General features: G+C 30.8%; 63 protein-coding genes, 1 tRNA gene and 5 pseudogenes (1 of these 69 running past the window's edge). 37 read left to right on the top strand and 32 right to left on the bottom strand.

Annotated elements, in window-relative coordinates; genetic code table 11:
• Positions 1-350, top strand: partial view of a hypothetical protein gene (locus METFODRAFT_RS10835; RefSeq protein WP_007043610.1) — the 3' portion only. It extends 73 nt beyond the left edge of the window; the window shows 350 of its 423 coding nt (coding positions 74-423); the start codon falls outside the window, past its left edge; the stop codon is at positions 348-350.
• A gap of 111 nt (positions 351-461) precedes the next feature.
• Positions 462-683 (top strand): hypothetical protein, encoded by a 222-nt coding sequence (locus tag METFODRAFT_RS00800; RefSeq protein ID WP_245528856.1) that lies wholly within the window; start codon positions 462-464, stop codon positions 681-683.
• 340 nt (positions 684-1,023) lie between these two features.
• Here METFODRAFT_RS00800 and METFODRAFT_RS11245 read toward each other — a convergent pair.
• The 4 genes and pseudogenes from METFODRAFT_RS11245 to METFODRAFT_RS00780 all read right to left on the bottom strand — a co-directional run bounded on the left by METFODRAFT_RS11245 (position 1,024) and on the right by METFODRAFT_RS00780 (position 5,713).
• Positions 1,024-3,000: pseudogene (locus METFODRAFT_RS11245) on the bottom strand (cobaltochelatase subunit CobN).
• A gap of 509 nt (positions 3,001-3,509) precedes the next feature.
• A complete protein-coding gene (locus METFODRAFT_RS00790) occupies positions 3,510-4,271 on the bottom strand; it encodes an ABC transporter permease (RefSeq protein ID WP_007043606.1) in 762 nt (253 codons plus the stop codon).
• Entirely contained in the window at positions 4,268-5,257 is a 990-nt protein-coding gene (locus METFODRAFT_RS00785) for an ATP-binding cassette domain-containing protein (RefSeq protein WP_007043605.1), read from the bottom strand. The genes METFODRAFT_RS00790 and METFODRAFT_RS00785 overlap by 4 nt, the downstream gene beginning before the upstream one ends.
• Positions 5,258-5,713 (bottom strand): PadR family transcriptional regulator, encoded by a 456-nt coding sequence (locus METFODRAFT_RS00780; protein ID WP_007043604.1) that lies wholly within the window; start codon positions 5,711-5,713, stop codon positions 5,258-5,260.
• A 65-nt stretch (positions 5,714-5,778) separates the two neighbouring features.
• Here METFODRAFT_RS00780 and METFODRAFT_RS00775 point away from each other — a divergent pair, with 65 nt between their 5' ends.
• The 3 genes and pseudogenes from METFODRAFT_RS00775 to METFODRAFT_RS10510 all read left to right on the top strand — a co-directional run bounded on the left by METFODRAFT_RS00775 (position 5,779) and on the right by METFODRAFT_RS10510 (position 7,834).
• Positions 5,779-6,732 (top strand): nucleoside recognition domain-containing protein, encoded by a 954-nt coding sequence (locus METFODRAFT_RS00775; RefSeq protein WP_048115179.1) that lies wholly within the window; start codon positions 5,779-5,781, stop codon positions 6,730-6,732.
• A gap of 28 nt (positions 6,733-6,760) precedes the next feature.
• Positions 6,761-7,635, top strand: a pseudogene (nifH, locus tag METFODRAFT_RS00770) (nitrogenase iron protein).
• 64 nt (positions 7,636-7,699) lie between these two features.
• Complete coding sequence (locus METFODRAFT_RS10510; RefSeq protein ID WP_007043599.1) at positions 7,700-7,834, top strand: transposase; 135 nt, start codon at positions 7,700-7,702, stop codon at positions 7,832-7,834.
• A gap of 319 nt (positions 7,835-8,153) precedes the next feature.
• Here the strand turns inward: METFODRAFT_RS10510 and METFODRAFT_RS00765 are convergent, their stop codons facing one another.
• From METFODRAFT_RS00765 to METFODRAFT_RS00720, 10 genes are all read right to left on the bottom strand, one after another.
• Positions 8,154-9,170: a UDP-N-acetylglucosamine 4,6-dehydratase family protein gene (locus tag METFODRAFT_RS00765; protein WP_007043598.1), complete on the bottom strand. Its 1,017-nt coding sequence runs from the start codon at positions 9,168-9,170 to the stop codon at positions 8,154-8,156.
• Positions 9,163-10,296 (bottom strand): DegT/DnrJ/EryC1/StrS family aminotransferase, encoded by a 1,134-nt coding sequence (locus METFODRAFT_RS00760; protein WP_007043597.1) that lies wholly within the window; start codon positions 10,294-10,296, stop codon positions 9,163-9,165. Before METFODRAFT_RS00760 ends, METFODRAFT_RS00765 begins: the two co-directional genes overlap by 8 nt.
• Positions 10,297-10,310: 14 nt before the next feature.
• A complete protein-coding gene (locus tag METFODRAFT_RS00755; protein WP_007043596.1) occupies positions 10,311-11,369 on the bottom strand; it encodes a GNAT family N-acetyltransferase in 1,059 nt (352 codons plus the stop codon).
• On the bottom strand, positions 11,369-12,487 hold the full coding sequence (neuC, locus tag METFODRAFT_RS00750) for a UDP-N-acetylglucosamine 2-epimerase (protein WP_007043595.1): 1,119 nt from the start codon (positions 12,485-12,487) through the stop codon (positions 11,369-11,371). The genes METFODRAFT_RS00755 and neuC overlap by 1 nt, the downstream gene beginning before the upstream one ends.
• A gap of 5 nt (positions 12,488-12,492) precedes the next feature.
• Positions 12,493-13,560, bottom strand: coding sequence for a hypothetical protein (locus METFODRAFT_RS00745; RefSeq protein ID WP_007043594.1), 1,068 nt, complete (start codon positions 13,558-13,560; stop codon positions 12,493-12,495).
• Between the two features lie 432 nt (positions 13,561-13,992).
• The gene (neuB, locus tag METFODRAFT_RS00740) at positions 13,993-15,036 is read right to left on the bottom strand and encodes an N-acetylneuraminate synthase (RefSeq protein ID WP_007043592.1); all 1,044 of its coding nucleotides are present in this window, start codon (positions 15,034-15,036) and stop codon (positions 13,993-13,995) included.
• A 4-nt stretch (positions 15,037-15,040) separates the two neighbouring features.
• Positions 15,041-15,730, bottom strand: a complete 690-nt coding sequence (locus tag METFODRAFT_RS00735) for an acylneuraminate cytidylyltransferase family protein (RefSeq protein ID WP_007043591.1) — start codon at positions 15,728-15,730, stop codon at positions 15,041-15,043.
• 5 nt (positions 15,731-15,735) lie between these two features.
• Complete coding sequence (locus METFODRAFT_RS00730) at positions 15,736-16,632, bottom strand: hypothetical protein (protein ID WP_007043590.1); 897 nt, start codon at positions 16,630-16,632, stop codon at positions 15,736-15,738.
• A gap of 10 nt (positions 16,633-16,642) precedes the next feature.
• Entirely contained in the window at positions 16,643-17,755 is a 1,113-nt protein-coding gene (locus METFODRAFT_RS00725) for a glycosyltransferase family 4 protein (protein ID WP_007043589.1), read from the bottom strand.
• Positions 17,748-18,905: a glycosyltransferase family 4 protein gene (locus tag METFODRAFT_RS00720; RefSeq protein ID WP_007043588.1), complete on the bottom strand. Its 1,158-nt coding sequence runs from the start codon at positions 18,903-18,905 to the stop codon at positions 17,748-17,750. Before METFODRAFT_RS00720 ends, METFODRAFT_RS00725 begins: the two co-directional genes overlap by 8 nt.
• Positions 18,906-19,279: 374 nt before the next feature.
• Here METFODRAFT_RS00720 and METFODRAFT_RS11240 point away from each other — a divergent pair, with 374 nt between their 5' ends.
• The 4 genes from METFODRAFT_RS11240 (at position 19,280) to METFODRAFT_RS00705 (ending at position 20,903) form a co-directional block, all read left to right on the top strand.
• Positions 19,280-19,615, top strand: a complete 336-nt coding sequence (locus METFODRAFT_RS11240) for a hypothetical protein (protein ID WP_245528854.1) — start codon at positions 19,280-19,282, stop codon at positions 19,613-19,615.
• Positions 19,564-19,797 carry a transposase gene (locus METFODRAFT_RS00710; protein WP_083820820.1) on the top strand — a complete coding sequence of 78 codons (234 nt, stop codon included), beginning with the start codon at positions 19,564-19,566 and terminating at the stop codon, positions 19,795-19,797. The genes METFODRAFT_RS11240 and METFODRAFT_RS00710 overlap by 52 nt, the downstream gene beginning before the upstream one ends.
• A 46-nt stretch (positions 19,798-19,843) precedes the next feature.
• A complete protein-coding gene (locus METFODRAFT_RS09790; RefSeq protein ID WP_007043585.1) occupies positions 19,844-20,047 on the top strand; it encodes a hypothetical protein in 204 nt (67 codons plus the stop codon).
• A 64-nt stretch (positions 20,048-20,111) separates the two neighbouring features.
• The gene (locus tag METFODRAFT_RS00705; RefSeq protein WP_007043584.1) at positions 20,112-20,903 is read left to right on the top strand and encodes an RlmF-related methyltransferase; all 792 of its coding nucleotides are present in this window, start codon (positions 20,112-20,114) and stop codon (positions 20,901-20,903) included.
• Between the two features lies 1 nt (position 20,904).
• Here the strand turns inward: METFODRAFT_RS00705 and METFODRAFT_RS00700 are convergent.
• Positions 20,905-21,689, bottom strand: a pseudogene (locus METFODRAFT_RS00700) (BtpA/SgcQ family protein).
• Between the two features lie 120 nt (positions 21,690-21,809).
• On the opposite strand from METFODRAFT_RS00700, the gene METFODRAFT_RS11235 reads away from it, so the two are divergent.
• The 12 genes from METFODRAFT_RS11235 (at position 21,810) to METFODRAFT_RS00645 (ending at position 29,905) form a co-directional block, all read left to right on the top strand.
• Positions 21,810-21,965: a hypothetical protein gene (locus METFODRAFT_RS11235; protein WP_007043582.1), complete on the top strand. Its 156-nt coding sequence runs from the start codon at positions 21,810-21,812 to the stop codon at positions 21,963-21,965.
• Positions 21,966-21,988: 23 nt separating this feature from the next.
• The gene (locus METFODRAFT_RS00695) at positions 21,989-22,465 is read left to right on the top strand and encodes a hypothetical protein (RefSeq protein ID WP_245528853.1); all 477 of its coding nucleotides are present in this window, start codon (positions 21,989-21,991) and stop codon (positions 22,463-22,465) included.
• A gap of 121 nt (positions 22,466-22,586) precedes the next feature.
• Positions 22,587-24,419, top strand: a complete 1,833-nt coding sequence (locus METFODRAFT_RS00690) for a hypothetical protein (RefSeq protein WP_007043580.1) — start codon at positions 22,587-22,589, stop codon at positions 24,417-24,419.
• Positions 24,420-24,454: 35 nt separating this feature from the next.
• Positions 24,455-24,670, top strand: coding sequence for a hypothetical protein (locus METFODRAFT_RS00685; protein WP_007043579.1), 216 nt, complete (start codon positions 24,455-24,457; stop codon positions 24,668-24,670).
• Between the two features lie 77 nt (positions 24,671-24,747).
• Positions 24,748-24,987, top strand: a complete 240-nt coding sequence (locus METFODRAFT_RS00680) for a hypothetical protein (RefSeq protein WP_007043578.1) — start codon at positions 24,748-24,750, stop codon at positions 24,985-24,987.
• Between the two features lie 33 nt (positions 24,988-25,020).
• Positions 25,021-25,401 (top strand): hypothetical protein, encoded by a 381-nt coding sequence (locus METFODRAFT_RS00675; RefSeq protein WP_007043577.1) that lies wholly within the window; start codon positions 25,021-25,023, stop codon positions 25,399-25,401.
• Positions 25,398-26,807: a hypothetical protein gene (locus tag METFODRAFT_RS00670; RefSeq protein ID WP_007043576.1), complete on the top strand. Its 1,410-nt coding sequence runs from the start codon at positions 25,398-25,400 to the stop codon at positions 26,805-26,807. Before METFODRAFT_RS00675 ends, METFODRAFT_RS00670 begins: the two co-directional genes overlap by 4 nt.
• A complete protein-coding gene (locus METFODRAFT_RS00665) occupies positions 26,804-27,178 on the top strand; it encodes a hypothetical protein (RefSeq protein WP_007043575.1) in 375 nt (124 codons plus the stop codon). The genes METFODRAFT_RS00670 and METFODRAFT_RS00665 overlap by 4 nt, the downstream gene beginning before the upstream one ends.
• A 32-nt stretch (positions 27,179-27,210) precedes the next feature.
• Positions 27,211-27,984 carry an isopentenyl phosphate kinase gene (locus METFODRAFT_RS00660; RefSeq protein WP_007043574.1) on the top strand — a complete coding sequence of 258 codons (774 nt, stop codon included), beginning with the start codon at positions 27,211-27,213 and terminating at the stop codon, positions 27,982-27,984.
• 9 nt (positions 27,985-27,993) lie between these two features.
• Positions 27,994-28,947, top strand: a complete 954-nt coding sequence (gene mvk, locus METFODRAFT_RS00655) for a mevalonate kinase (RefSeq protein ID WP_007043573.1) — start codon at positions 27,994-27,996, stop codon at positions 28,945-28,947.
• Between the two features lie 171 nt (positions 28,948-29,118).
• Positions 29,119-29,448 (top strand): DUF1894 domain-containing protein, encoded by a 330-nt coding sequence (locus METFODRAFT_RS00650; protein WP_007043572.1) that lies wholly within the window; start codon positions 29,119-29,121, stop codon positions 29,446-29,448.
• 4 nt (positions 29,449-29,452) lie between these two features.
• Complete coding sequence (locus tag METFODRAFT_RS00645) at positions 29,453-29,905, top strand: DUF1890 domain-containing protein (RefSeq protein WP_007043571.1); 453 nt, start codon at positions 29,453-29,455, stop codon at positions 29,903-29,905.
• Between the two features lie 14 nt (positions 29,906-29,919).
• Here METFODRAFT_RS00645 and leuB read toward each other — a convergent pair whose 3' ends face one another.
• Positions 29,920-30,921, bottom strand: a complete 1,002-nt coding sequence (leuB, locus tag METFODRAFT_RS00640; protein ID WP_048115174.1) for a bifunctional 3-isopropylmalate/3-methylmalate dehydrogenase — start codon at positions 30,919-30,921, stop codon at positions 29,920-29,922.
• A gap of 154 nt (positions 30,922-31,075) precedes the next feature.
• Here leuB and cobT point away from each other — a divergent pair, with 154 nt between their 5' ends.
• Genes cobT through hjc form a run of 3 tightly spaced genes read left to right on the top strand, consistent with a single transcriptional unit; the run spans position 31,076 to position 33,010 of the window.
• Complete coding sequence (gene cobT / locus METFODRAFT_RS00635) at positions 31,076-32,140, top strand: nicotinate mononucleotide-dependent phosphoribosyltransferase CobT (protein WP_007043569.1); 1,065 nt, start codon at positions 31,076-31,078, stop codon at positions 32,138-32,140.
• 19 nt (positions 32,141-32,159) lie between these two features.
• Entirely contained in the window at positions 32,160-32,597 is a 438-nt protein-coding gene (locus METFODRAFT_RS00630; protein ID WP_007043568.1) for a methanogenesis marker 6 protein, read from the top strand.
• Between the two features lie 17 nt (positions 32,598-32,614).
• Entirely contained in the window at positions 32,615-33,010 is a 396-nt protein-coding gene (hjc, locus tag METFODRAFT_RS00625) for a Holliday junction resolvase Hjc (RefSeq protein ID WP_007043567.1), read from the top strand.
• Here the strand turns inward: hjc and METFODRAFT_RS00620 are convergent.
• Together METFODRAFT_RS00620 and tmk are read right to left on the bottom strand one after the other, a co-directional pair.
• Positions 33,007-33,426 (bottom strand): hypothetical protein, encoded by a 420-nt coding sequence (locus tag METFODRAFT_RS00620; protein ID WP_007043566.1) that lies wholly within the window; start codon positions 33,424-33,426, stop codon positions 33,007-33,009. The genes hjc and METFODRAFT_RS00620 overlap by 4 nt on opposite strands.
• A gap of 91 nt (positions 33,427-33,517) precedes the next feature.
• Positions 33,518-34,072, bottom strand: coding sequence for a dTMP kinase (tmk, locus tag METFODRAFT_RS00615; protein WP_048115171.1), 555 nt, complete (start codon positions 34,070-34,072; stop codon positions 33,518-33,520).
• A 71-nt stretch (positions 34,073-34,143) separates the two neighbouring features.
• Between tmk and METFODRAFT_RS00610 the strand changes: the two genes are divergently transcribed.
• On the top strand, positions 34,144-34,398 hold the full coding sequence (locus METFODRAFT_RS00610) for a cation:proton antiporter (RefSeq protein ID WP_007043564.1): 255 nt from the start codon (positions 34,144-34,146) through the stop codon (positions 34,396-34,398).
• A 105-nt stretch (positions 34,399-34,503) separates the two neighbouring features.
• Here the strand turns inward: METFODRAFT_RS00610 and pheT are convergent, their stop codons facing one another.
• Positions 34,504-36,150: a phenylalanine--tRNA ligase subunit beta gene (pheT, locus tag METFODRAFT_RS00605; protein WP_007043563.1), complete on the bottom strand. Its 1,647-nt coding sequence runs from the start codon at positions 36,148-36,150 to the stop codon at positions 34,504-34,506.
• Positions 36,151-36,611: 461 nt separating this feature from the next.
• Between pheT and cbiM the strand changes: the two genes are divergently transcribed.
• Genes cbiM through cbiQ form a run of 3 tightly spaced genes read left to right on the top strand, consistent with a single transcriptional unit; the run spans position 36,612 to position 38,416 of the window.
• A complete protein-coding gene (gene cbiM, locus METFODRAFT_RS00600) occupies positions 36,612-37,244 on the top strand; it encodes a cobalt transporter CbiM (RefSeq protein WP_007043562.1) in 633 nt (210 codons plus the stop codon).
• A gap of 28 nt (positions 37,245-37,272) precedes the next feature.
• A complete protein-coding gene (locus METFODRAFT_RS00595; protein WP_007043561.1) occupies positions 37,273-37,587 on the top strand; it encodes a PDGLE domain-containing protein in 315 nt (104 codons plus the stop codon).
• Positions 37,588-37,645: 58 nt separating this feature from the next.
• Positions 37,646-38,416, top strand: coding sequence for a cobalt ECF transporter T component CbiQ (gene cbiQ / locus METFODRAFT_RS00590; RefSeq protein ID WP_007043560.1), 771 nt, complete (start codon positions 37,646-37,648; stop codon positions 38,414-38,416).
• A 4-nt stretch (positions 38,417-38,420) separates the two neighbouring features.
• Here the strand turns inward: cbiQ and thiI are convergent, their stop codons facing one another.
• Together thiI and METFODRAFT_RS00580 are read right to left on the bottom strand one after the other, a co-directional pair.
• The gene (gene thiI, locus METFODRAFT_RS00585; RefSeq protein WP_007043559.1) at positions 38,421-39,545 is read right to left on the bottom strand and encodes a tRNA uracil 4-sulfurtransferase ThiI; all 1,125 of its coding nucleotides are present in this window, start codon (positions 39,543-39,545) and stop codon (positions 38,421-38,423) included.
• Between the two features lie 56 nt (positions 39,546-39,601).
• The gene (locus tag METFODRAFT_RS00580) at positions 39,602-40,630 is read right to left on the bottom strand and encodes a hypothetical protein (protein WP_007043558.1); all 1,029 of its coding nucleotides are present in this window, start codon (positions 40,628-40,630) and stop codon (positions 39,602-39,604) included.
• A gap of 180 nt (positions 40,631-40,810) precedes the next feature.
• Between METFODRAFT_RS00580 and cgi121 the strand changes: the two genes are divergently transcribed.
• Both cgi121 and hisD read left to right on the top strand, forming a co-directional pair.
• A complete protein-coding gene (cgi121, locus tag METFODRAFT_RS00575; RefSeq protein ID WP_007043557.1) occupies positions 40,811-41,248 on the top strand; it encodes a KEOPS complex subunit Cgi121 in 438 nt (145 codons plus the stop codon).
• A gap of 165 nt (positions 41,249-41,413) precedes the next feature.
• Positions 41,414-42,691 (top strand): histidinol dehydrogenase, encoded by a 1,278-nt coding sequence (gene hisD, locus METFODRAFT_RS00570; RefSeq protein WP_007043556.1) that lies wholly within the window; start codon positions 41,414-41,416, stop codon positions 42,689-42,691.
• A gap of 35 nt (positions 42,692-42,726) precedes the next feature.
• Here the strand turns inward: hisD and METFODRAFT_RS00565 are convergent, their stop codons facing one another.
• The 8 genes and pseudogenes from METFODRAFT_RS00565 to METFODRAFT_RS00535 form a co-directional block, all read right to left on the bottom strand.
• Positions 42,727-43,128: a pyridoxamine 5'-phosphate oxidase family protein gene (locus tag METFODRAFT_RS00565; protein ID WP_007043555.1), complete on the bottom strand. Its 402-nt coding sequence runs from the start codon at positions 43,126-43,128 to the stop codon at positions 42,727-42,729.
• A 58-nt stretch (positions 43,129-43,186) separates the two neighbouring features.
• Positions 43,187-44,215, bottom strand: a complete 1,029-nt coding sequence (locus tag METFODRAFT_RS00560) for a branched-chain amino acid ABC transporter permease (protein ID WP_007043554.1) — start codon at positions 44,213-44,215, stop codon at positions 43,187-43,189.
• Positions 44,216-44,235: 20 nt separating this feature from the next.
• Entirely contained in the window at positions 44,236-45,147 is a 912-nt protein-coding gene (locus tag METFODRAFT_RS00555; RefSeq protein ID WP_007043553.1) for a branched-chain amino acid ABC transporter permease, read from the bottom strand.
• Positions 45,148-45,201: 54 nt separating this feature from the next.
• Positions 45,202-45,915: an ATP-binding cassette domain-containing protein gene (locus METFODRAFT_RS00550; RefSeq protein WP_173361545.1), complete on the bottom strand. Its 714-nt coding sequence runs from the start codon at positions 45,913-45,915 to the stop codon at positions 45,202-45,204.
• Positions 45,916-45,940: 25 nt separating this feature from the next.
• A pseudogene (locus METFODRAFT_RS00545) lies at positions 45,941-46,701 on the bottom strand (ABC transporter ATP-binding protein).
• Positions 46,702-46,760: 59 nt separating this feature from the next.
• Positions 46,761-47,060 (bottom strand): hypothetical protein, encoded by a 300-nt coding sequence (locus tag METFODRAFT_RS11110; RefSeq protein WP_052322758.1) that lies wholly within the window; start codon positions 47,058-47,060, stop codon positions 46,761-46,763.
• A complete protein-coding gene (locus tag METFODRAFT_RS11105; protein WP_007043548.1) occupies positions 47,039-47,266 on the bottom strand; it encodes an ornithine cyclodeaminase/mu-crystallin in 228 nt (75 codons plus the stop codon). Before METFODRAFT_RS11105 ends, METFODRAFT_RS11110 begins: the two co-directional genes overlap by 22 nt.
• Before the next feature lie 95 nt (positions 47,267-47,361).
• Positions 47,362-48,639, bottom strand: coding sequence for an ABC transporter substrate-binding protein (locus METFODRAFT_RS00535; protein WP_007043547.1), 1,278 nt, complete (start codon positions 48,637-48,639; stop codon positions 47,362-47,364).
• A gap of 388 nt (positions 48,640-49,027) precedes the next feature.
• Between METFODRAFT_RS00535 and METFODRAFT_RS00530 the strand changes: the two genes are divergently transcribed.
• The 5 genes from METFODRAFT_RS00530 to METFODRAFT_RS00510 all read left to right on the top strand — a co-directional run bounded on the left by METFODRAFT_RS00530 (position 49,028) and on the right by METFODRAFT_RS00510 (position 55,318).
• Positions 49,028-52,102, top strand: coding sequence for a DEAD/DEAH box helicase (locus METFODRAFT_RS00530; protein ID WP_007043546.1), 3,075 nt, complete (start codon positions 49,028-49,030; stop codon positions 52,100-52,102).
• A gap of 27 nt (positions 52,103-52,129) precedes the next feature.
• Entirely contained in the window at positions 52,130-53,227 is a 1,098-nt protein-coding gene (locus tag METFODRAFT_RS00525; RefSeq protein WP_007043545.1) for a GTPase, read from the top strand.
• Positions 53,228-53,270: 43 nt separating this feature from the next.
• Positions 53,271-54,476 (top strand): flippase, encoded by a 1,206-nt coding sequence (locus METFODRAFT_RS00520; RefSeq protein WP_007043544.1) that lies wholly within the window; start codon positions 53,271-53,273, stop codon positions 54,474-54,476.
• A gap of 21 nt (positions 54,477-54,497) precedes the next feature.
• Positions 54,498-55,154, top strand: coding sequence for a type I 3-dehydroquinate dehydratase (aroD, locus tag METFODRAFT_RS00515; protein WP_048115167.1), 657 nt, complete (start codon positions 54,498-54,500; stop codon positions 55,152-55,154).
• A 90-nt stretch (positions 55,155-55,244) separates the two neighbouring features.
• A tRNA-Ala gene (locus METFODRAFT_RS00510) sits at positions 55,245-55,318 on the top strand.
• Positions 55,319-55,375: 57 nt separating this feature from the next.
• Here the strand turns inward: METFODRAFT_RS00510 and ecnA are convergent.
• From ecnA to METFODRAFT_RS10995, 3 genes are all read right to left on the bottom strand, one after another.
• Positions 55,376-55,951: a calcium-activated nuclease EcnA gene (gene ecnA / locus METFODRAFT_RS00505; protein WP_007043542.1), complete on the bottom strand. Its 576-nt coding sequence runs from the start codon at positions 55,949-55,951 to the stop codon at positions 55,376-55,378.
• A 75-nt stretch (positions 55,952-56,026) separates the two neighbouring features.
• Positions 56,027-56,218, bottom strand: coding sequence for a hypothetical protein (locus METFODRAFT_RS00500; RefSeq protein ID WP_007043541.1), 192 nt, complete (start codon positions 56,216-56,218; stop codon positions 56,027-56,029).
• Positions 56,219-56,292: 74 nt separating this feature from the next.
• A complete protein-coding gene (locus METFODRAFT_RS10995; protein ID WP_083820818.1) occupies positions 56,293-56,862 on the bottom strand; it encodes a hypothetical protein in 570 nt (189 codons plus the stop codon).
• On the opposite strand from METFODRAFT_RS10995, the gene METFODRAFT_RS11230 reads away from it, so the two are divergent.
• The gene (locus tag METFODRAFT_RS11230; protein WP_245528851.1) at positions 56,834-57,100 is read left to right on the top strand and encodes a hypothetical protein; all 267 of its coding nucleotides are present in this window, start codon (positions 56,834-56,836) and stop codon (positions 57,098-57,100) included. The two genes, METFODRAFT_RS10995 and METFODRAFT_RS11230, sit on opposite strands and share 29 nt — an antisense overlap.
• 261 nt (positions 57,101-57,361) lie before the next feature.
• Positions 57,362-57,671 (top strand): annotated as a pseudogene (locus tag METFODRAFT_RS00490) (hypothetical protein); the annotation flags it as partial.

Raw genomic sequence — 57,671 nt, 5'->3', positions numbered from 1 at the left:
CTAAGTTCGCACAGGTTAGAACACTAACGCCAATAAAAACTATCAAAGCATTTTCAGAGTATGTCTCGGGAATTCACAGAACGACTATCGTTAAAAACCTACAAAAACTATCAGAAAATGAGTTTTGTTTGTATACTCAACTATCCAACTTCCCGATATTTTTTGATGACAATAGATTTAAATACACTGCAATAATCGATTCAACGCTACTAAGGAGATGGAGTAAAAAGGTTTATGGTTGCAATATTCGATATAACTACATCGAAAGACATAGCAAACCATATCAAGAGCAGATAAACTGCTGTATTTATCACGAAAAAAAGGGATATATTCGATTTACACTACAATAAAACCACTTGGCAAAAAAATCCACAGACATATTCATCGAAATTATTAGATTCTTAACTCATATAGATATCGGGACGGTCGTAGGAGACACTTTTGTAACGACAAAGAAAATTATGAAGGAATCTAAAGAATTGGGAATGGAATATATTGGTAAACTTAGGAAAAACCTGATAGTTGAATATTTCGGTAAGAAGATTAAGGTAGAAGGACTATTTAAGAGGGATTTCGAGAAAGAAAAGCTTAAATTAAGGACTATTAATGGAATAAAGTTTAGATTATCCGAGAAAGTGTCAATATTCCCGATGTTGGTAGAGTTAAAATCGTTGCAGTGTTGATGGAAAATCAGAGATTAGACGAAATGCTTCGCATTTCGTTGCTCGCTTACTTCGTAAGCGAAAACCTAGTATCTGGTCTCTACAAACCATAAAAAGAAGGCAGAGAACATAATAAGCGAGTATATGAAGAGACCAAGATAGAAGAAAGCATAGAAGAGATAAATCGATTTTAGATGTTGAGGGAAATTACCTAACGTCTGAAAAGAGCAATATTGGGTTTGTTAGGTTTATAGCAATGGTATCAAACTGTATAGAATATTTAAGCCACAAATATGGATTATCATTCTATGAAGTGATTAAAGAGTGCAGTAAAGAACTAATAAAGAAAGGATTCTCGTAATCACACTGTCAGTAAACCTTCAATTAGGTTTTCAATTTCTAAAGTGTTATCTGCATATTTTTTAGCAACATCATAGGCATATTTTAATGTTTTTTCATACTCTGGGAATTTCTCTCCTTTTAAGAATCTTTTTACAATTTCTTTTGCCTCTTCATCAATTTCCTTAAGTTCTTTAGAGGTTAATTCCCCATATTTTAATCCCTTCTTTTCGGCAATTAATCTATTTAGGGACTTTATTTCCCCTCTATCGTATCTTGCAATAATGCCCATAAATTCCTCTAAATCCTCCAAACTGTATTTTTCCCCAACTATATGCAAACCTTTTGGGATTATTGCCCTTTTATACTCATAAAGTTTTGCCTCTATTTCATCCAAATCATTTCCAAGATTTAACTTCTCTGCAAGCTCTAACGCTTTTTTCTTAGCTATTTCAGCTCTTGGCTTATCTTTTATTAATGCCTCTCTATATTCATCTAAAAGCTCTTCAAGTTTTGCATATTCATCATAAAGTTCAGATGTGTATGGTGGGGAGTTATAGCTTATCAATGTCCCATACAACCTTCTTTTTGCTATTGTTGCCTCGGAAGTGTTGATGACGTGATAAACATATAGATGTGGTATTGTTCCAATTAAAATGTCTGGGAAGCATTTTGAGCTCAATCCAACTTCTTTCCCCTTCATAAACTCTGCCAATCCATGAGTTCCAAGGTGGATGATGCAATCTGCTTTAAAAACATGCTCAATCCACTTATAGAAGGCAATATATTGGTGATGAGGAGGCTTAGTTGGGTCGTGAATTGCTGAATTTATATCCTCATTGTTTAATGGAGGTCTTGAAGGTTGAACGCCAATGAAAACATTTCCTAAAATAACGCCTGGAATTAAAATGCCATTATCATCAACCATTATATTTCCTGGCGGTTCTCCCCAATACTTTATAACCTCTCTTTTGCATTCTTCTGGCAATGCGTTGAAATATCTTAGATATTCATCAACACTCATCCTTGGACATTCAATTTTCTCTGGTGGATAAAGTTTTGGATTAAAAAGTTTCCTCTCTACAAATAAATCCTTTATTTTTTTGGTTTTCTCAACTTTATAGCCCTCTTATTTTAGTCTTTCAAGGATTCTTTCAACACTTGCAAAGGTGTCTATATATGCAGCACTACCAAGATTCTCCTCCCCTGGAGGGTAGTTATAAATAATTATTGCTATTTTTTTGTCAGCATTCGCTTTTTTCCTCAAATTTATCCATCTATTTACTCTATCAACAAATTTATCAACCCTATCCATTATTGGAACTACATCACAACCTTCTACCCCACAAATAGGAATTGGTTCAACCCCACCATCCATTTCTGGCATCTCAACGGTGGTTATCGTTTGAAGGATATTTAGTCCTCTCTCACTCCTCTCCCAATCCTCTATCTCCTGCATTATCATCATTGCTGGACAGAATAGCTTTGCCTTAATCTCCTTTAAAAGTTCAATTGTTGGTTCTGGATTTCCACCTAATGGCCCTCCATTTAATCTAAACCACAATAAACTAATTATGGCATCTAAATCTTTACCTTTAAAGTATTTTCTCATCGCCTTTAAATTTACAATTCCATCAGAATAGACTGGAATGATATTTGCATCTAATTTATTCATGATTTCTTTTAATGTTGGCTCGCAAGACTCTAAATGCATTCCGCCGTAAAAGATTATCCCAACGGTTGGTTTATTTGGATCGATTTGGGGTTTATAATTATAGCCGTAATCTGGATGATATAAACCAATCTCTGGATATTCTATTGGGTCTTTAATCTTAACTTTAACATTAACTCCTTTTATTTTGCAAATAAATAGGAACATATTTTTGTAATTCTCATAGCCTCCATTTGCCCAATATCTTACAATCCTAATATAATTCCTCGCATCTTTAAAGACGCCAAAAGGCAAAATTTTCCCAGCAGTCTCTATAATCTTTTGCATTCTGTTTATCCATTTCTTCACACTTTCGGGATTTCCTCCATAGGACATATTAACTCCTTTCACCCTACTCATCTTAAAACTGCCAAGTTTTGCAATAGAAAATAGGGAAGAACCTCCAACCAATGCAATAACATCTTTATCCTTGTAATCAAGTTCAGTAATTGCTAATGCATCTCCCCTAACATCAATTAAAACAATATCTGCCCAATCAATAAGTTCTTGAAGGTTATATTTATTCATTTCATGGGCAAATATTAATTTAACATTTGCATATTCCTTAACATCTTCAATAGCCTTTGCAATACTCTTATTTACAACAGTTGAGATGAGAAGGATTTTTATTTTTTTATCTGCCATGTGTATCACTGCACTATTTTTTTAATTTTTTAATTGAGATTTAAAAATCGTAGTTCAAAATGTTTAGAATGTTTAAAATATTTTGAATTATTATTAAAAACTTAGATGAATGTAATAATATATAAAGTTTGTGGAAAAAATAATAAATTAAATCACTCAATAGTCGTTTTTTCAAAAGAATGCATTCCAATCCCCAAGCAGATAATACACAAAATCCCCAAAACAATAAAATCAAAGGTTATTGGGAATTTTGAAGTTCCAATTAAAAAGTATCTCATCCCATCAACTGCATAAGTTAGTGGATTTACATAGGAAAAGATTCTTATCCATGCAGGTAATGCATCAACTGGATAAAATGCCCCACTTAAAAACATTAGTGGGAGGGTGAGCATATTCATTACCAAACCAAATCCCTCTAAACTTGACATCCTCAATGCAAATGCTATGCCAATAGATGAGAATGTCCATGCTAATAAAATTCCAAGTATCAAAACTGGAATAACTGCAGAGACATTTATTGAGGTAATAAACATACAAATTGTTAAGATAATCATTCCCCTTAACAGGGAAGTTATTGAATCCCCCAAAATCCTTCCAAATATTGCCTTACTCCGTGAGACTGGAGCAACTAAAATCTCTTTTAAAAATCCATAATCTTTGTCAATAATAACAGACATCCCACTCATAAAACTTGTTGTAAAGATTGTTATTGCAACAACTCCAGGAACTAAGTAAGTGAGGTAATCAACTCCTCCAAATATCTCTCTTGCTTGAGGAAAATTTAATGCTCTACTCCAACCCAATCCAAAGAATGCAATCCAAACTATTGGGTGTAATAGAGTTCCAATAACTCTTGATTTTGCCCTTAAAAATCTCTTAATCTGCCTGTATGCCATTGTTACTATTACATTCATGCAAAACCCCTCTTTTTTGCAATAATCTTCTTAAAATCAAATTTTCCTCCTTCATCTTTAATGGACTTCCCAGTTAAATGGATAAATACGTCATTTAATGTTGGTTTTCTATAACTAACCTCTAAAATCTCTAAATTATTTTTTAGAGTGATTTCAAAGATTTTTGGGATTGTTTCAGTTGCATTTTTAACCTTTATTTCAAAAATTCCATTAATCATTTTGCAGTTACCAAAATGTTCAGTTAATATATCTTTTATTTTCTCATAGTTTCCATTATTAAACTTTAAATAAACTATATCATCTCCAACAATGGATTTTAGTTCATCAACAGTTCCTATGGCAATGATTCTCCCATTGTCTATAATGGCAATCCTATCAGCCAAGTTCTCTGCCTCTTCCATGTAGTGGGTTGTTAAGAAAATAGTCATATCATGCTCTTCCTTCATCTCTTTAATGTAATCCCAAATATGCATCCTTGTTTGAGGGTCTAAACCAACAGTTGGCTCATCCAAAAACAAAATCTCTGGTTTGTGAATTAAAGCTCTCGCAATTTCTAACCTCCTTACCATCCCCCCACTAAAATATTTAACTACTTTATTTGCATGCTCTTTTAATTCAACGAATTTTAGCATTTCATCTATTCTTTTTCTTAATTCCTCTCCCCTATAACCATAAATTCTTCCATGGATGTAGAGGTTTTCATAGGCAGTTAGTTCCCTATCCAATGTTGTATCTTGAAAAACAATGCCTATTTTTTTTCTAACCTCATTTGGGTTTTTGATAGCATCATAGCCAGCAACTCTTATAGTGCCAGATGTTGGCTTTAACAAGGTTGTAATCATGTTTATAGTAGTTGTTTTTCCTGCTCCATTAGGTCCCAGGAAGGCGAAAACTTCTCCTTTTTTAACCTTAAAACTAATGCCCTTCACTGCATAAAAGTTTCCAAATTTTTTTGTTAAATTTTCTACTTCTATCACATACTCCATTTAATCTCCTCCAAAAATTATTAAGTTGATTCTTTTTGCAGAATCTTTTAAAATTTTTTTAAGTTCTTCTTTTTGTTTATCGTTGAGATTGTGGAAATTTTTTATAGCCAATTTTATTGATTCTTTCAATTCCTTTCCTCCCAATTCATGAAAACCCCTAACTGCTTCAATATGAGAGAAAATTTTTTTCAATTTTTCTTCATTTTCTTTTAAATATTTCCTTCCTTTTTCAGTTATTCTATAAAGTTTTTTATCTCCCTCTTTTGTTTTTATCGCCTCTATATATCCATTCTTTCTCAAACTTTGCAATGTTGGATAAATAACTCCAGAACTTGGTTTATAATAAACAAATAGTTCCTCTAATTTCTGCATTAATGCGTAGCCATGCAGTTCCTCTTTATCCAAAAGATACAATATAAGAAGTTTTAAAGAACCCCTTATATGCTCATGTTTCACACTTTCACCAAAGTTTTTTATACTATATCTTTTGATATGTCTATATACATGGGGAATATAAAAAGGTGGTGGTTGTGGATTATCTAACACCATTAGTGGAGAGTATTAAAATCTCTGCCTACTACACAATAAAAATATCAACTATTGTTTTAATAACAGTGTTTGTTGTAAATTATATCATGAACACTGGAATTATGAAAAAATTTAGTGATTTATTATCCCCAATTTTAAAAAAATTAAAGATAAATCCTCTTTCAATATCATCAATTTTGGCATGCTTTTTCAGCCCAACTGTTGGATATTCAATTTTATCAGAAGGATTAAAAGAGAATAAAATAAATGAAAAAGAGATTATAGGCACTTCTTTAGCTAATTCATTTCCTTCAGTTTTGTCTCACACATTCACATTCTTTATTCCAGTTGTTGTGCCAATCTTAGGTTGGACAGGAATTTTGTTTGTTTTAATAAGATTAGGGGTTGCTTTAGCAAAGACAATAATTGGATTTGTCTATTTGTCAATTGTATCAAAAGATTATTCTTTTGAAATGCAAAATATAAATAAAATGGATAAAAAAGAAAATGCAAAGAAATCATTTAAAAGAACTATCAAATTTGCTAAAAGATTGATACCAATTTTGTTTTTTATGATGACTTTGGTTATCTATCTATCCAAAGTTGGATTTTTTGATTATGTTGAGAGATTTGTTCAACCAATAACAAACTTATTAAATCTAAATCCCAATGTTGGAATTTTGGCATTGACGGAGATTATGAATGTGCAAGCGGCAATAGTTATGGCTGGTGGATTTTTAAATGAAAATATCTTAACTCCAAAAGAGGTTTTAATTGGATTAATCATTGGAAATGTCTTAACTTTTTCTACAAGGTATGTTAAACATTCTCTACCTTTACATGTTTCTCTATTTGGAGCTAAGTTAGGGACTAAAATAGTTATGATTAATGCAATCATTACTCTAATATTAGATATTTTTATAATAGTTGGATTACTATTAATTTAACTTTGTTGTAATAAAGTTTTGTGAAATTATGAGGAAATTTTGTGTCTATGGAAAAGGAGGTATTGGAAAATCTACAACTGTCTCAAATATAGCAGCAGCTTTGGCAGAGAGCAAAAAGAGAGTTTTAGTTGTTGGCTGTGACCCAAAGGCAGATACTACAAGAAATTTAGTTGGAAGGAAGATCCCAACTGTTTTAGATGTTTTTAGAAAAAAAGGAGCAGAAAATATGGAATTGGAGGATATAGTTTTTGAAGGTTTTAGAGGGGTTTATTGTGTTGAATCTGGAAGGCCTGAGCCGGGAGTTAGTTGTGCTGAAGAGGAGTTATTACAGCAGTTGATATGCTAAATAGATTAGGAGCATTTGAAACATTAAAGCCGGATGTTGTTATTTATAATATTTTAGGGGATGTTGTTTGTGGAGGATTTGCAATGCCCTTACAAAAGCACTTGGCTGATGATGTTTATATTGTAACAACCTGTGACCCAATGGCAATCTATGCGGCAAATAACATAAGCAGAGGAATAAAGAGATATGCAAGTAGAGGAAAAATAGCATTGGGAGGAATTATTTACAATGGAAGGAGCGTTATAAATATTCCAGAGATTGTTGAGGACTTTGCTAAAAAAATTGGAACCCAAATTATTGGAAAAATCCCAATGAGTAATCTTATAATAAAATCAGAAATTCATAAAAAAACTGTTATTTAGATGTTTCCAGATAGCGAGATAGCAAATACATTTAGAGAGATTGCAAAGGCAATTTATGAAAATAAGAATAGGGTGATTCCAAATCCGTTATCAGAGGAGGAGTTGGATGAAATTACTGAAAAGATTGATGTTCTAAATATATATAGAACTTTCGCAATATATTATTTTTTTAAGAAAGCATCCCTTTCTTTATAAAATAAAAATCGCTCATCTTCACTTACAATTACATATATAAATAATAATCGCGATATATAATTTTATGAGCGTCGAAGTATATAAGTTATTCATACCAAAGGATGAGGAGTGTATTGCAATTATAAGGGAGATTAGATGGAGTGATAGATATACTTGCCCATATTGTGGTTCGAAAGATGTTGTAAAGATACAGATGTAATTCGTGTAAAAGACACTTTAACGACCTAACTGGAACTATATTCGCTAAAAGGCGAATACCTTTAGGAGAGATGTTTTACATAAAAAGATTTCTAATCATTTAACAGTTAATCACGCATCGAGGGAATACTCTACGGAATATAACTGCGAATGCTTCCATTCGATAATCAAACCTTATCTAAGAAAACATCGAGGCATTAGTCGAAAAAATCTCCACCTATATGTAAGCTTCTATACATTTATATGCAACTATAAATCGAATTGGTTCTCTGAATTACTTATAATCATGTTAGGTAATGATACTTGAAGATGGGCGACTATCATATATAATTGATTTCTACCAATATACTTTTAATCTTATCTTTATTTAAAAATTTAGCATCTTTTGAGTTGTAGGTTATTTTTTTATTTTTATTATTTGTATTTGCTTCATAAGGATGAACAACAAACATATCTTCTAACTCTTCTAACTTATAAATTTCCTCTTCAACAATTAGTTCTTCATACAACTTTTCACCAGGTCTTTTTCCAATGATTTCAATTTTAATGTCTTCTGGATTATAACCATATTTTGGGGCAAGTTCTTCAATAACAACTTCAATTAAATCCTTAATTTTCACAGAAGGCATTTTTAAAATAAATATTTCCCCACCTTTGGCTAAATAACATGCCTTTAAAACTAATTTAACTGCTTCGTTAATAGACATTATAAATCTTGTCATTTCTGGATGGGTTAAAGTTACAGGCCCCCCTTTCTTTATTTGTTCTTTTAGTAATGGTAGTATAGAACCTCTTGAATTTAAAACATTCCCAAATCTAACAACAGAAAAAGATGTTTTTCTTTTTCCTTTATATAAATTTGCTGAAATTGTTAATCTTTCAGATAATAATTTAGTTGCACCCATAACATTTACTGGATTTACTGCTTTATCAGTGCTTATTGTTATAAATTTTTCAACTTCTTCATCCAATGCCACTTCAATCAAATTTTGAGTCCCTATAACATTGGTTTTTACTGCTTCGAAGGGGTTGTATTCGCAGAGGGGAACGTGTTTTAACGCTGCTGCATGGAATACAATATCAACACCCTCAATTGCTCTTTTTAACCTATCTTTATCCCTAACATCCCCAATAAAACATCTAATTTTATCAGAGTTTAACTCGTTTTCTAATTCAAACAATGCAGTTTCGTTTATATCTAATACCCTAATTGCCTTTGGATTAAAATTCAATAATGTTTTTACGATTTCTTTTCCTATTGAACCAGTCCCCCCAGTAACTAAAATAACTTTACCTTCGTAGAATTTTTTTAACTCATTAAACTGAGATTCATCCATTTTTACCCCCTTCAAAAAATTCTTTTATTGTGTTGATGATATAATTTAATTCATCTTTGTTCATGTGAGGATACATTGGAAGTGTTAGAATTCTTGATGAAATATTTTCTGTCGTTGGCAATTTTATATTATAACCGAGTTTTTTAAAAACTGAATATTTATGGCATGGTTCAAAATAAATTTTTGTTGCAATTCCTTTTTCTTTTAAATAATTCATTAATTCATCCCTAATTTTGTTATTTTCTAAAATAATGCTATACAATTGATAAACAGCAAAATAATTCTTTGGTGGTTTTATAACATTTATTCCATCTATTTTATTCAACTCTTTATTTAAATATTCTGCGTTTTTTCTCCTCATTTCTATTAGTTTATCAACTTTATTTAGTTGGGAAATTCCTAAGGATGCTAAAATTGTTGATAAACGCCAGTTATGTCCAATATCAACATAGTCGGTTATTGACTGTCCTTCAAAATAATTTCTTTCAGAAATTCTCCCATAAGATACAATAAGTTTCAGTTTTTTATACAATTCTTCGTTATTAGTTACTACGCAACCTCCCTCACCCGTTGTAAATATCTTATTCTGACAAAAACTAGATATTGCAGAATCTCCAAAAGTTCCTACATTTTTATCATTAACCTTTGCTCCAAATGCCTCTGCTGCATCCTCTATTAGGATTAGATTATAGTCCTCAGCAATTTCTTTAAGTTCTTTTATTTTGCAAGGCATTCCTCCATAGTGGATTGGCATAATTGCCTTTGTTTTATTTGTCATTTTCTCTAAAACATCGTCAGGATTTAACCCTAATGTCTCTTCTTCAATATCTGCAAACACTGGCTTTGCATTTACATATAGTGGGGCAATAGCCGTCGCTATAAAAGTAAATGATGGAACAATTATTTCATCTCCTTCTTTAAAATCATAGACCTTCATTAAAGCATGCAAAGCAGAACTCCCAGAATTAAAAACAACACAATACTTTGAACCAATATATTGGGAGATTTTGTTTTCAAATTCCTCAATCTCTTTTCCTGAACTCCAAAACATTCCTGATTTTATTATTTTTTCAACTGCTTCTATATCTTCCTCATCCCAATAAATTTTAAATAAAGGGATTCTCATTCTATCACACAATATTAAATGATATTGATATCATTGATTTTTCTATATAATGGAAAAAATCTATCATCTTTATTTAATCCAGTAATATTTATAAGTTTGTTATATATTTCATTATTAAATATAATTTTTCCAATATAAAATTGTTTATAGTTGTTTGAAAATCCTGATTTGTATTTGAACAATGAATCATTGCTTCCTCTCCCCCCGCCTAAAAATAGATACTTAAAATTGTTTTTTTTTCCATATTTTATTGCTTCCCATATTATTAAGTCATTGGGATATACCCCTTTAATTTTAAAAGATCCTGATAAATAATAATGTAATATATTTTTTCCTTTAATGAAAATACTAGCGCCTATGCATCTGTTGTTATGTTCTATAGTTATTAATAGTGCCTCTAAGTAATTAAAGTGATCTTTTATAAAATCTTTAGTAAAATAATATTTCTTTGGAGATTCGTTTCTTCTTAACATTTCATTATAACACAACATAAAATTGTCAATGTCTTCAGGGCTTGGATCCAAAATTACATTTACAATACATCCTTCTTTTATAGTTTTTTTTATATTGTATTTATGTCCTTTCTTTAAAGATTTATATATAGTATCAATATCTTTCCTTAAATCTATTACCACAGTGTCGTTTATATATTCTATACTAAATACATTATTTAAATATTTATAATTTTCAAAAACAGGATGAAATCTTATGAACTCACATACATAATTTTTAGACTTACAATAATCATAATAATCTTTTTTAAATTTAATTAAGGATCTTTTTATGTGGTCTTTATCATTAGATTTGGTAATAATTAATGGACCTCCATATCCATAAGGTGTTGTTAAATCAAAATATTTAAAATCTTTGAATAGAGGGATTTTACTTATATCTCTAATTAAATGACCAAGGAAGATATTTATATTGTCATCTTCCCAATAAATACCTTCAATATCCACTCTATAATGTCGTTTGTAAATCTTGAAGTATTCGTACTTAAAATATACATCATCAAACATTTCAAAATTTTTTAAAATATTATTCCAGTCTTTTTTAGAGGTGATAACTTCCATTATACCACCTTATTTAATATATTTAGAATTATTTTTGTGATTTTTAAAAATGCTGTGCCATTTCCATAGGGGTTTTTAATATTTTTCAATTTTTCTTTAAAATTAATATCATATAGTGCTCTATAAATAGATTCTTTTATTTTTCCTTTGTTATATCCAACAAAAATAACATTTCCTCCTGTTAATCTACCTCTTTGTCTATTACCAACATGAATAAAGGGTTTTTTAAAACTTGGTAATTCTACGATACCAGAACTCGAATTTCCAATCATTAAATCACAAATATTCATCAATCCTAAAAAATCTTTCCTATTTATGTGTGGGAATACCTTTATAAAGTCATATTTTGAGGAATATTTTTCTAAATAATTATTTATGGTGTTACCTCCTGCATCACAGTTTGAATATATCGCAATTGTTTGAAGTTTTAATTCAGCAATTGCATCTAATATTGATTTAATTTGTACTTCTATATCTTTAAATTCTTTTGTATTTGGGTGGTATATTAACAATGCTAACGGTTTCTTTTTATTAATGTTAAATTTTTTTACAATTTCTTCTTCTGATGTAAAATTTCCTAGGTATATATCATCCAATCCTGGCTCACCAACAATAAATACTCTTTCTTTTGGAATACCCATCCTTATTAGCCTGTTATAACTTTCAATATTACCAACTAAGTGATAATCAGCAAACATTGAAATTGCATATCTTATTTTATTATCTATGGACTCAGATATATCTCCTCCACCATGATGGACAACAGGAATATTCAGATAAGAACCAATAATTGCTCCTGCCAATGCATCTCCCCTATCTCCTTCAACAAATATTAATTTTGGATTTAATCTTTCAACAATTTGTGTTATTCCGTATAACTCAATCCCAAGAGTTTTTACCATCGTCCCTAAAGAATTTGAATCTAACAAAGATTCAACTTTTTCTACATCAAACCCGTCTTTCTCTATTTCTTTTACCGTATATCCATATTTTTCACTTAAATGCATACCAGTGGCAATAATTTTTAATTTTATATATTTTTTGAGTTCTTTTAATGTCCGTTTCATTAATGAGTATTCCGACCTTGAATCCGTTATAAAAACCACATCACAAGACATTTTTATCACCAATATTTACGATTTAGTAAATTGACAATACACTTCATTTCTTTCAATCCGTACCTTTGATCAATAGGCAAAGATAAAATATTTTTAGATAACTCATGTTCATATCTAAACTTACGAGGTACATCATTGGGCAATTCCCAGTGAATTGGTGGATATATTTTAAATTCAATTAATTTTTTTCTATATGTTTCTCTTATTTTTTCATTTTTAAATAATATTGGCATAAAAAAAGGACTTTCAACTTTTGTTTTTTCAAATAATGGTTTAATAACTTCATTATTAAGATTATTATAAAAATAATTTAAATTCTCTTTTCTTTTCGATAGTAGTTTATTAATATTTAAATTTTGTAATATTTCTAATGAAATCGGAGGAATATCAAATATTTTAATAATACTATGATCTTTTAATTTCTCGTAATTTTTGTATAATTCAAGGAAATATTCTTTTAAATTTTCGTTATTGTTGGTAATATAGTATTTTTTTAAAAACATTGCCTCTAACATTTTAATATACTTGTTATATTTACATTTATTAATATTTATAAAATTTTTACAATAAATAACCCCCCCATCAGGTATGGGAAAGATTTTTCTTAAACTTGCAACCATTATAACATTCTCACTTTTTATTTTAAATCTTTTTTTATTAAATATAGAGTGTGTTATATCTAATATTATCAAATTATTCTCTGAAAGTTCCTCAATTTCTTTATTGGACAATACCTCTGTTCCAAAGTAATCTATAATGTAAATTAAGGAGTTTTTTAATGAGAAGTTTATATTGGGTCTTAAGGGATGCGTATGTCCGTAAAAATCAAATTTTAAAGATAATTCTTTAAAAGGTTGAAGTATAGAACCGCATAAATAAGATGGCAAATAAATTTTTTTATCTTTTAATTCACTTATAAAATTAAGTAATACTGCTTTTATTGCCTGCCTACCATCCCCAACAAAAATACTGTTAAAATTTGAACCATATCCTGTTTTAATATTATACAACGCACTATTAGTTTCTTTAACATTCTCATAGTCTGGAAATTCAAAAAAAGAACCAATTTCCATTTTATCACGACTAAGTTTTTTTACATACTATTATAGCAAATTTAAGGTATTTTTCCATATTTTCATAACCCCTAATTAAAATTTCCTTACTACAAATTTCAAATCCTGAATTTTTTAGCAAGTTAATTAAATCATCATATTCTGCAAAATATTGAATACCTTGATTTGCTAAAGGTCCTTCTTTAACATCTACAACCGTATCTTTATCTATTAATTTGTTTTTATCATATCCCCCGAATCTTTAAGGATACATCAAAACCCTCTCTTAATAAAAACCACACATTTGCACCTTGACCAGTTCCCAGTTCCAATATTTTTATATTTTTCCTATTTCTTTTCCATATTTGAAAAAATTTTTTCCAATAAATCTCACTAACTCTTCGTTAGGATATTTTCCCCATTCTCTTTCTTTATGTATTTTTTCCCATTTATTCATTCTAAATCCCCCCATTTTAAAACTTCATCTTTTTTAATGTCTCTTTTTGCCTTCTTTCCAATAACAACATTTAAATACTTTGGTTCAATTCCAGTCCCAGGTCTTTTTATGGCAATCATTTCCTTTTTTATAACAGTTCCTTTTGGAATATCCATATTGGCTACTAAACTCCTCCTTGCAACTTTTTTAATCTTTTCTTCCTCGGGAGTTGGTCTTTTTATTCCGTCTCCTAATGCTTTTTCAATTAAACGGATAGCATTAACCATCTCTTTCAACTCTTCTGGATTTAGAGATGCCTTATGGTCTGGACCCGGCAAGTTTTTATCAACAGTAAAATGTTTCTCAATAACAACAGCCCCCAAAGTTACAGCACTTATTGGAGCATAGATTCCTAAACTATGGTCAGAGAATCCAACAAGTAGTTTAAAAGCTTCTTTGAGAGTTTGTATGGCTCTTAAATTTAAACTTTCAAAACTTGCAGGATAGTTTGTTATACAATGCAACAAAATCAAATCATCATTTATCTCCCTTATTGTATTTACTGCCTCCCCCACTTCTCCTAAAGTCCCCATACCTGTTGATAATATTATTGGTTTTCCTTTCTCAGCAACATATTCCAAAAATGGCAAATTTGTTAAGTCAGTTGAAGATATTTTAAATGCAGGTACTAAATCATTCAAAAAATCGGCACTTTCAAAATCAAATGGAGTTGATAAAAATATTAAACCTTTCTTTTTTGTGTATTCATAGAGTTCTATAAATTCATCTTCACTAAGTTCAAGTTTTTTTATCATTTCATATTGACTTTCGTCAGTTCCAGTATTTTTTATCTGATACTCTGCTTTTGGAGTATCTTTAGCAACAACCTTCTCTGTTTTAAATGTTTGGAATTTTATAGCATCAACCCCACATTCTGATGCAACATCAACCAATTTTTTTGCCAACTCAATATCTCCGTTATGATTAACCCCTGCCTCTGCAATTATAAATGTTGGCTCATTTTCTCCAATGACTTTATTTTCAATTTTTATTTTTTTCATTGTATCACTTTTTATTTTTTAAGATAAATTCTGCTAAGAGAAAATCAAATTCGTTATCAATATCAATACTTCTTTCTGGTGGCATTATGTAAGCAATGGTCTTTGGAGTATAAAATGTTTTATATTCTTTTAATATGTTAACATAAGATATAAATATTGCACCATTTGGCATGTAACTTTTAGGCAACTCTTGCCTTCTCTTTCTAAAATACTCCTCCCCAAATAATGGCTTTAAAAATCTATTTTCGATCTTTAAACTCCAAAATGGTGGATGTTCATTCTCTTTGACACTAACTAATGATAATGCCTCTTTATTATTTAAAAATAACTCAATTGCATTGTCAATATCCTCTGTAGTTCTTAATGGAGATGTTGTTTGAAGTAAAACCAAAATATCAAAAAACATCCCTCTTTCCTCAAACCAATTTATTGCATGTATTATTGCATCTATTGTTGGTGAATCATCTCTTGCTAATTCTTTCGGTCTTAGAAATGGAACTTCTGCTCCACATTCTTTTGATACTTTGGCTATTTCTTCATCATCCGTTGATACCACAACCTTATCAATATATTTGCTATTCTTTGCATACTCAATCGTCCAACCTATTAATGGCTTCCCCAATAGTGGTTTTATGTTCTTTCTTGGAAGTCCTTTACTTCCCCCCCTTGCTGGAATTAATCCCAAAATTTTCATAACTTTCAATCCTCATTTAGTTTATATATTGGCAGTTTTTTAGCGAGTAAAGATTTTGAATTATACACATAAAGCTCAGTACCTTCTTTTTTCAGTGTATCTACAATATCGTCAAGATGTTTTATTATATAGGGGTATGTCCTATGAACATCTTTATATGATTTTCCAATATCCTCCAATCCATCCCTATTCTCGTCCCTGTTTAGCCAGAAGTATCTACTATCATACAAATCTACACCAACTAAAACAATTTTTTTAAACCCCATTATATAAGAAATGTGAATAGCATCTAATAGAGTAGCCCCCCCACTATAAATCCCTCCATGATATATTTTTGATAAATCTTTCTTAAAGCCAAATTTGTTTATTATATTATTTGCATAAAATATATACTTTCTATTTCTTAAAAATCCACTTTTTATAATTAAATATGTTGTGTCCATATTTAAGTTTATAAATAAGATTGAATCTTTGTAACAATTTTTGTTCAAATTTTCCAAATATTTTACAAAATTTTGATCCTTGGAAACATTTTCTATATCATATTTACCATGCACTGACCTATGAATCTCTCTAACAATGTAATAATCAATAGGTATATAGCACTTATTATGAAACCAATTAAAGCTAAGGGTATTATGTTTTCTGAACATGTTCCACTCTTCTTTAGATATTTCATTTATGGAATATCCCGAACCAAATATAAATATAGTATCTGATTTTTTTGTATTTTTTATAATCTCCTTTAAGGTTAGGGGTTTGAGATTATATTTTTTAATATACCATCTGTTAATAACACTCCACATATAAGTATAGGGGTTAAATACCCTACATATATGGGGATTAATAAAACTTAAAGCTGGTTTTATAAATCTACCGTAAAACCTCATCATATTCTTCATTATTCCACCATCAATATTTCATCCAATCATTAAAATAATTTGATATTTTTTTGCACCTTTCTTCCCAAGTATAAACCTTAATTTTTTTATAAGCGTTATATACCAATTTATTTTGTAAATCTTTATCGTTTATAAGTTTTTCTATCTTTAATGCTAAATCTTCCTCATTATCTGCCTTAAAAAATAAAACTTCATTCTCACTAACGACTTCCCTGATGCTGGGTAAGTCACTTGCTATAATCGGTCTTTTAGATGCCATATATTCAAATAACTTTAATGGAGATGTATATTTAATTGAAATTTCATACTTGGAAGAGTTTGGAATAACTAAAATATCTGATGCCTTTAAAAACAATGGAATTTTAGAGTTTTCAACAAATGGTATAAAAATAATATTTTTATTTTTATATTCTTCCCTTAACTTACTTACCTGTTCTTCATTACCACCAACAACCAAATAGGCAATATTTTCTTTATTTTCTAAATGATCATAAGATTTTAAAAAAGTCTTATAGCCCTTCCAATTCTGTAAACTCCCCGTGTAAGTTACTATTATTTTACCCCTTGGTAATTCCAATACATCTCTTGCTTCTTCTTTTGAAATATTAATATCAAATTTCTCTAAATCGACACCATCGTGCAATACTTTTATTCTATCTGAATTAAACCCTAATTTCGTTAGATCATTTTTTAGCCCTTCACTAATAACTACACAACAATACAAATTCTTGAATGTTCTTTTAAATAAAAAATGCCAAATTTTATCTTTGGATGCGTCATGCAACTCATAAATAACTTTCTTACTTTTAAAAAATTTTGAAACCAAAAAAGCGAATATTAAATCTCTTGTATAAATCCAATTATAATCACTTTTAAGCCTTAAAAACTTTAAAAATAATAATAAACTCCTTATATAATAGTTTCCAATAGGTTTTAAAGAAATTAAATTAAAATCAACATCTTCTCCATAAAGATTCTTAAGGATTTCTTTATCACAATTAAAACTCAATAATGTGATATTTTGTCCGATTTTTTTAAATGCCTTACACATATTTAGAACTTGAATTCTGTTAGCACAAGGCTTTGAAAAATCAGCATTATGTACATATAATATTTTATCCATTTTTACTCACCAATCTGTAAATTTCAAAAACTCGTTTTCCATAATTCTCCCAAGTGTATTGTTCTGCTTTCTTTCTTGCCCTTTTTCCAAATTCTTCAATCTTTTCTCCATTATTGTAAAAGAATAGAATCTTCTCCTTCAAGCTCTCAACATCCTGTATTGGAATTATAAAACCTTCTTTTCCATCTTCTACAATACTTCCAGCATTTTCTGTAGTTATAACTGGCAATCCACAAGATAATGCTTCATAAACTGACTTAGCAGACCCCTCCAACAAAGAAGGAAACACATAGATGTGGTTTTTTGGTAATTCCTCATTTATATTATCTACAAAACCATAGACCTTTATATTATACTTTTCTGCATCTTTAAAATATTTTTTAACCTCTGGATAAACCCTACCATATATGTTTAACTCAGCATCTTTTAGGTTCAATCCTTTCCATGCTTTAATTAAATAAGGAATGCCTTTTCTATTATTAACATTTCCAGAAAACGCTACTCTAAATATTCCACTGTAACCCTTTTCAATTGGCTTAAATTTTTCCACATCTACACCAAAAGGCACTATAAAGATTTTTTCTTCATCAATTCCCTCATTTATTAAAGATTTTTTTACAAAGTTTGATGGTGCTATATAATAATCTATATATTTTAGAGCATCCTTTACATATTTCGAAACTTCCAATTTTTCTCCTTTGAATAAAATGTTATAGTCCTTAATTTCCTTTAAAACATTTGGAAATGCCATTGGAACATCTTGGATAATTTTTATATTTGGATTTTTTTCTTTTATGTGTTTATAGACCCTTGGCAAAAATTCCCATGAATGAATTATACTATATTCCCTCAAATCTATTTTTTTTAGTTTTTTTATAGTGAAATATTCAAATATATCATTTTTAACTTCATTGGCTGGAAATTTCTTTGACACATATATAGGAATCGCAGTTAATATCTTCATAACTATATCCGAATGCGGAAAAATCTGAACAATATTGTAATCATCTTTAAGGTTCTTATTATACCCCCTACAAATTATTTTTAATATGTTGTTATGTTTAATTAATTCATCACCTATTGGTTTTGCCCTTGCACCAATTGTGTTTTTGGTGCCAAAATCAGAATTTAATAGAAATAGAATTTTCATAATTTTACACCCTAATTCTTATTGATAATTTTTTTATTGTTTTACTCTACAAATGGCAATTAATAAATGGAGACAATTATCTTATTTCTACTCATTTTTTCACCAAATGTGATTAATATCATATTTTTAATTGTAATTATTTTTAACGGTAGTTCCCATCAAATAGATAAATATATAACTATATGATTATAGATTACTACAAAAAAATAGTTGGAGGTAATAACATCGTAGATAAATCTAAAATTCCGAGAATTAAGCGTTTAATAAATCTTATGCGAGCTAAGTTTTACCTAATAGTCGTCAAATACAAATCGCCATACACACGCAGAGAGAAAATATCTCTCTTAGACTTAATAATCTTTTCGGTTCTTTGTATGATATACTTTTCGGGAGTTTATAAGAGGGATTATGAAATACTAATCGAATATTTAGGACTATTTACAAAAATTAGATATAACAAGATTGTTGAACGAATAAATAGATATGAACAACTTTTATTCGAGATTCAAAAGACTTTCCTAAACAAAAATTGTTTATTATTCATAGATACAATCCCAATTGAAACGAAAAAATCCGTAAGGAAGGGAAGACATGAAAAAATTGGATACTCGGAACTTATTAAAAAAACGGCAGTGTTGGATATAACCCATCGAAAAGACTGTGGTATTATGGATACAAAGCAACTTATATTACCGATGGGTTGTATCTAATGTTGATATCCATAAATCCTGCAAATCAGCATGATTTGGACATTCTAAAAGAAAATTTTAGAGGGTTTGTTCGGGAATTTATGAACTGCAGTATAATCGGAGACAAAGGATATATAGATAAGGGCTTCGAAAACTTATTAAGGCAGGGGAAAGTTTATTTCGAAGCGATAAAAAGAAATTAGGCAAACTCTTCGAGTTTGCTACTCGCTTGCTACCGCAAGCGAAAACATGATTAAATCGTTTATAGAGAGAACAAAGTATAAAATATTGAATAAGTTGAGAAAAAGCATTGAGACCAACTTCTCAAAGTTAGTTGCGATGTTTTCTAAGCATATTCACGCTGTAAGCAAGAAAGGGCTGAGTGTTAAGCTCTTACTCTTCACAATCGCTTATAATCTTAAAGTGTTAGATGAAGTTAATTCAATTAAATAAATATTTAAATTTGTGATGGGAATTACGGTTTTATAAACAATTTACACTTTAAAAAGGGATTTTGATGATAGGATTAAAGATAGAAGATGCTATTAAAATCAACAAAAATTTAGAGAAATATGTTGTAGAGAAGAATGGAAAAATGAGGTTGAACTTAAAAAATAAGATAGCGTTGATAGAATACAACAAAACGATATTAAAAGCATTATTTGGACTAGATGTTGAATTCCACAAAGAGGCATTAGTTCCTACACCAGTAAATAGGTATTTGTTTGTGCAATCTATAGACAGGTCTTTAAAAAAATTAAAAAACCAGAAGGAAATAAACATTTTAGAGATAGGTACTGGAGCAACGACAGTAATTGCTCTAATAGCAGCAAAATGCTTTAATTACAACGTTATTGCTACAGAGGTTGTTGATGAATATTTGGAGTATGCAAAGAAGAATGTCTTAAAGAACAATTTAGAAAATAAAATAAAAATAATACATTCAAAAGGCAACATTATCAAAAATATCCCAGAAATGGAGAATAGAAGGTTTGATGTTATTTTATCTTATCCTCCATTCTATGACAAAAATGCAGTAAGTAGTGGAAGGAAGTTTGGCGGTGCTTTGGCAAGAGATGTTGAGTTGATTGGTGGGGGGAAATACGGAGAGGAATTTTCCCTGCAAATAATTGAAGAAGGGATTGATTTTTTAAATGAAAATGGTATTATTGCTTTAATGATGCCAAAAAAACCAGAGGAAAGGAGGAAATTAATCATTGAAAAAATGAAGGAAGTTGGGTTAAGTGTTGAGGTTGACGAAATTAGAACTGGAAATAGGTTGAGGTATATTATCAAAGGAATAAAATAATTCATTTATTATTTTTTCTTAAATTATTTACCAAATTTGCAATCTTCTTTACCCTTTCAGTATCTATATCGTTTTTAACATTTCCATCTTTTTTAAGGAAAGTACCGACAATAAAACCATCCACATAATCCCAGAGATTTTTTAAATTATCCAAGTTGGTGCCTGAACCAATCAAAACAGGGAGGGAGAGAGTTCTTTTGCCTTCTTAACTTTCTCCAAATCAACCTCTGAATCTGTTCTTTTCCCACTTACAATTATTGCATCTGCTAAACCCCTCTCAACAGTATCTAAGATTGCCTCCTCAAACTCGTTAAAATGCGTTGCGTGTTTAACATGCACATCTGCAAAGATTTTTATGTTACTTGGAACTCTCTTTTTTAAATTAAATAATTCATTTGCAATACCTTCAATAATCCCCTGGTCGGTAAATACAACGCCTGTTAGAACATTCACTCTAATAAAGTCCCCTTTAATAGTGTATGCGATTGAATAAGCAGATAAAGCATCATTCCTTAAAACATTTACTCCAATTGGAATAGAAACTTCTTTTTTAATCTCCTTTCCAATTACCGTCATTGCAGAGATAGTTATTTTTTCAGATTCTTTTGAAAATGGCATGTCGTTAAAGTTCTCAATTATCAAAGCATCAAAGTTCCCTTCTTCAAGTTTCTTTGCCTCGTTTATAGCATGCTCAACAACCTCATCGAAATTACCATCATACAAATATGAGGCAGGGAGTGGTTTTAAATGCACAACTCCTATTAGTAATTTGTTTTTGAAATCCATAATCTCATCTCCAATAATTTTAATAACATATAATGATATATAGAAAAACATTTTGGATTTGTTTTCTGGAGTTTTTAGAATTTATTTACATCATTAAAATAATAATTAAAAGGTGAAACTTTGTATATAGAAGATACAGTTTTACTCGGAAGGAATTTTGATGAATATTTGAGGATGTTTAATTTGACAGAAGACATATTAGTCAATAAAATATTGGACGTTACGTCTGGAGTTAGTTCTTTTTGTGCAGAGGGGAATGCAAAGGGATATAATTAATTGCATCAGATAAAATTTATAACTTGAAACCAGAGGAGATTGAAAATAAATGCAAAAGGGACTTGGATTTTATGGAGATGCATTTAAAAGAGAAATTTAAAGATAATTTTAATTGGAATGAATTTGAAAGTATTGATGAATGGAAGAAAACGAGAGAAAGAACGTATAAAACATTTATTGGAGATTATAAGACAAATAGAAAAAATTACATCTATACAATTTATCCAAAAACAAATTTTAAAGATGGTGAATTTAATATATCTCTTGTTGGACATTTTCTTCTTCTATATGACAATATTTTTGATTATAAATTCCATAAAGATACAATTGACGAACTTTTAAGGATTTCAGAGGAGATAAGGATATTCCCAATTCTTAATCTAAAAGGGGAGAAATCTAAGTTTTTAGATAAAATAATAAACAACTACAACACAAAAATTGAAAAAACAAATTATGGATTTATAAAGGGTGGAAATAAAGTGTTGATAATAAAAAGATAAATGGATTGTGTGTTTTTATCCAGTATTTGAAAAATAAAAGTAAATTATAAAAAATATCAAAACACAAATATTTAAAAGTATCTATCAAAATACTAAATTTAAATTATGTGGGGGGTAAAAAATGGATAGCATAGTTGCTTATATGAATCAAGAATGGGAATATCTATCAAAAGAGCATGAAAAAATTCAAAGAGATGTAGATAATATCTTAAAGGATTACTCAAAGAGTAAGGATATTCACCCATCATATTTAATAACTGGAGTTTATGGGGCTGGAAAATCTACTTTAATGGTTCATATATTTAAGAAAAACTTAGATATGGGAATGTTACCATTATATATTTTGGCAGAGGACATTTTAAACTTAATAGGTGAAAACCAAATTGAAGGTCATGAAAAATTAGCAGAGTTCCTCAATAAATATGTTGAAAATATAAAAAATGCATTTAAAAATAAAGATTTTGAATTAATAAAAAATTTACTTTATGTTTCTGGAGAAAATATAAAATCTGAAGCTTATGAGTATTTAAAAGAAAATTATGAAAAAGTTAAAAATCCAGAAAAAATTGTCCTTTTAATTGATGAACTTGAAGATAATTATAAAAAAATTAAAAATAAAATTGGACATGACCCATTAAGGACATTTCTTGAAGATAAATCTTTTTTAAAGTTTTTTGCCATGACCCCTTCTGGTATTCATGACCTTGGAGGTGCTGACGCATCCCGATTTAAAAATATTCCAATTCCTTCCGTTGATATTGAATACATTAAAGAAAAATACAACCTACCCGCTGGAAAACGTAATGCATTATGGTGGTTATCAAGAGGAAATCCAAGGCATATTATATTAAATTACGAAAAAATTAAAGATTTAAATGGTAAAGGAGTAGCTGAAATAAAAGAAATTTTAGAAACTCTGCCTCCTATTGGAAAAGAGCCAAGTAATGTTAAAAGTGTGATTGTCGGAAATGACCATTCAAAAATAAAATACATCATTGATTTAAAACCTATCGAATGTAAGTCATATAGAGGATTCAAAATAACAAAAGAGCTTATTGATGGAGAAGGAGACCTTTCAAATCTGTTCCAAAAAATTTTTAATTTAAGTAATGAGGAAAAAGGAGAACCAGATATTGCTTTAAAATTAGCAGAATGTTTTAGAAAGGTGACAATGACATTATCTGATGATGATTTTGTATTTTATATACCTAAGGATGAAGTTAATGAGTTTATGGATTTAGTTTTAGACATATTCTTAGAAAAAGAACATAACAACCCAGAAATCAAAGAGCATATAAGTAAATTGCATGATATTTCAAGAAAATTAAAGGAAGATGATGAATTAATTGTAGAAGAACTTAGAGAAGCTAAAGTAATAGGTATTGAATATTCTAAAGAACTTACTAAAAGATTGCCATTTACTATAAAAGAAATTAGGAAAATGTTCCCTTTGCCAATAGCAAATCCTATTATAAAAAATATAGACCCAGATGAAGTAAAAGAAAAAGTTGAAGGTAGAGGAAAACCAGTTTGTAAAATTGATGATAATGCAATGTTCTTTGTATCTTATAGGGACTTTAAAGAGTATGCCCAATCAGATGACTTTAAAAGTAAAGTTTTACCAGAAGGTAGGTTTATGGTTATATTGTTACCAGAAGAAGAGTTTGAAAAGTATAAAAAATATATTGAAAATGAAAAATTATTAAAGATTCTTGAAGAGCTTGGAAAAATAAGAGTAGTTAATACACCACAACCTATTGTAAAGTTTTTATTAACTATTCATGAGGGAGGCTATCCTTTTGATTTCAATGTAGCAAAGGATAATATAATGTCTGAAAATGATATTACATTAAAAAGAAAGTTTGAATTATATGAGGCATCTTTAAAGGAGCTTATAAATGATTATAAACACAACCAAAGAAATTCTTTGATAAACCAGAACTTGAGGGCTTAAAGAATTGGTCAAAAGTAACACGTGAAGATAGCATAATGTCAATAATATCTGGACTTTCACTTGCATTTTATAACTTGTCATTTAAAGATAAAGAAAATTTATCCAAACTTAGAGGATTATTTAAAACAGATAGACCAAAAGGAAAATGTTCAAATCTTGGAATTGGTAGAGGGCTACCGACATTAGCTGACCATCTTTTACTGAGAATGAAAGATGGAAATGTTGAAGATTCACCATCAATTAAGAATTAAAAATATTTTGGAATGAAAATGAAATAGAAATATTAGAAAGGTTAGTTAACTTTTTAAATCGTGATGATTTTAAAAAATTGTCCGATGATGAGAACTATAAAAAAATATTGGAAGCATTTTGGAGAGCTAAAAGAGATGAGTTTGACATTGAGGATATTAATAGATTAAAAAATGAATTAGAAGAGTGTATTTTAAAATTAGAAAAAATTATAGGAATAAAAAGAAAAATATATGAGATAGGTGCAGATTTAAAATTTACTGATGAAGAGGAAAATATTATAAGTTCATTAGAGGGACTTGAAGAACTAAATAACTAAGAATTCACTGGAAAACTCCCAAAATGTATTTATATGCTATATCTAAATGACACTTTAGAAAAAATTGAATCAAAGATTAATAAATTATATTCAGATTTAGTTGATATTGAACAGAAATATAATGATTTAATTGAAATAAAAGATATTATTATCAAATATCTTAAGGAAAATTCAGGAATCTTAGATTATTTAGAAGAAAGTATAAATTCTAAAAAAATAAAGGAAACCATAGTAGAGACTTTAAAATTTGAGGAATCCTATGATGACTATACAATTTATGACGTTAAAAACAAATTAGAAACAAAAACACAACTACTTAGAAAATTAATAAAGAATTTTGAGGAGTTAAGAATTGAGTTAAATAATTTCAAGGAGGTATTGAAAAAATATAGCCTTTGGGAGGGGAGACAATGAGTAGCATAAGCAATATTGAAAGTATTAACGATATGTTGACCATTAAAATAGAAGAGATTAATAAAACAAAATTAAAGATTGAAAAATTATTAGAAACTTGCTATAGTCATCTTTCAGAGGAAGATAAAGAAAACCTTCCCAAATTTGGTGGAAGGTTGACAAAGAAAAATATTGACGACTACTTTAACAAGTTATCACAATCAATCAAAAATCCAATAAGATATAAAAGAAAAAATAAATTAAAAAACTTGGGAATAAGAATTAGTAATATAAGAGATGATTTTTTTGATGATAATAAAATTGATGAAACAATTAACTTACTAAATGAGATAAAAAAATATGAAAGGTTATTTAATATAATATCTAATAAATTACCTTTTAAATTTTTAGATGACGAGAACAATATAGAATCTATCAATTTATGGTTAGGTGATATTGTAGAAAATATTGACAATTTAGAAAGATGGGAAGAGAAAATAAAAAGCAAGGAGCTACTCGATAAATTATTGGAAAAATATGTTGACAGAAACATATCAATTGAGGAATTTAAAGAGATTGCTGAAAATATTCAAAGAATTGAGAAAAAGTTTGGTATAAAAATTAAAAAAGATGAAATTAATTTAATTAATAAGATAAATGAAATTTTAGATGAAGTTGAAGAGTATGGGGTAGATACTGAGAATCTTGATTGTTCAAGTTTGTCAGAGTTAAAAGAAGAACTTGATAACTTTAAGAAACAATTAGAAAATAAATGCAATGAAATTAAAGAGGAAATAAAATTTTGGAAGCAGGTCTTGTATGGAAAAATAGAGTATTTGCCTGAAAAGAACTTAGATGAATTGAATAATAAATTAAACGACATTAAAGAAGAAACAAAAACTGAATTTGGGGATGTTTATTTGGTGTTAGAAAATCTATATAGAAACCAATATTTTATCCCAAATATTTATGAATTTTCTTGTAAATTAAAAACGGTTGCTAAATATTTTGATAACATAAATATTGAGAATGAAAATGACGTAGATAAAATTGAAAATGTCTATAATGCAATTAAATATTTAGAAAAAATAAACCATAAAATTTCAAAAATGAACTTTAAAGAAGTTGATGAATTTTTGAGCAAATATGAAAATATAAAATCTGAATATGAAAATATGAGGAAAGATATTCTCTACTATCAAAAAATTTTAAATAGGGAAGATGAAACAATTCCAGAGAATTATTACGAATTAAAACAAAAACTTGAAAATTACAAAAAAGAACTTCAAACAAAAATAGGAAATGATTTTGAAGTAATAATTAAATTCTTAAAGGGTGAATTAGATGATTTTGATGCTAATAAAGAAACACTAAAAAATTTCATTATTTACCTAAAACCACTTGTAAAGGAGGTTTTAAATTTATGATTTCTGAAGATGAATTTTATGAAAAACTATTGGAAAAAAAGAAAAATGGGGAAATTACTGTTAAAGTTGAAGATATGGATATCATCCCAAACTACAAACTAATAGATTCTCCAGATATTGTTTTAATTTTAAAATTAAAATTAAATATTTTCTCAAGAGATTATGACATTGAAATACCAATCCCTATTGAAGTAGAAAAAGTTGGGCTTAATGCTGCATTAGAAGATTTAAAAAAATTTATCGAAAGAGAACATTTTAAGTTGTTATTGCCAATGTTAGTTATCTCAGAAAAGGGATTTAAAATCGATAAAAAAGAGTATCCTTTAAAAACAGAATTTAAAATAAAACAGATTCCCCATGATATAATTTAAAATTTTCATTTTATTAAAAAATGGTGGATATGATGTTAATTATTTTAAAACTTGGAGGGAGTATTTTATCTGACAAAAATGTGCCTTTTTCAGTTAAATGGGACAACTTAGAGAGGTTTGGGGAAGAGATAAGAAATGCTATGGGATATTATAAAGAAAAAGGCGAAAAATTAAATTTAATGATTGTTCATGGTGGTGGCTCTTTTGGACATCCTGTTGCAAAAAAGTATCTAAAAGATGGGAAATTTTGCAATATGCAAAAGGGGTTTTGGGAAATTCAAAAGGCAATGAGGAGATTCAACAACTTAGTTATTGATACACTCCACTTCTATGATATCCCTGCTGTGTCTATTCAGCCATCTTCCTTCGTGGTTTTTAAGAATGATGGTAATTTAATTTTTGATTTAAGTGCCATTAAAGAACTTTTGAAAAGAGATTTAGTTCCTGTTGTTCATGGAGATATTGTTGTGGATGAAGATGGCAATTATAAAATCCTATCTGGGGACCATATTTTGCCATATTTAACCAAAAAGTTGGATGTTGATTTGAGTTTACATGCTTCAGATGTAGATGGTGTTTTGGATGAGAATGGAGAGGTTATTGAAAAGATTGATAAGAGTAATATAGATGATGTTTTAAAGATGCTAAAAGACTCAAAAGGAATAGATGTCACTGGTGGAATGTATTTGAAAGTTATGGAAGCATATAAAATGGGAGTAAAGACAGTTATTTTCAATGGAAACAAAAATGGCAATATATACAATGCGTTAATTGGAAATGTTAAGGGAACTGTTATTATTGGTTAAGGTGATTAAATGGTATTGGTGGAGAGTCCTGCAAAGGTTATTTTATTTGGAGAGCACGCTGTGGTTTATGGATATAGGGCAATATCAATGGCAATTGATTTAAAGACAACATGCACAGTAGAAGAAAGCGATACAACAATCATCAATTTAAAGGATTTAAAAAAGCGTTTGGAAATTCCAATTGAGGAGATATTGAATTTAGATGTCAACGAATATGGAGATTTTAAATATGTGTTATGTGCAATAAAAAACACTCTTCTCTACTTATCTTCACACAAAAATTTAGATTTGAGGGATTTAAGATCATTTAAATTAACTTTAACCTCCCAAATTCCAATAAGTTGTGGTTTAGGTTCTTCCGCATCAGCAACCATATCAACAATAAGGGGTATATCAAAATTTTATGGATCTTATTTGAATGATGACGAAGTTGCCAAAATTGGTTTTGGTGTTGAGAAAGAAGTTCAGGGAAAGGCGAGTGCAACAGATACTGCAACGATAACCTACAAAGGACTCTTAGAAATTGAAAGGAATAACATTAAAAGAATAAAAGGAGAATTAAAAGAATTCATCAAAAGTTGTAAGTTTTTAATATGCTATTGTGAAGAGAGAAAAAAGAAAACATCTGAACTGGTTAATGAAGTTGCGAAGCATAAAAATAAGGATGAAATCTTTAGAAAAATTGGGAATATTGTTGAAAAATCAAAAATAACTTTTAATAAAAATGAATTTGGGAAATTGATGAATATGAACCACAATTTACTAAAGGAATTGGGAGTTTCAACGCTAAAATTGGATGAAGTTGTTGAAATTGGGAAAATTTATGGTTATGGGGCTAAATTAACAGGTGCGGGGGGAGGCGGGTGTGTTATAATTTTAGTTGATGAAGGTAAAGAGGATGATTTAATAAATGAGTTAAAAGAAAGGGATGTTGAGTATTTTGAATGTAGAATGGTGTATTAATTAGAAATTGTTTGCGTTAGATGTCGCATAACTTCTATAAATTAGGAAATTATTTGATTTATTCAAAATTTGAAGTATAGAAACTACTTCAAAAAAATTCGCAAACAACGAGGCAAAAAATATTTATTTAATGCATTGTAATTGACACCATAAAACACCCATGGTGAAATTATGTCATGTATTGATAAATTAAACTATGAAATTCTATATAAAGGAGGGTTTAAGGAGTGTGCAGAATTTATAAGAAAAAATTTTAAAAATGTTAAGGAAGTGAACGCAGGAGAGGAAATATTCGAAGGGATTTTTTTAATTGGAATCCCACCAATTCCTATTGCTTATGAAGATAACTATGTAATATTCCCATACACAAAACCATGCTATGGGACTTTTGTTTTAAAGATTAAAACTGAAGAAGAAAAAGATAGAGAATTAGAAAAAGATAAAGAAAACAAAAATAAAAAAGATAAAAAAGGAATACTATCAAAATTAAAATTCTGGTGAAATTATGAGGGTTTTAATATTACTTGGATGTCCAGAACCTCCAGTTTTGGTTCCATCATTTATTTATTTAACAAATATGCTAAAGAAGAAAGGTTATGAGGTTTTTGTTTCTGCAAATCCTGCAGCATTGAGATTGGTTGAAACTGCAGATCCAGAAAAGTTATATATAAAAAATGTTGGATTTCAAGAGATTGATGAGGGGTTGAAGGAGGCGTTTGATGTGGATTATATCATCAGTTTTGTCCACAACGATGCAGGAGTTAGTTATACAATAACCTACATGCACAAATATAAGGCAAAAACCATAGGAATTGTATTTGGTAGAGAAATGAAAGAGGACTTTGTAAATACATTAAAAGAGAATGGTGTAGAGACATACTTTGTTAGGGCATTCCACAATCCAACACCAATAGTAGTAACCTTAAAAAGAATCTTAGAAAATCTTGAAAATAAATGAAAATAAAAAAATTATTATTTTTCAACTCTTTTTGCAACCTCTTCTGCCATTTGGAAGGTATTTAATTTCCCTCCCAAGTCAGGAGTTGTTAAACCCGCTGCTAAAACTTCTTCCAATGCCTTCTCTATTTTATCTGCTGCTTCAAACTCCTTCAAATATCTAAGCATTAAGACTCCACTTAATATTGTTGCTGTTGGATTTGCTATTCCCTTCCCTGCAATATCTGGGGCTGAACCATGGACTGGCTCAAATAACCCATGCTCATCCCCAATGTTTGCTGATGGAGCCAATCCTAAACCTCCAACAGTTCCTGCTGCACCATCTGATAAGATATCCCCAAACAAGTTGGATGTAACAACAACATCAAACACCTGAGGTTTTGTTATGATGTACATGTTCATTGCATCGATATAGTAGTCCTCTACTTTAATATCATCGTATTCCTCTGCAACCTCATAGAACACCTTCTTAAACAATCCATCAGTTACTTTTAAGACATTTGCCTTGTGAGCACAAGTTACTTTTCCTTCTTTTCCTTGTTTCTTTCTATCCCTTGCCAATTCAAATGCAAATTTAAATATCCTTTCACATGCCTTTCTTGTTATTACTCTTGTTGCTGTTGTTATTCCTTCATCAATCTCTGCCTCTAATCCCTTGTAGAGACCTTCAGTGTTTTCCCTAACAATTACATAATCAATATCATCCCTTAGGCAATTTATTCCTTTATATGCCTTAACTGGTCTAACATTTGCGTAGGTTTTTAAAATCTGCCTTAATTTAACGATAACATCTGCTGCTGTCTCTCCTGCTGCTCCAAAGAATACTGCATCACTTTCTAATGCTTTCTCAACTGTTTCTTCTGGCAATGCCTTTCCTGTTTTTTCAAAAACCTCATCTCCCGCCTCTGCATATATAAATTCAAAATCCACACCAGTTGCTTCTAAAACATTAATACTTGCTGGAACAACTTCTTTTCCAATTCCATCTCCCTCTATTACGCAAATCTTATGTGCCATCATTATCACCGTAGAGATATTTTTGATGGTTATTACATAAAAAAACAAAATATAAAAATTTTAGGAATGCATTTTATTTTTGGTATACTATATATAGCATTATGGAAAATATGTATTTAGCAATGCATGCTCATAAAAAACACAAAGTGGGAATATGCCATTAATAACAATTAATGAAAATGGATTTTTGGATGAAATAAAGGGTAAAAAGGGATTATTTTCTTGTGTTATCGCATCTATTGAAACAACAAAATACGTCCCAATATCTGGTGTGCATAGGGATGTTATCGCCTACACACCAGCCGCTGATATGGAGTTGGTGGTTTTGGGAAAAAGTATCTGCCTCCCCACTCCACCAATAGATGCAACTGGCTGCCCTTCTCCAGCAACAATTACAAGGGCATGCATGGATTTAAAAAACATCCCCACTCTAACTATTGATGCTGGATGTTTTGTTAAACCAAACGTTCCATACATAAAGGTAAATGAAAACCCCACTGGAGATATAAGAAAAGGAAAGGCAATGGAGAACTCTAAGGAGTTATTTGAAAAAGGCTACACCCTCGGAAAAAATTTAATTTATGATTGTTTGATTATTGGTGAGAGTGTCCCTGGAGGAACAACAACTGCATTAGGCATTTTAGTTGGTTTGGGTTATGATGCAGAGGGAAAGGTAAGTTCCGGTTCAGTAAATAACCCCCACGAGTTAAAAATGGAGGTTGTAAGAAGTGGATTAAAAAGTGCAAAAATAGAGATTGGAAAGAGTTGTGTTTTTGATGTTTTAAATGCTGTTGGAGATACCATGATGCCTACCGTTGCAGGTATGGCAGTTGCAGCAGTGGAAAATAAAAAACCAGTAATTTTGGCTGGTGGAACACAGATGGCAAGTGTTCTTGCGGTGATAAAGGAGATAGATAAAGATGCTATAAAAAGTGGACTAATTTCAATAGGGACAACGGAATTTGTTTTAAATGATAAGAATGCTGATTTGAAAGGAATTGTTGAGCAGATAGGGGACGTTCCAATACTTGCATCAAAATTTAACTATGAAAAAGCGAAAATTGATGGTTTAAAGGCATATTGTAGGGGCTCTGTAAAAGAAGGGGTTGGTGCTGGAGGCATTGCTTCTTATGCATATATAAATGGATTGGAACCAGATGAAGTTAGGGGATATGTGGAGAAGAATTATTATAGGTGGTATAGGGATATAATAAAATAAAAAATTATAGGGTGGAAAAATGAAAACCAAGGTAATAGTTTTAGCAGATAATGCAGAAACCACACCATCAAAACTATTCAGATTCTTGAATTCATTGAATTATGACATAAATGTTAAGGAAACGTGCTTTGGAGCATATATTGAAGGAGAAGATGATGTTGTTGATGAAGTGACAAATATAGTTAGAAATCTTGAAAAGAATAAGATATTTTGTAAAGATAGGGGATTCCCAATTTGGGATAAGAGGAGATGTAGGGCATTTAGGGGAGGGGGGCCGAGAGAAGGATTTCACCAATTAGAGGCAGAACAAAGAGTATTGAATAAGATTGCAGAGGCATTAGATGAAATTGAGAAGGAAGGAATCCTCCCAATGGAAAAAGTAGATGAAGAAAAAATCGAAAAACATAAACTTGATATTAAAGCATTTATAAAGATTATTGATGAGGAATTAAAATAAATCTCATTGTGAGGATGATGTATAGGAAAGGGAGTAATTTTGAAAGGGAATTAAAAAAATCTCTTGAGGAAAAGGGTTTTGCTGTAGTTAGGAGTGCGGGAAGTCATGGAGTGGACATAATTGCAGGAAGAAATGGGACTATTTACATATTTGAGTGTAAATCAACATCAAAGGAAAAATTTTACGTTAAAAAAGAGGATATCGACAAGTTAATATCATTCTCAGAAACCTTTGGGGGAAAACCTTACCTTGCATTAAAAATTAAAGGAAAATGGCTATTTATAAACCCCCATCTATTGCATACAGATGGAAAAAACTATGCCTTAGATTACAAAAAAATACAGGTTATTGCCATAGATTTCAAAGAACTTGTAGGAGAGGATAGGCAAATAAAGTTTGATGAAATTATTTAATTTTTATTTATAAGTGATTTTATTACCTCTACGATCAATAAACTCAAATATGCTGCTTTCTTAGGTTTCATGACAATTGATGCATGCTCATCCTCTTTATGCATGCCTATTATCATAGATGCAGTTCTTTTTTCATCTGCTGGAAGAACCGCTATTGATAACCTCCCATCACTTGCAAAACATGTTCCTACATCTTGTATCTTCTTCAATATTACTCCATCTTTTTTGAAATCTTTGTTTATTTTTTCTGCAGTAACAATACCTTCATTTAACAACACAGAAAACAATGCTGCTGATTCTTTATCTAAGGTCATAGAACTTATTTCTTCCCCACTTTCTTCCCTTAATTCCAATACGATATTTCCCCCACTACATTTAACAGATAACTCCTTTTCTTTGATTTTCATTGTATACATTTTACCGTTCCTCCTCCCCATAGATTGTAATGCTATTCATTATATCTCATTCATTATATATTCCTTACTATATCATACTATTTTTTACATTTTAAAGTTTTACATTTATTTGATTTAGCACATCCTCATGCACATCATCGATACTTCTGTTTGTAGTATCAATAACAATAAAATCCTCCTTTTTTGCAAGTTCCAAATACTTGTTTTGAACCTTTTTTAAGAACCTTTCCTTCTCAAAAATCTCCTTTTCTTTTCCCAACCTTTTAATCCCTTCTTCTATATCAACAGTAAGCAAAACAACAACATCTGGTTTCTTTGCAAATCTATTTATCTGCAAAATAAAGTCCTCATCAACACCTTGGGATGTTTGATAGGCAATGGATGAGTAGAGATATCTATCACAAACAACATGGGATTCTCTAAGTTTTTCTTCAATTAATCTAATATGCTCAACCCTATCAGCAGCGAACATCAGTGCAAGAGTTTCTTTTTCACATTTTTTCTCCCCCTTTAAAATTTCCCTTATTAATCTCCCAATTAATCCATCTGTTGGTTCATAGGTGTAAAATGCATTCAATTTTTTTGCCAACAACTTTGCCTGTGTGGTTTTTCCACTTCCATCTATACCCTCAAATACAATAAACATCATATCACCAAAAATTATATATTGCAGTAGTCAAATTATAATGATTAATCATTAACAATTATGGTGGGACTGTGCTTGATAATGTTGTTCTCATCGTATCTTCGATAGGAATTTTGTTGGCATCTATAAGGCTTTGGATGGAGGAAGATAGAAAAAACATCCTCTATGCAAGATTGCACATTGCTGGTGTTATTGATATAGCATGCATAATTATTATGCTAATAATGAACCAGCCATTATTGGCGTTGGTTTATTTAATACTATGTCCATTTGCAGCCCATGCTATTGCTAATGCAAATTATTATGATGAGTACAATAAAGAATAAAAATACCTCCATGATCTTTTAATACCTTTTTTGTATCTTATTTAAACCGTTTCAAGTTCAATTAATTAATAGTCCATTAAATAATTCTATAAAAAATATAAAAATTTATTCGATCTCAATCTCAAAACCAACTATCGGATGCTCTAAATCAAAATTAAGAATAACCTCTGGATGGATTTCTCCAAAGCATCCAATACCCTTCCCATTAGATATTATTTTTGCACATCTTCCATCTATAAATGAAGGATGCTTATAACTTTCAAGTTCATAGTTGATTTTCAATTCCCTTAAAAGTGCCTCAACATAACTTTTTATTTCATTGAAATTTGCAGTTGGGTGAATAACGACTCCAGCAATCTTCTTTATGGTTCTCCCCCTTGTCTCAAAGTTCTCATCTATAACCACACAATCTCCAATTTCAAATATTCTTTGCGGGAGTTCTTTGTGCTTGTTTATTCTTAATGTTTCTAACAATAAAGGCAATATCGATGTTCTAACAACCCTATGCTCAACTGATGCAGGCTTTAAAACCTCAATATAATCCTTTTCATCAACATCCAACCTCATATTTTCAAATAGTATCTTTTGATTTGAGAGTGTTAAGTTTACAACCTCATAAAAGTCCAATCCAATCATAATTTCTCTTATAAAATCACATTTTTTCTCTAATTTATTAACTTCTCCAATTGTTCCAATAATTGGATACTCTCCTGTAAATTTATCATAACCGTAGTTTATTGCTACTTCTTCAGCAAAATCAACTTCATGCAATATGTCAACTCTATAAGGAGGAATAAATATCTTTAACCTTCCATTTTCATAAATTGAGTCCATTCTTCCCTTCCTAAGGCATGAGACAATTTCCCCAACATTTAAATTTAATCCCAAGGTTTTGTTTATAAATTCTGGAGTTGTTTCTTTAATCTTTGGTTCTAAGTTAGGATAGGTTATTTTTTCATCCTTGTATATTACCTCAGTTTTGAATATTGTTCCCCCCCTATCTGCAAGTGCAGTTACTATGATGTTCAAGGTATTTTCAACTGCGTTTTTATCAGTTCCAGTAACATCAATCAATAAGTTCCTTGTTTCTGTTGTGACTTTTGTTAGAATTCCGTTGATTATTGGAGGCATTGATAAGACATTGCCATTTTTATCCAAAATTATTGGAAATCTATCATTTATTAAGTGGGCATATTTTATACCCTTTTCATGCTTCTCTAAAATCTCTTTTGGAGTCATCTCTTCCTCAGCATTTAAAGGAATGAATTTTATCCCATCTTCATCCACTTCCTTGTAGTAAAATGGTGATTCAACCTTATCGGCATCGTGAATACCAATTGCCACCTTTTTTCTGTCCCTTCCAATAGTCCAATGTAATTTTTCCTGCAAGTTTATTATACTCTCCAAAACAGCATCATCAATTTGCACATTCTTAACCAATGCAAAGGCAATATACGGCCTTGTTTTAACATCTTCAACATAAATCTTTATATCACTCTCATAAACATCGTATCTTTTTAATCCAGTTTCTATTCCAATAAAACCCCTAAATCCTCTTGCTAATCCTTCAACACTTAAGTAATCAGGCCTATTGGGGTTTATTGAAAATTGAACGACTTTTTCACAATCTTCCTTAAAAATCTCTTCTACTTCAACACCCATCATAGGAAACTTTTCCTCTATAAATGCATCAGATAAGTCCATATTGACCAATCTTTCCAAATCTGATTTTTTAACATTTATTGTTGGCATTATTTCACCCTTACATTTGTATATGGTGTTTACAAGTTATTCGAGTGTGAATAGGGGAATATAAATAGTTGTTTTGCAAATTTTTCCTTATACTCCTAACTTAAACTTAATCTATTATGGTGTTGGAGTATATAAGCATTTATAGATTTCCACAATCGTTCTGCGAGTACGTTATCAATTGTTTAACACATTCTAACAAATGGTGGAAAATGGAATATAACCCTACAATTTACAAACTTAATAACTTTTATTAATTTAATAATTTTTTTGATTAAATAGTAACAATTACCTCATAATTTTTTTAAAAATTTAGTATTATTTGAATAATACCTATAATCAAGTAATATTCCAAATTATTACAAAAAATTTTATAGAAAATTATAAATATGAAATATCAATATTAGGTATTACTGTATTACTAAACCATTCACAAGTGTGAAATAGTAAAAAAAGGTGAAACTATGCACATACCAGATGGATTTATGCCACTATGGGAATGTGGTATTTTTTGGTTGATATCTTTGGCATTTATTGCGATGTCCTTGAAATGGGCATCAAAAGAACTTGATGAGAAAAAAGTTCCATTGTTCGCTGCTTTAGCAGCAGGTATATTCGCTATTCAAGCAATGAACATGCCAATTCCATGGGGAACAAGTGGTCACATGGTTGGTGGTGCTTTAACAAGCATTATCTTTGATAGCCCATGGGCTGGAGTTCTAATGTTGACATTGGTTTTAATTGTTCAAGGTGTTTTCTTCGCTGATGGTGGATTGTTGGTTATGGGGGCAAATATCTTCAACATGGGAATTGTTTGTTCTTTTGTAGGTTACTATGTATTTAAAGCATTGAAAAATGTTGGAACTCCAGTTGCTGCATTCATTGCAGGATGGACTGGATTGTTCTTATCTGCAATAGTATGTGCAATAGAGATGGCAATTGCTGGAACATTCCCATTGGACAAAGGGCTCTACTACATGGGTCTCTACCACGCGTGTATTGGAATAATTGAAGGGGCAATAACAGCAATAGTCATTGCCTATCTTTCAAATGTAAAACCTGAGGTAATTGGGGCAAAATCAACAGTTAGTGAATAAAATCATCTATTAAATAAGGTGATATTAAATGGACAATAAAAAAATCCTAATGTATGGATTGGTAATATCTTTGGTAATTGGTATTTTGGCACCGTTTTTAGCATCTCCAAATCCAGATGGATTGGAAAGTGCAGCAGAAAAGATTGTAAATGAGAAAGCCCTTCACCACAACCTTCAACAAATTGGACTTGAAGAGGAGGGAACAGTCATCCCATCCCCAATGCCTGACTACGCTATCGAGGGCATGGATAAAGTTGGAGAAATTATAGCAATGATTGTCGGAATTTTAATAATGTTGGCAGTTGCTTATGGGGTAACTGTTACTATCGCAAGGAAAAACTAAAGTTTTATATTTCTCTATTACTATTTTTTGTAATAAATTTTTATAATTTGGTGATTTTATGCACATCTCATTGTCTTCACTTGAGAAGGAAAATTTTAAAGAGAGTATAATCCACAAAATGGATGCGAGAGTTAAGTTGATCTTAACGCTTTTAATTATTTTCTATATAACAGCGTACAACAGTATATTTGCAATACTTTTAGTTGAAATTTATTTGATATTTTTGATAGTATTATCAAAATTGTCATTAATTTACACATTTAAAAGAATTGCTTTAATATTGCCATTTGGAGGAACTATTGCATTATTTCAACCATTTATTAAGGGAAAAACTGTTATTTATTATTTATTTGGAATCCCAATATACCAGGAAGGATTGACGTTTGGGATGTTGCTATTTCTGAAGGTTTTAGTTAGTGTTACGAGTATAGTTCTCCTATCATCCACAACACCGATGTATGAGATCATAAATGCAGGGAGGAAGTTGGGACTTCCAAAGATTATGGCTATGCTTTTGGGGTTGATGGTGAGATATTTGTTTGTGATGTATGATGTTCTTGAAAATACAATAAAAGCACAAAAATCAAGGGGATTTAATAGAAAAAACCTATCTTACAAAAAAATACTCCATATATTTGGCTACACTGTTGGGAATTTGTTTTTGAGATCTTATGAGCAAGGAGAAAAAACATACCTTGCAATGTTGTCGAGATGTTATTCAAATGGATCAGATTTATTCCCCTACAAAAAAAAGATTGGGGTTGAAGATCTTACAATGATGCTGGTAACTGTAATTGTTTTAGTTTTGGCAAATTTTTGTTTTAATTAAACTATCATTTTATATTTTTTAATTTTCTTTCAATTTCTCTAATTTTTTCAATATCTGCTTTTGTTATTGGATATTTTGGAACTGCAAAACATCTAATCTCTTTACTTGTTGAAACCTCAAAAGTTCCTATTTTTTTTGCTATCTCTATTATTTCATTTTTATCCATTCCAATCAGAGGCCTTAAAATTGGTAATTCAGTTCCCTCACTTATGGCCCTTAAGTTCTTTAGGGTTTGAGATGCCACTTGCCCTAAATTATCCCCTGTAACGATGGCATCACAACCCAAATCCTTTGCATATTTCTCTGCTATTTTTAACATAGTTCTCTTACAGAAAATGCAGGTATATTCTTCCTTATTGAGTTTTTCAAGTTTTTCCTTTATATCTTTCAATTCATCCTTGAAGTCCTTCACCACAAACCTTAAATCACAATCATAATCACTTAAAATCTCTGCAAGATTTCTAACTTTTTTAAGTCCATCTTCCGATAACTTCAAATGTAACAACGTGGCGTTGCATCCCCTTCTTACCATTAAATATGTAGCAACAGAACTATCGATACCATCAGACATTAAAACCAATACATTCCCCTGAGTTCCAACTGGCAACCCACCAATACCTTCAATTCTTTTTGTGAAAACAAATGCCTTATCCTTTAAAACCTCTATTTCAACAAGTATATCTGGATTTTTTAAATCAACTTTTAATCCAAATGCCCCCATAATTTTCTCTCCAACAATGCTATTTATTTCAGGAGATGTCAATGGGAAGTATTTTTGAACCCTCTGCGTTTTTACTGCAAAAGTTATCTCATCCTTATCAATGGATTTTAACTCATCCTTAACAACCTTCTTTGCAATTTTTACAATATTGCCTATATCCAACTTACACTCAATACATGGACTAAATGAACTTATTCCAGGAACTTTTTTTAGCAATTCAAGAGTTTTTTCAAAATCTTCCTTATTAACCTCTACTAATAACCTTGTGTGCAATATACTAACATCTGGATGTATATCATATTTTTGAAGGAGTTTTCTTATACTCTTTGCAAGGAATTCTTCAAATCTCTTCCTTGTTTGTTTTGATTTTGTTCCTATTTCACCATATCTAACAATAATCTTTTCCAAAAATACCACCTACTAAATGTTATTTTTAAAATGTTATTTTTAAATATTAATTGCCTCTACAGTAAGGCAAATATAATCTCAATGAATATCAAAGCAACTATTGTTCCCTCCAATATTAGATTGTAGTACTCAACCATATGCTCTTTAAGTATTGAATAGATATCATTTATCATCTCCAACTTTTTCTCCACCCTTTTTATCCAATCTGGAACATAGAATATCTCACATAATGTTTCATACAACTCAGCATAATACCTATCTCCATATAATATCAAAACACTCTCAACAGCATCTAAATATGAGATATATGAGATTCTTTGAGCATAGACCTCCTTTGAAACCTTTCTCAACCTGAAATACCCCAACTTGTTCAATTCCAATTGGAGAAGGTATTTTATCCTCTCACTTAATATATAATCAAAAACCCTCAAATTCAAAACCCTAACGCATGCTAACTCAACAATGTCCACTTCCTCCCAAAAATCCTCATTCTTATCTAAAATAACTCCGTTATCCCAATCCAAAATAATCAAATCCTTATCAGAATATTTTAATTTATTTTCAAGGAGTTCCTCAATATACTCCTCTGGAACATCTTCATACTGCCCCCTCAACAACCTACCAAGAATTTTTTTGTTATTTTGCACAAACTCATCTGGATTATCATAATCACTAAAGCAAAATACAGTATAACTCTCCAAAAACTTTTCAATGTTGTATTTTTTTACATGGTCTTCTGCCTCACAGCAGAGTTCTTCCTTTAACTCAAAAATATCTAATAATTCCTTATTTCTAAATTCCTTTGTAATTTCTACAATAATATTCATCTCATAAACTTTTACAATGATTTCCTTATTTTCCTCAGTAATTCTTTCTAATAAACTATATGTTGGGAGAAACTCCTCATAACTAAGTGTTTTTTTAGTTCTTAAGGACATTATTTGTCCTGAATCAATACCTTTCTTCAACCTACCAACGAGGATTTGGACAATCTTTCCACTTAACTTATTTGTAAATGAATCAGAAGAATTTTTTATCCTTACAACCCTTTGCCTTTGAAAACTTCTATTAGGCAAATAAATCACCAATCTTATAGCTATATAAAAATAATAAAACAACAAGAAAATATTAAAAACATTAAGAACGTATAAAACCCACAATAATAAATAAATATGTACTAAGTGTTATCTATGGGAAATAGTTATAAATACCTTTCGAAATTAGCATTATTTGTATAAAATTTATTTTTTTAGTAGGTGGAAGTTATGATAATAAAAGGAGTAAAAAACGCCAAAATAAATCAAGATATCTTCAAGTTAAAATTACCTTTTCAAATACTAAATGCGGAGTTAATTGCAACAAAAAAACATATTCTTCATGCAATAAATCAAGCAAAAACTAAAAAAAATATTACCAACTCATTTTGGATGGAGATTTTGGTAAGAGCATCAGCACAGAGACAAATAACAAATGCCATAAAACTCTTCGGAGCAAAAGACGGAAATATTTGCGTAGTTTGCGAGAATGAGGAGATTTTGAGCAAGGTTTTAGAAATCATTGGTGGAGAAGTGGATGATAGTGTTTTAGAATTAAATGAGGAAAAGGAAAAAAAGATAAGAGAAGTATTTGATATTAAAGGTTTTGGTAATGTTGTTGAAAGAGTTTGCGAAAAGATTGCCATCATGGAATTAAAAAAAGAATAACAATTTTCTATACCTCTGAGCGAAGCGTCTTGAAATCTTTGGTTTCAAAATCCCTCGCTTACACTCGAGAAGGAGGCATTCCCTTTGGATGCAACTTTTTTAAAAGTTGCGTTGGGAGGATTTGTGAGAAGATTGCCTTCATGAATTAAAAAAATAGGTGAAATCATGATAATTAAAAGAATTAGGGATTTAATGGAAGAAGAAAGGAGCAAAATTATCAACAGAAATAAGATGAACCTTGAAAACATCATTCCAACAGTTCAGGAAATTTTAAAGAACGTTAGGGAAAAAGGTGATGAGGCATTAAGATACTACACAAAAAAATTTGATGGCGTAGATATTGAAGATTTTAAAGTTAGTAAAGAAGAGATAGAAAACGCATACAACAAAATTGACTATAAGGTCATAGAGGCAATAGAAAAGGCATCAGAGAACATCAAGGAATTCCATGAGATGCAACTAAAAAACCTAAAAGAATGGGAAATGGAAAAGAATGGCATTAAAGCAGGGCAGATTTTAAGATCCATAGAGAATGTTGGATGTTATGTGCCTGGAGGTAGGGCATTTTATCCTTCAACGGTTTTAATGACTGTTATTCCTGCAAAGGTTGCTGGATGTGAAAAAGTAGTTATAACCTCCCCCCCAACAAAAGAGGGCGAAGGAAATCCTGCAACATTGGTTGCTGGGGATATAGCAAAGGCTGATGAGATGTATAAGGTTGGAGGATCTCAGGCAATAGGGGCAATGGCTTATGGAACTGAAACAATCCCAAAGGTTGATATTATTGTGGGGCCTGGGAATGTTTTTGTAACTGCAGCAAAGAAGTTGGTTTATGGTGATGTTGCTATTGACTTCCCTGCAGGACCTTCTGAGGTTTTGATAATTGCAGATGAAAATGCTAATGAAGAATATATAGCATTGGACTTCTTAGCCCAGGCAGAGCATGATCCAAATGCCCCTTGTATAATAACAACAACATCTATGGAAAAGGCAAATAGCATAAAAAATAAAATCATTGAGGAGATGGAAAAAGCAGAGAGAAGAGATATTATTGAGAAGGCATTGGAAAACTCTGCAATACTTGTTGGAGATTTAAATGAATGTATAGAGTTCTCAAACGAATATGCCCCAGAACATTTGGAAATCATAACCAAAAATCCAAGAGAAGTTTTAAAGAAAATTAAGCATGCTGGAAGTATATTCTTGGGGGAGTATGCTCCAGTTCCAGTTGGAGATTACGCAAGTGGAACAAACCACGTTTTACCAACCTCTGCATGTGCAAGAATGTATTCTGGGTTAAGTGTTGAGACATTCCTAAAAAAGCCAACAATTCAAGAATTAACAAAAGAAGGATTAAAAAATATAGCAGATATTGTAATCACATTGGCAGAGGCAGAAGGTTTATATGGACATGCTGAGGCGGTTAGAAGAAGAGTTAAATAATATGGCATTGGCATATGAACATTTATTAGTTTTATTTATTCGTCTTTTGCTATTAATTTTCCAGCGTCTTCCCCAGATTTTACATTGTATATTTCTTTTATTTTTATTACAACTGCTCCTTTTGGGACTCTTCCAAACTGTGCATCTATCTCTTTTGCAATTTCAAACCATTTTCCTTCTGTGTGGTATTCTGCAATTCCTTTGTATTGGAATGGATGTTCTTTACAATCTGATGTTGCAAAAGCCACATTTGGATTTTCTTTAATATTCTTTAAGGTCTTATGCATAAAGTTATCACATATTACAACAGTTTCATCATCAACCACTTTAAGAGCCCTCATAGGAGCAACATTTGGTATTCCATCTTTTGTGGCGGTTGTAAGAAATACAATTGATTCATTTATTGATTTTTTCATTTCTTCTGTGAGTTTCACCATAAATATCACCACTTGTGTTATAGTGTATTTTCGATATTTTCACGGGTTTCATTATTTTCTATTGATTTTGCATAAACTTTTTTATTGGTTTTGTCAGTATTGGTTTTTCAGGAATTAGACCAGATGGCTTGTAGTAGAGGATAAGAAGCATTAAAACCCCAAATAGTATATAGGATAACCAAACTGGTTCAAATGGAATGCCTAAAGCTTCCTTTAAATCATACTTATAGACATCCAATAGGACTTTGACTATAACATAACATAAAACTCCTAAGGCAACTCCTTTGTTATTCCCTTTTCCTCCCAATAAGACCATTAAGAATGGGAAGAATGTCCATTCGACCCTTGTAAATGCATTTGCAACGATATTTACCGTATATAGTGAATACAAAGCCCCAGCAATTGCACCGATTGCAGAACCAATAGCAACAGTCTTTATCCTCAACTTCATTATATTTCTACCAAATGCTTTAACCGTATCTTCATTCTCTCTCATCGCCCTCAAAACTCTACCATAAGGAGTATTTAGCAATCTCTCAAAGAACAAATAGATTAAGAAGGCAATAGCCAAAACTATTCCTGTAAACACCCAGCCCCTATACTCACCAGAAACAAATGCTAAGATATCAGGTGTTGAAATTCCATAATATCCACCAATTATATTTAGATTATAAGTGCATACTAAAAGCACAGCCTCGCTTATAGCTAATAATGTAATCCCTAAATAATCCTCTTTTAACTTAGCACTTGGTAGGATAAAGATTGCTCCAACGATAAAGCCAAGGATTGAAGCCAATATTATAGCCAATACCAATATTCCAATTCCAACTATTGGATTTGAGGCAATTAAATCATTTATCATAGATGTTGCATAAGTGCTTCCTGTAATAAAGTCCCCTCCAATGCCGAAATATAATATTAGTAATCTGTTTAAAATCCCTCCAACTGCAATAGCTCCAACCAACACTGATAAAGCTTTACCAAAGTTTGGAATACCTGCATAACCAAATTCCATGTTTAAGGATAATGAAACAATATAATAAAGCCCAAACCACAACAAAATCATAGGTATTAGTTCAATAATCATTTTTTCACCCCAAAGTTAAATTATGAAGTAAAAAGCAGTTTCTTAACCTTCTTCCAATCAACTCCAGTAATTCCATAAGGGGCTATTAATAATGTTGCTATCATTATTACTAAGGAAATGACTTTTCCATATACTAAAAATCCAGTCCCAAATACTGATGATAGGTAATAGGTTATTAAACTCTCAGATATTCCAATGACATATCCTCCAATTAATGCCCCACTTATATGCCTCAACCCTCCAACAATACTTGCTGCAAAGATTGAGATAATAATTAATCCCCCTGTAGCTGGAACAATCTCTTGCATAAAAGGTAAAAGCCCCCCAGCAACTCCAGCTAAAGCTCCAGAGAGAATCCAAGAAAACAACCTTGTTTTTTCTACATCAATCCCCATTGTTTGAGCAAGGGAAGAATTTTCCATTGAAGCCCTCAATGCAATACCAAACTTTGTTTTATACAATAGGAGATAAAGCCCAATTAATAGCAAAATAATAACAAACGTTGAAACAAACAAAATTCCTTTAAATCCAAATGCTGTAAAGTCTAAGTTTGCAAAAACGAATTTTGCTTGAGTGGAGCCAACAATTGCACTTAATATTTCAGAATAAGCCCCAATAGCTCCTAACAATATTAAATCAACTGCCAATGTAGCAATCATTAAAATCTCTACAGAAGCTCCCCTCTTTATCAATGGTTTTAGAGCCAAATATGTGACTAAACCTACAACTGCCCCAACAACAAATAAAACTGGAAGAGACAGATAAGGACTAATGCCAAACAGTTTCAATAAAGTCAAAGCCACATAACTCCCAACTATTGCATAACTCCCCTGGGCAAAGTTTGGAACATTTGTTGTTATATAAGTTAGAGTTAATCCCAAGGCTAACAAAACTAAAAGGTTAGAATAAATAATCGCCCCTTCTAAAATCATTTTTTCACCTTGAAACTTTTAGTAAATTAAAAAACTTATTATAATATTTTTGGATTAAATAGCAGTTATTCCCAATGAATATTCCTTAAATTTCTCATGGTTTAATAACTCTTCTGCCGTCCCTTCAAATGCTACTCTTCCACTCACAAACATATAACCGTTATCACTAATCTCTAAAGCCCTCTTGGCATTTTGCTCAACCAACAAAATTGTTAAGTCAAAGTTGTCCCTCATTTCAATGATTTTTTCAAATATCAATTCTGCAAGTTTTGGTGATAATTGGGCAGTTGGCTCATCCAACATTAAAACTTCTGCATCTCTAACCAAAGCCATTCCCATAGCTAAGAACTGCCTCTGTCCTCCACTCAATGTTCCAGCCTTTCTCTTTAAAATATCTTTAAGTTCTGGAAATACATTTAAAGCAATTTCTATCCCCTCTTTAACTTTATCTTTATCTAATACATAGCCAGCAATCTTTAAGTTTTCTTCAACAGTTAAATTAGCAAATACATTATTTGTTTGTGGTAAATAAGCAATTTTCATTCTTGCTTTTATATGTGGGGGGAGTTTTGCTATATCTTTTCCTTTAAACTCTATCTCTCCAGAATATATCTTTGTTAAACCAAACAAGGTTTTTAAAAATGTAGATTTTCCACTCCCATTTGGGCCTACAACAGTTGTGATTTTCCCTTTTTCTATTTTTGCATCTACGTCAAATAATATCTGTAATTTTCCATAACCAGCGTTTAGATTTTTTACTTTTATCATGTTCATCACCAACAAATCAAATGGATTATTCTCCAATGTAAATTTCAACAACTTTTGGGTCTGATAAAACCTTTTTAATCCCCTCCCCTCCTCTACCTTCAGCAATAATTTGCCCATTAAACATAACATATAAATGATCTATATAGTTCAAAACAATATCCAATCTATGCTCAATAATTAAAAATGTAATACCTTTTTCTTTCAATTCAAGGACATGGTTGAATATATCATGGGCTAAACCTGGGGCTACTCCTGCTATTGGCTCATCCATAACAATCATTTTTGGATTAGTCATTAAAGCCCTTCCAATCTCAACAAGCTTCATCTGCCCTCCACTAAGCTCTCCTGCCTTTCTATCATGCAGATGAGATAATTTTAAAAATTCCAATACTTTAAAAGCTTTTTCAACCATTTCTTCTTCTTTTGGAATCCATTTTTTATAAAATAGGGCATTTAAAGGATTCTCTCCTGGATTAATTTCCCCTATTAACAAATTTTCAAGAACAGTCATCTCTTTTAAAGGTTGTGGTGTTTGAAAAGCTCTAACAATTCCGTAATGGTAGAGTTCTGCTGGTTCTTTGTTTGTGATGTCTTTATTTTCAAAATAAACTTTTCCCTCATCTGCCTTTAAAAATCCAGTAATAACATTTATCAGTGTAGATTTTCCACTCCCATTTGGACCTATAATAAGGTGACATCTCCTTTATTTACACTTATAGATACTCCATCCAAAGCTTTAAACTCACCAAAATATTTTACAATATTTTCTGTCCTCAAAATCTCCATCGTATCCCCCAAAAACTCACTACATCTAAAATCATTACAAATTTTATATATACTTTACGTTAAACAACTCTAACAAGTTCCACCCTATTTCTAATTCCAAGTTTTTGAGCTTCTAAATACAACCTATGGGCTACAGCCACATCTTGTATTGCCAATCCTGTTGAATCAAAGATTGTTATTTCATTATCTTTTTCTCTTCCATTTTTCTTCCCTACAATTATTTCGCCTATTTCTCCGTAGATGTTTTCTTTTGTTATTTCATTATTTGATATTGGAACATTTATTTCTCCACTATGCATTGTCTGTTCATAACAATCTACAACAATTTTATCTGCCTTTAACAACACTGTAGTTTCCAACTCTCTCTTACCTGGGCATCTGCTCCAATTGCATTTATATACAAGCCTTCTTTTACCCATTCACCTTTAATTATTGGCTCTCTTACAGGCATTTCTACAAGTCCTAAACCTTTTTCTTTAAATGCTAATTCTACAACATCTAAGATTTTTTTGATATCAAATAGCCTTTCTACATCCTCATATTTTAGTATTAATGTCTCGAACATAATAACCCCATCATTAATTGTTAATCCTTAAAACAACCTGAAAATAAAAAAATAAAAATAACTGAAATGATTAAAAAATAAAACAAAAATTAAATTTATTTATTTATCCAATTAATCTTTCCAGTCTTGTAGTCCCAGATTCCTACCAATTTCCAGCCATCTTCAGTTACAGCATGGATTCCATAGTCTCCACTTGCTCTATCATTCCATTCATTTAAGTAAATGTCTCCAGTAACTGGCTTAGATCCAAATTCATCTTTAGTATATTTAACAGTATTTTCTTTAATTAACTTAACTAATAAGTCAGCGTCGTATTTTCCAGTTTCATTTAACATCTCAGCATAGGAAATAGCTCCAACCCATAAGGCATCATAAGACACTAAAGCATATTGTCTTGGTTTTTCTCCATATCCTCTCTTCTTATATTCTTCTGCTAATTTCTTTGCTTCATCACTGACTCCATAGAACTCAGTTGAATATAACCCAATTTTCATTGCTTTGTCTTTTGCTTCTTTTACAACCTTCTCACTGTCAACGATTCCGTCTGAACCAAACCACTTGTATTTTAACAATGGTGAGTTACCATCTATTTGTGATAATAAGGTTGCTAATTCCTCAAATCCTATAGATAACACAGCAGTTGTCTTTGGATCTTTTCCTTGGAGTTTGTTTTCCAATGTCTGGATGTATGGGCTCCAGTCACTTGGTTCAGGAGTTGAAGGATATTCAATTTCATCAACAATATTTATTCCCTCTTTCTTTAAGTTTTCAACAGCAGCTTTTTCCAATCCTTTACCCCATGCATCTCCCCTATATATTACAACAACATCTTTAATACCCATATCTTTTATTTCCCCTGCAATTGCTTTTCCTTGGAATTCATCGTTTGGAACAAATCTAAAGACGTATTTTTTATCTTCTGGTTTAGTGAAACCAATCATTATTGGAATAGCAGTTGAACTTGGGGATATAATAACCATCTTGTTAGAAGTTACATAGTTTTTGATATTTTTAACTTCACTACTTGACATTGGACCAATTATTAAGTTAATGCCTTTTGCTTTTAATGATTGAACTTTTTGAAGTGCAATTGATGGATTTGTCTGAGTATCTTCAACATAAAGTTCAACTTTGTATGGCATTCCTTTTTCTTCAAAATATTTGTTTATCCCATCTTTTCCAATTTCTAAGGTTTTCTTTATATCATTACCATCAGATGATAAAGGTCCTGATAAATCAGTCAAAACTCCTATTTTTATTACATTATCTGTTGCTGAGGTTCCAGTTTCTGCTTCCTGGGTTTTGTTGGTACATCCAGAAAACGCGGTTACTATAGCAACCGCAAATATTAAAGCAAGTAACTTTTTCCACATAAAACGTCACCCCCAAAACAAAATTTTGGTTTATGTAGTCGTTCTGCAAAGTATTTTTAATAACCTTCAAATTTGAATACGATGCCGACAAAAACCTCTAAATTGAAATTTGAGGCAATAATTCATACATACTTTGCAGAACGACCCTATGCACACTACAAGTTCTGGAAGGAAGGAGATTTCCGCCCATTAAGTATTTACAAGAACTCAGGTATATATATTTTTCGGTGACTTTAAAATATATAACAATTTAAATTATTTAATTGTACCTATTTGTGAATTTTATCGGTATGTATTGGATGTTTAGATGTAGTCATTAGGCTTATTCTAAATAGAGTAAAATAATTTTCCCAAATTTACGTTATTATCTTAATATAAAGTTGGTGAGATGATGCAAAACCATAATCATGTCTTTGAAGTTTTAAGGGAAAATGGAATAAAAGAACTCCGGCCTCCACAAAAGAAGGTTGTTGAAAGAGGATTATTGGATAAAGACAAAAATTTTTTAATTTGTATCCCAACAGCAAGTGGAAAAACCCTAATTGGAGAAATGGTACTAATAAACCATCTTTTGGATGAAAACAAAACCCCTACAAATAAAAAAGGTTTATTCATAGTGCCTTTAAAGGCATTGGCAAGTGAAAAATATGATGAATTCAGGAGGAAATATGAAAAATATGGCTTAAAAGTAGCGTTATCTATTGGAGATTATGATGAAAAGGAGTATTTATCCAAATACAACATCATCATAACCACTGCGGAAAAATTGGATTCCCTTATGAGGCATAATATAGATTGGCTTGACTATGTTTATGTTGCTATTGTTGATGAAATCCACATGATAAATGATGAAAAAAGAGGAGGGACGTTGGAGGTTTTATTAACAAAATTAAAAAATTTGAATGTGCAGATAGTTGGTTTATCTGCAACAATTGGGAATCCTGAGGAGTTGGCAGAGTGGCTCAATGCTGAACTCGTTATAGATAATTGGAGGCCTGTTGAGTTGAGAAAAGGTATTTTTTTCCAAAATAAAATTATTTATTCAGATAGGGAATGCAAAGAACTGCCAAATTTTTCGAATAATCAAATGCTAAATTTGGTTTTGGATTGTGTTAAAGAGGGGGGTTGTTGCTTAATATTCTGCAATTCTAAGAATGGGGCTGTTAATGAAGCAAAAAAACTGAATTTAAAGAAATATTTGTCAAACAATGAAAAATATGAACTGCAAAAATTAAGGGATGAGATTTTATCAATCTTAGAACCTCCAACAGAAACATGCAAGGCGTTGGCAGAATGTGTGGAGAAGGGTGTTGCCTTCCACCATGCGGGTTTAACTTACGAGCATAGAAAAATTGTTGAAGAGGGATTTAGGAACAAATTAATAAAAGTTATTTGTTGCACACCTACACTCTGTTTAAATGCAAATACTGAAATACTGCAAGAGAGCGGATTTAGAAAGATTACAGAACTGAATAAGAATGAAAAGATCTTTGCGTTGTGTGGAAATAAAATAAAACCAGTGGATGGATGGAAAGTTCATAAAACCCCACAACATCCATACAACATTGTTGTAAAAACAAAAAATGGATTGGAAATTACCACAACCCCAAATCATATGTTTTTAGTTAAAGAAGGAAAAGAACTTTGTGAAAAAGAAGCAAAGGACTTAAAAGTTGGGGATTATGTGGCAACTGTTGATAAGATAAGAATTGAGGAGAAAGACATTGATTTATCCCATGGAGATCTTTATTTCATTGGATACTTCAATGATTCTGAACTTCACAAAAAACACTTTTTAAAAAATATAGAAAGAGGGATTCCTCATCATAAGTACTTAAAAAAACCAAGAAAAATATTTAATGAATTAAATATTGATGCGTTTTACAACCTTCCATTGGAAAAGTTATCATACTTTATTGCAGGGTTGTTTGATGGTGGTGGGTACATTAATTACAACAAAAAGAAAATAGAATTCTCTTCAACATCAGAAAATTTGGTTAAAAAATTACAATTGGCATTATTGAGGTTTGGAGTACATAGTTCAATCAGAAAAAGAAGAAGGGCTATAAAATCACCAATAAATAGTAAGGAATACAAAAAAAGGGGCATTTATAAACTAATAATCAGTGATTTTATAAGTGTAAAAAGATTTTATGAAAATATTCCACTTAAGCATAAGGAAAGAAGAAAATTGAAACAGATTGTAAAAAGTAAGAAAATAGGTAAAATATGGTGTGAATGTTATGATGAAGACATTTATTGGGATAGAATTAAGGAAATTAAAAAGATAAAGGTAAATGACAAATATGCCTACGACATAGAACTGCCTGATGATGGAAGTAATAGCCATTACATTGTGGCAAATGGATTTATAGTACATAACTCTGCGGGGATAAATTTACCTTGCAGGAGGGCAATTGTAAGGGATTTAATGAGATTCTCTGATGGAAGGATGAGGCCAATTCCAATTATGGAAATCTATCAATGCATTGGAAGGGCAGGAAGACCTGGATTGGATCCCTATGGGGAGGGTATTATATTTGTTAAGAATGAAAAGGATTTGGAAAGAGCAGAGATGTATTTGGAAGGAAAACCAGAATATATATACTCAAAACTCTCAAATCAGGGGGTTTTAAGAACCCAACTGTTGGGAATGATTGCCACAAGGGAGATTGAGAATGAGTTTGATTTGATATCATTTATAAAAAACACCTTCTATGCCCATCAATATGGAAATTTGGGAGGAGTTTTGAGAAATATAAAAGAAGTTATTGATTTTTTGGAGGAGAATGAGTTTATAGTTGATTATTTCCCAACAAAATTAGGAAAGAGGATCTCTGAATTGTATATAGATCCACTAAGTGCAAAGATAATAATTGACGGATTAAATGAGATGGAAAATGTTGGTAACGAGGAGTTGTATTATTTATATTTAATCTCAAAGACCATTGAAATGATGCCGTTGTTGAGGGTTAGTGGTTTTGAGGAGTTGGATTTAATCTTAGAGATGGAAGAGGCGGGAATTTATGATAAAACCTATGATAGTTTAGAGGCATTTAAAAATGCGAAGATGCTTTATGATTGGATTAATGAAGTTCCAGAGGAAGAAATACTAAAAAAATATAAAATTGAACCAGGGATTTTAAGATATAAGGTTGAGCAGGCAAAGTGGATGATATATTCAACGAAAGAAATTGCAAAATTATTAAATAAGGATATAGATACGTTATCGAAATTGGAGATTAGGTTGGAGCATGGAGCAAAAGAAGACATCCTTGAACTTCTAAAAATCAAACATGTTGGTAGAATTAGGGCAAGGAAATTGTATGACGCAGGAATTAGGAGCGTTGAAGATATAACAAAAAATCCAAAGAAAATTGCATCATTGTTGGGAGAAAAGATAGCAAAGAAAATTTTGGAAGAGTTGGGAGTGAAGTTTGGGCAACAGACACTACAATTTTAATTTCTAATTTCATTTGTAGGTGAAAATATGAGATACAAAAAAGTTCCAGTTAAGAAGATTGTCAATAAGATTATAGATGAATGTGATGTTATTTTATTGGTTTTAGATGCCAGGGATCCGGAGACAACAAGAAATAGAGAATTGGAAGAGAAGATAAAGAAAATGAACAAAGAATTGATTTATGTTTTAAATAAGGCGGATTTGGTTCCAAAGGAGGTTTTAGAAAAATGGGAGGAAAAATTAGAAAATGCAGTATTTGTAAGTGCAAAGCATAGAATGGGGACAAAGATACTTAGGGATAAGATAAAGGAACACCTAAAAAAGAACAACATAAAAGAAGGTAAGGTTGGGGTCGTTGGTTATCCAAATGTAGGCAAATCCTCCATAATAAATGCATTAACAGGAAAGAGGAGTGCGTTAACTGGTTCTTTGGCAGGATTAACAAAAGGAGAGCAGTGGATTAGATTAACGAAAAATATAAAGTTGTTAGACACCCCGGGAGTTTTGGAGATGAAAGATGAGGATGAATTAATAATTTCTGGGGCTTTGAGGCTTGAAAAGGCAGAGAACTTAATCTCTCCAGCATTGAAGGTATTGAGGAGGTTGCATGATTTTGACAAAACCATCATCTCAAACTACTATGGTGTTGAGGTTGATGAGATAGATGGGGAGTTGCTTAAAAAAATTGGAAAAAAACTAAAATATTTAAAGAAGGGGAATGAGGTTGATTTAGATAGAACTGCAAGGAGTATAATAAAGGATTTTCAAGATGGAAAATTAAACTACTACAATGTAAGAATAAAAAAATATGGACAAGAAAGGCGAAGAAATATAGAATTTATAACAAAATATCTAAAAGATTTTCCATTTATTGATGATGCGAAGATGGTAGTTAATTATTTGAGTGATTTTGAAGAATTGGGGAGGTTAAAAACAAAACCAATTTTAGGGGAAGAGACTATTAATGGAACTACTCTTGTTATTTCCTTTGGAGAAAAAACTGTTGATGCTGGAAGAAAAAAGGTTGAAGAATATGCAAAAGAACACAACATAGAACTTTATTCAAAATTTGGTGATAAGATAGGAAGAAATAGGATTTTTATTGGAGTGGGGACAAAACTTTAAAGTAGACTGATGCAAAATAAAAATTTTATTGTTTGGTGGAATAATGGGGTTAAAAAAGGACAGTTTTTATATCCTGTTAGCCAATATTTATTCAAAGGGATGTGCTTATGTGTTTTTCTTTTTAATGGCGTATTTGTTGGGAACAGAAGGTTTTGGGGTTTTGAGAGGAACATTGCCAATAATGGACACATTAACGATATTTTTTTGCTCCGGCATTCCTCCCGCAATGGCAAAGTTTATTGCAGAGGATGAGAATTTCTCACTCTCTAAGTATATCCCAACACTAAAAATTATGCTGCTGTTTTCTCTGTTTGGGGGGATTTTTGTTTTGTTTTTGAGATATGTCTTAGGGGGAGGGTATGCAGATATTCCTACTCATGTGTATTATGCATTATCGTTGGCGTTACCTTTTGCTGCATTTATCTCATGGTCGAGGGGAATTTTGCAGGGAACCTTGCATATAAAGGAGTTATCATTAACATGGGTTTTTGAATATACTTCAAAAATAATATTTTCAGTTGTTTTTGCTGTAATGTTTGGTGTTTTTGGAGCAATACTGTCCATATCAACTGCCTACTTCATTGGTGGGGTTTCTGGAATGTATTTTATAAACAAATCACTTGGAATTTGGCAAAAATCAAAGTTTAATAAAAATTTTCAATTTAAGATTCTCTCATACGCTGTGCCAATAGCATTGGGTACAGCATCATACAGATTAATGGGAGATATTGATAGTATTGTAATTATGTCGTTGTTGGGGGCATATTCCAATGGTATTTATGGTTATGCCTCTCTATTATCAAGGGGTGTGTTTCTATTTGCATCTTCTATAGCAATCCCCCTACTTCCAAGAATTGCTAAAACAAAGGATAAAAAATATATAAAAAAAGCGGTTTTACTAAATATATTACTTTCATTACCCTTTGTTGCTTTATGCATTGCATTTCCAGATGAACTTTTGTATCTTTTTTTCCATGTTAAAAATCCAGAAGCATCAATATCCTTAGAAATCCTCTCAATTTCTGCCATGTTTATGAGTATCTACTCCATACTCTCCTCAGCACTGCAGGGGTTTGGATATGCTAAAATATCCTTGTATATAATCTTAATTGGAATTGTATTGAATTTCTCACTTAATTACATTTTAATTGGAAAATTTGGCATTGTTGGTGGTGCAATTTCAACGTTGATATCCTCTTTTATTATTTTAGTGATAATAATAAGGGCAATACTATCAATCAATACTTAAAAAATGCATTTGGTGAAAAATATGATATGTATTCCCATTGTTGATAACAACATAGGTACTGCATTAAAAAATGCTAAAAAAGCATTAGAAGTGGCAGATATTGTTGAGTTTAGGGTGGATATGTTAAAAGAAGTTGATGAAAGTGTTATTGAGGAGATGGCAAAGTTTCCTTGCATAATAACAGTTAGAGCATATTGGGAAGGAGGATTTTGGAAAAAAAGCAATGATGAGAGAATAAAACTAATAAAAAAGGCAATAGAATGCAATGCAAAATTTGTAGATATTGAGTTGAGAGAGGAGAAGAATAAAGAACTCGTGAAGTTTAGGGATGAGATAGGTTCAAAAACAAAAATAATTATTTCTTACCATGATTTTGAAAAAACTCCATCTTATGAGGAGTTAATAAAAATTGTTGAAGATGGGTTAAAAATTGGAGATATTACAAAGTTTGCAGTCATGGCAAGAGGTAAAGAAGATGTTTTAAAAGTTTTGAATGTAATTAACAAGTATGAAGGAGAGATAATAGGCATCGCTATGGGAGAGGAAGGAAAATTGACGAGAATCTTAGGGGTTCATTTTGGCTCTATCTTAACTTTTGCTTCTATGGAAGGAAAAGCATCCGCTCCTGGACAAATTGATGTCAAAAAATTGAAAGAGATCTGGGAACTTATCTTATAAGATTATGCGTTTGGAAAACTCATTTTTTATTCATATTCAACTTCGAAAATTTTATATATGGGTTATATTAATTATCTTAATACCTATCGTGGGCTGGTAGCTCAGACTGGGAGAGCGCCGCATTGGCTGTGCGGAGGCCGCGGGTTCAAATCCCGCCCAGTCCACTATTTTTATATTAGTTAAATCCTCACGTTTTGATGAATCCCCTATTCCACTATTTTTTAATTGTTACTCCAATTCCATAAACCTCTCCTATAAATTTTTGCCTCTTTTTCAATGTTTATAAATTCTTCCTTTAACTCAAAATTACTGATGTAAACTCTTGCATATCCATATTTAAGTAATTCTTCATTGAAATTTATATTGTTTATGAATATATAAGCCAAATATCTTCCGTATTTATCTTTTTTAGGTGCTTTTTTATCAAAAACCACTATTACAGTTTTATTTTCAAGATTTCTCTTTGCAAAATCTGTCGCTTTGTGTCCCCATAGTTTCAAATAAGTTATGTTGGTTATTGGTGTATTTTCATCTACAAAGTATTCGTAGGGATTATTTTTCCTATAGGTTTCTGGAGTATCAACACCAAGGAGCCTTATTTTGTATTTAGTCCCATTCTCTGCAACAACATAAACCGTGTCTCCATCAACTACCTTAACGACTTTCCCATAAAAATGTTCATGAGTTTGTATAAAACTATCTTTAAAACCATCATTGTTATTGTAGTTATTAAATCCAATGCATCCACTCAATAAAATAAAAAACAACATTAAAATTGGATATACCTTAGTTTTCATAGCATCTCACCAATAAAACAATATTTCAACTTACCATAATGGGTTTCTAAATAAACACTGTCAGATAATGTAATTTTAGTTGGATTTATGCATTATTAGTATTGGTAGTACCAATATTGTAAGTATAATTGCAAATACTGGAATTGGAGTCTTTACTGGAGTGTTTGGAGGGTCTGCCCCTATTTTGTCAATAATGTAGTCATTCATCCTCGAAATAACTTTGTTAAGTTGACTTTTGTTATTTCCATCTATTCCACTAAATACCAAACTACCACTTCCAATTGGAATATCTGCGGATATTACTTTATTACCATCACTATTAAATTCAATAGTCGGTTATATCAACTAGAAGTGAACCAGTCTGAAGAGTTAGAAGAACTTGTCCAATTATATACTCCACTACCGGGTGGGTAAAATATTACATCCTGACCAATAACAGTATTCGCCCCTTCCCATCCAATCCATTGAGTATGATCGTTCACATCGTTTCTACCATCGTAAGCAACCATATTATTATTATTATTATTATTATTATTATTATTATTATTATTATTATTATTATTATTATTATTATTATTATTATTATTATTATTATTAGTGGTATAATAAAATGGATAACCTGCGGGATTCACCCAGGTTGCACCATTTTCTATCACTGATTTTATGTCCTTTAATAATATTAGTGATTCATCCCTTCCAATGAGATTGTCTCCATTTCTATCGTAACTTTTAGGAAATAGGACAGATTCTCCATGAGTATTTATAATAACACTTTCTTGTGCCTTACTTGACTGATAGTGTGATTTAACACTATTAAAATTAAGACCAAAAAATAGAAATAGGTAGTACTTAAATAACTCGTTAAAAAACGGTGCATCTCCTATGCTAGCAGCACTTAATAATATACTCACTAATTCTATAAATAGTTTAGGATTTAACTGTTCGGAGGAGTTATCTAAGTTCGCACAAGTTAGAACGCTAACGCCGATAAAAACTATCAAAGCATTTTCAGAGTATGTCTCGGGAATTCACAGAACGACTATCGTTAAAAACCTACAAAAACTATCAGAAAATGAGTTTTGTTTGTATACTCAACTATCCAACCTTCCCGATATTTTGATGACAATAGATTTAAATACACTGCAATAATCGATTCAACGCTACTAAGGAGATGGAGTAAAAGGTTTATGGTTGCAATATTCGATATAACTACATCGAAAGACATAGCAAACCATATCAAGAGCAGATAAACTGCTGTATTTATCACGAAAAAAGGGATATATTCGATTTACACTACAATAAACCACTTGGCAAAAATCCACAGACATATTCATCGAAATTATTAGATTCTTAACTCATATAGATATCGGGACGGTCGTAGGAGACACTTTTGTAACGACAAAGAAAATTATGAAGGAATCTAAAGAATTGGGAATGGAATATATTGGTAAACTTAGGAAAAACCTGATAGTTGAATATTTCGGTAAGAAGGTTAAGGTAGAAGGACTATTTAAGAGGGATTTCGAGAAAGAAAAGCTTAAATTAAGGACTATTAAAGGGATAAAGTTTAAATTGTCCAAGAAAGTAGTTAATATTCCAAATGTTGGGAAAGTTAAAATCGTTGGAGTGTTAATGGAAGGGCAGAGGAAAGTTAAATATTTGGTCTCGACAAACTATAAAAAGAAGGCTGAGAATATTATAAACGAGTATTTAAAAAGAT

The organism is Methanotorris formicicus Mc-S-70 (assembly GCF_000243455.1).
Lineage (GTDB): Archaea > AGJL01 > Methanococci > Methanococcales > Methanococcaceae > Methanotorris > Methanotorris formicicus.
This window is presented reverse-complemented; position numbering and strand designations above follow the sequence as displayed.

Coding starts and splice junctions, on each gene's coding strand:
- METFODRAFT_RS00705 (WP_007043584.1), top strand. CDS start 20,112: ATGATAGGATTAAAGATAGAAGATGCTATTAAAATCAACAAAAATTTA.
- METFODRAFT_RS11105 (WP_007043548.1), bottom strand. CDS start 47,266: ATGTTCGAGACATTAATACTAAAATATGAGGATGTAGAAAGGCTATTT.
- METFODRAFT_RS00555 (WP_007043553.1), bottom strand. CDS start 45,147: ATGATTTTAGAAGGGGCGATTATTTATTCTAACCTTTTAGTTTTGTTA.
- METFODRAFT_RS00595 (WP_007043561.1), top strand. CDS start 37,273: ATGGACAATAAAAAAATCCTAATGTATGGATTGGTAATATCTTTGGTA.
- neuC (WP_007043595.1), bottom strand. CDS start 12,487: ATGTCTTGTGATGTGGTTTTTATAACGGATTCAAGGTCGGAATACTCA.
- cbiM (WP_007043562.1), top strand. CDS start 36,612: ATGCACATACCAGATGGATTTATGCCACTATGGGAATGTGGTATTTTT.
- cgi121 (WP_007043557.1), top strand. CDS start 40,811: ATGATAATAAAAGGAGTAAAAAACGCCAAAATAAATCAAGATATCTTC.
- tmk (WP_048115171.1), bottom strand. CDS start 34,072: ATGTTTATTGTATTTGAGGGTATAGATGGAAGTGGAAAAACCACACAG.
- pheT (WP_007043563.1), bottom strand. CDS start 36,150: ATGCCAACAATAAATGTTAAAAAATCAGATTTGGAAAGATTGGTCAAT.
- METFODRAFT_RS11240 (WP_245528854.1), top strand. CDS start 19,280: ATGATATACTTTTCGGGAGTTTATAAGAGGGATTATGAAATACTAATC.
- METFODRAFT_RS00790 (WP_007043606.1), bottom strand. CDS start 4,271: ATGAATGTAATAGTAACAATGGCATACAGGCAGATTAAGAGATTTTTA.
- METFODRAFT_RS00670 (WP_007043576.1), top strand. CDS start 25,398: ATGAGTAGCATAAGCAATATTGAAAGTATTAACGATATGTTGACCATT.
- cobT (WP_007043569.1), top strand. CDS start 31,076: ATGCCATTAATAACAATTAATGAAAATGGATTTTTGGATGAAATAAAG.
- METFODRAFT_RS00745 (WP_007043594.1), bottom strand. CDS start 13,560: ATGGAAATTGGTTCTTTTTTTGAATTTCCAGACTATGAGAATGTTAAA.
- METFODRAFT_RS00765 (WP_007043598.1), bottom strand. CDS start 9,170: ATGGATGAATCTCAGTTTAATGAGTTAAAAAAATTCTACGAAGGTAAA.
- METFODRAFT_RS00675 (WP_007043577.1), top strand. CDS start 25,021: ATGCTATATCTAAATGACACTTTAGAAAAAATTGAATCAAAGATTAAT.
- METFODRAFT_RS10510 (WP_007043599.1), top strand. CDS start 7,700: ATGAGCGTCGAAGTATATAAGTTATTCATACCAAAGGATGAGGAGTGT.
- hisD (WP_007043556.1), top strand. CDS start 41,414: ATGATAATTAAAAGAATTAGGGATTTAATGGAAGAAGAAAGGAGCAAA.
- METFODRAFT_RS00535 (WP_007043547.1), bottom strand. CDS start 48,639: ATGTGGAAAAAGTTACTTGCTTTAATATTTGCGGTTGCTATAGTAACC.
- METFODRAFT_RS00785 (WP_007043605.1), bottom strand. CDS start 5,257: ATGGAGTATGTGATAGAAGTAGAAAATTTAACAAAAAAATTTGGAAAC.
- METFODRAFT_RS00800 (WP_245528856.1), top strand. CDS start 462: ATGAAGGAATCTAAAGAATTGGGAATGGAATATATTGGTAAACTTAGG.
- METFODRAFT_RS00735 (WP_007043591.1), bottom strand. CDS start 15,730: ATGAAAATTTTGGGATTAATTCCAGCAAGGGGGGGAAGTAAAGGACTT.
- METFODRAFT_RS00560 (WP_007043554.1), bottom strand. CDS start 44,215: ATGATTATTGAACTAATACCTATGATTTTGTTGTGGTTTGGGCTTTAT.
- mvk (WP_007043573.1), top strand. CDS start 27,994: ATGGTATTGGTGGAGAGTCCTGCAAAGGTTATTTTATTTGGAGAGCAC.
- cbiQ (WP_007043560.1), top strand. CDS start 37,646: ATGCACATCTCATTGTCTTCACTTGAGAAGGAAAATTTTAAAGAGAGT.
- METFODRAFT_RS00525 (WP_007043545.1), top strand. CDS start 52,130: ATGAGATACAAAAAAGTTCCAGTTAAGAAGATTGTCAATAAGATTATA.
- METFODRAFT_RS00630 (WP_007043568.1), top strand. CDS start 32,160: ATGAAAACCAAGGTAATAGTTTTAGCAGATAATGCAGAAACCACACCA.
- METFODRAFT_RS00760 (WP_007043597.1), bottom strand. CDS start 10,296: ATGAGAATCCCTTTATTTAAAATTTATTGGGATGAGGAAGATATAGAA.
- METFODRAFT_RS00565 (WP_007043555.1), bottom strand. CDS start 43,128: ATGGTGAAACTCACAGAAGAAATGAAAAAATCAATAAATGAATCAATT.
- METFODRAFT_RS00685 (WP_007043579.1), top strand. CDS start 24,455: ATGTCAATAATATCTGGACTTTCACTTGCATTTTATAACTTGTCATTT.
- ecnA (WP_007043542.1), bottom strand. CDS start 55,951: ATGAAAACTAAGGTATATCCAATTTTAATGTTGTTTTTTATTTTATTG.
- METFODRAFT_RS00520 (WP_007043544.1), top strand. CDS start 53,271: ATGGGGTTAAAAAAGGACAGTTTTTATATCCTGTTAGCCAATATTTAT.
- METFODRAFT_RS11230 (WP_245528851.1), top strand. CDS start 56,834: ATGCTAGCAGCACTTAATAATATACTCACTAATTCTATAAATAGTTTA.
- neuB (WP_007043592.1), bottom strand. CDS start 15,036: ATGAAAAAAATAAAAATTGAAAATAAAGTCATTGGAGAAAATGAGCCA.
- METFODRAFT_RS00690 (WP_007043580.1), top strand. CDS start 22,587: ATGGATAGCATAGTTGCTTATATGAATCAAGAATGGGAATATCTATCA.
- hjc (WP_007043567.1), top strand. CDS start 32,615: ATGTATAGGAAAGGGAGTAATTTTGAAAGGGAATTAAAAAAATCTCTT.
- METFODRAFT_RS00550 (WP_173361545.1), bottom strand. CDS start 45,915: ATGATAAAAGTAAAAAATCTAAACGCTGGTTATGGAAAATTACAGATA.
- METFODRAFT_RS00645 (WP_007043571.1), top strand. CDS start 29,453: ATGAGGGTTTTAATATTACTTGGATGTCCAGAACCTCCAGTTTTGGTT.
- METFODRAFT_RS00660 (WP_007043574.1), top strand. CDS start 27,211: ATGTTAATTATTTTAAAACTTGGAGGGAGTATTTTATCTGACAAAAAT.
- METFODRAFT_RS00720 (WP_007043588.1), bottom strand. CDS start 18,905: ATGAAAATTCTATTTCTATTAAATTCTGATTTTGGCACCAAAAACACA.
- METFODRAFT_RS09790 (WP_007043585.1), top strand. CDS start 19,844: ATGATTAAATCGTTTATAGAGAGAACAAAGTATAAAATATTGAATAAG.
- METFODRAFT_RS00620 (WP_007043566.1), bottom strand. CDS start 33,426: ATGTATACAATGAAAATCAAAGAAAAGGAGTTATCTGTTAAATGTAGT.
- METFODRAFT_RS00530 (WP_007043546.1), top strand. CDS start 49,028: ATGATGCAAAACCATAATCATGTCTTTGAAGTTTTAAGGGAAAATGGA.
- METFODRAFT_RS00725 (WP_007043589.1), bottom strand. CDS start 17,755: ATGGATAAAATATTATATGTACATAATGCTGATTTTTCAAAGCCTTGT.
- METFODRAFT_RS00665 (WP_007043575.1), top strand. CDS start 26,804: ATGATTTCTGAAGATGAATTTTATGAAAAACTATTGGAAAAAAAGAAA.
- leuB (WP_048115174.1), bottom strand. CDS start 30,921: ATGGCACATAAGATTTGCGTAATAGAGGGAGATGGAATTGGAAAAGAA.
- METFODRAFT_RS00650 (WP_007043572.1), top strand. CDS start 29,119: ATGTCATGTATTGATAAATTAAACTATGAAATTCTATATAAAGGAGGG.
- METFODRAFT_RS00755 (WP_007043596.1), bottom strand. CDS start 11,369: ATGGAAGTTATCACCTCTAAAAAAGACTGGAATAATATTTTAAAAAAT.
- METFODRAFT_RS00730 (WP_007043590.1), bottom strand. CDS start 16,632: ATGAAGAATATGATGAGGTTTTACGGTAGATTTATAAAACCAGCTTTA.
- aroD (WP_048115167.1), top strand. CDS start 54,498: ATGATATGTATTCCCATTGTTGATAACAACATAGGTACTGCATTAAAA.